The sequence below is a fragment of the Asticcacaulis sp. genome (assembly GCF_035497195.1).
Taxonomy (GTDB): domain Bacteria; phylum Pseudomonadota; class Alphaproteobacteria; order Caulobacterales; family Caulobacteraceae; genus Asticcacaulis.
In genome coordinates this window covers 226,097-272,213 of the sequence record NZ_DATJDZ010000017.1, presented here as the reverse complement: position 1 = coordinate 272,213, position 46,117 = coordinate 226,097, and the positions used below count along the sequence as shown (strand labels likewise).

General features: G+C 60.2%; 39 protein-coding genes and 1 tRNA gene (1 of these 40 only partly in view). 27 read left to right on the top strand and 13 right to left on the bottom strand.

What is annotated here, in order from left to right; translation table 11 throughout:
- The first annotated feature begins 6 nt into the window (after positions 1-6).
- The 3 genes from cobS (at position 7) to VL130_RS10000 (ending at position 4,061) form a co-directional block, all read left to right on the top strand.
- The gene (gene cobS, locus VL130_RS10010; protein WP_325362737.1) at positions 7-951 is read left to right on the top strand and encodes a cobaltochelatase subunit CobS; all 945 of its coding nucleotides are present in this window, start codon (positions 7-9) and stop codon (positions 949-951) included.
- A gap of 152 nt (positions 952-1,103) precedes the next feature.
- Entirely contained in the window at positions 1,104-2,951 is a 1,848-nt protein-coding gene (gene cobT, locus VL130_RS10005; RefSeq protein ID WP_325362735.1) for a cobaltochelatase subunit CobT, read from the top strand.
- Positions 2,952-3,077: 126 nt separating this feature from the next.
- Positions 3,078-4,061, top strand: a complete 984-nt coding sequence (locus tag VL130_RS10000; RefSeq protein ID WP_325362734.1) for an esterase-like activity of phytase family protein — start codon at positions 3,078-3,080, stop codon at positions 4,059-4,061.
- A 65-nt stretch (positions 4,062-4,126) separates the two neighbouring features.
- Here the strand turns inward: VL130_RS10000 and rpmB are convergent, their stop codons facing one another.
- From rpmB to VL130_RS09980, 5 genes are all read right to left on the bottom strand, one after another.
- A complete protein-coding gene (rpmB, locus tag VL130_RS09995; RefSeq protein WP_325362733.1) occupies positions 4,127-4,420 on the bottom strand; it encodes a 50S ribosomal protein L28 in 294 nt (97 codons plus the stop codon).
- Between the two features lie 183 nt (positions 4,421-4,603).
- Complete coding sequence (locus VL130_RS09990; protein WP_325362732.1) at positions 4,604-5,119, bottom strand: CarD family transcriptional regulator; 516 nt, start codon at positions 5,117-5,119, stop codon at positions 4,604-4,606.
- Between the two features lie 373 nt (positions 5,120-5,492).
- Positions 5,493-5,765, bottom strand: coding sequence for a DUF1294 domain-containing protein (locus VL130_RS19500; protein WP_414636251.1), 273 nt, complete (start codon positions 5,763-5,765; stop codon positions 5,493-5,495).
- A gap of 15 nt (positions 5,766-5,780) precedes the next feature.
- Positions 5,781-6,119 (bottom strand): ferredoxin FdxA, encoded by a 339-nt coding sequence (fdxA, locus tag VL130_RS09985; RefSeq protein WP_325362730.1) that lies wholly within the window; start codon positions 6,117-6,119, stop codon positions 5,781-5,783.
- 104 nt (positions 6,120-6,223) lie between these two features.
- Positions 6,224-6,532, bottom strand: coding sequence for an RNA-binding S4 domain-containing protein (locus VL130_RS09980; RefSeq protein WP_325362729.1), 309 nt, complete (start codon positions 6,530-6,532; stop codon positions 6,224-6,226).
- A gap of 123 nt (positions 6,533-6,655) precedes the next feature.
- Between VL130_RS09980 and VL130_RS09975 the strand changes: the two genes are divergently transcribed.
- Complete coding sequence (locus VL130_RS09975) at positions 6,656-9,157, top strand: glycoside hydrolase family 9 protein (RefSeq protein ID WP_325362728.1); 2,502 nt, start codon at positions 6,656-6,658, stop codon at positions 9,155-9,157.
- On the opposite strand, the gene VL130_RS09970 is transcribed toward VL130_RS09975, so the two are convergent.
- The 4 genes from VL130_RS09970 to VL130_RS09955 all read right to left on the bottom strand — a co-directional run bounded on the left by VL130_RS09970 (position 9,158) and on the right by VL130_RS09955 (position 13,114).
- Positions 9,158-9,445 carry a type II toxin-antitoxin system RelE/ParE family toxin gene (locus VL130_RS09970; RefSeq protein WP_325362727.1) on the bottom strand — a complete coding sequence of 96 codons (288 nt, stop codon included), beginning with the start codon at positions 9,443-9,445 and terminating at the stop codon, positions 9,158-9,160.
- Positions 9,445-9,705: a type II toxin-antitoxin system ParD family antitoxin gene (locus VL130_RS09965; protein WP_325362726.1), complete on the bottom strand. Its 261-nt coding sequence runs from the start codon at positions 9,703-9,705 to the stop codon at positions 9,445-9,447. The genes VL130_RS09970 and VL130_RS09965 overlap by 1 nt, the downstream gene beginning before the upstream one ends.
- 119 nt (positions 9,706-9,824) lie before the next feature.
- Positions 9,825-10,034, bottom strand: coding sequence for a cold-shock protein (locus tag VL130_RS09960; RefSeq protein ID WP_325362725.1), 210 nt, complete (start codon positions 10,032-10,034; stop codon positions 9,825-9,827).
- A gap of 248 nt (positions 10,035-10,282) precedes the next feature.
- Positions 10,283-13,114 carry a helicase-related protein gene (locus VL130_RS09955; protein WP_414636250.1) on the bottom strand — a complete coding sequence of 944 codons (2,832 nt, stop codon included), beginning with the start codon at positions 13,112-13,114 and terminating at the stop codon, positions 10,283-10,285.
- A 334-nt stretch (positions 13,115-13,448) separates the two neighbouring features.
- Here VL130_RS09955 and VL130_RS09950 point away from each other — a divergent pair.
- The 8 genes from VL130_RS09950 to VL130_RS09915 all read left to right on the top strand — a co-directional run bounded on the left by VL130_RS09950 (position 13,449) and on the right by VL130_RS09915 (position 21,147).
- A tRNA-Arg gene (locus VL130_RS09950) sits at positions 13,449-13,525 on the top strand.
- A gap of 327 nt (positions 13,526-13,852) precedes the next feature.
- Positions 13,853-14,239, top strand: coding sequence for a RidA family protein (locus VL130_RS09945; protein ID WP_325362723.1), 387 nt, complete (start codon positions 13,853-13,855; stop codon positions 14,237-14,239).
- Positions 14,240-15,391, top strand: a complete 1,152-nt coding sequence (locus tag VL130_RS09940) for a hypothetical protein (RefSeq protein WP_325362722.1) — start codon at positions 14,240-14,242, stop codon at positions 15,389-15,391.
- Complete coding sequence (locus tag VL130_RS09935) at positions 15,384-16,154, top strand: SDR family oxidoreductase (protein ID WP_325362721.1); 771 nt, start codon at positions 15,384-15,386, stop codon at positions 16,152-16,154. The genes VL130_RS09940 and VL130_RS09935 overlap by 8 nt, the downstream gene beginning before the upstream one ends.
- Positions 16,154-17,431, top strand: coding sequence for an amino acid deaminase (locus tag VL130_RS09930; RefSeq protein ID WP_325362720.1), 1,278 nt, complete (start codon positions 16,154-16,156; stop codon positions 17,429-17,431). Before VL130_RS09935 ends, VL130_RS09930 begins: the two co-directional genes overlap by 1 nt.
- A 13-nt stretch (positions 17,432-17,444) precedes the next feature.
- Positions 17,445-18,917, top strand: coding sequence for a D-aminoacylase (locus VL130_RS09925; RefSeq protein ID WP_325362718.1), 1,473 nt, complete (start codon positions 17,445-17,447; stop codon positions 18,915-18,917).
- A gap of 29 nt (positions 18,918-18,946) precedes the next feature.
- A complete protein-coding gene (locus VL130_RS09920) occupies positions 18,947-20,230 on the top strand; it encodes a sugar MFS transporter (protein WP_325362717.1) in 1,284 nt (427 codons plus the stop codon).
- Positions 20,231-20,259: 29 nt separating this feature from the next.
- Positions 20,260-21,147, top strand: coding sequence for a MurR/RpiR family transcriptional regulator (locus tag VL130_RS09915; protein ID WP_325362716.1), 888 nt, complete (start codon positions 20,260-20,262; stop codon positions 21,145-21,147).
- Here VL130_RS09915 and VL130_RS09910 read toward each other — a convergent pair.
- The gene (locus VL130_RS09910) at positions 21,134-23,113 is read right to left on the bottom strand and encodes a hypothetical protein (RefSeq protein WP_325362715.1); all 1,980 of its coding nucleotides are present in this window, start codon (positions 23,111-23,113) and stop codon (positions 21,134-21,136) included. The genes VL130_RS09915 and VL130_RS09910 overlap by 14 nt on opposite strands.
- 335 nt (positions 23,114-23,448) lie before the next feature.
- Here VL130_RS09910 and VL130_RS09905 point away from each other — a divergent pair, with 335 nt between their 5' ends.
- The 4 genes from VL130_RS09905 (at position 23,449) to VL130_RS09890 (ending at position 31,178) form a co-directional block, all read left to right on the top strand.
- The gene (locus VL130_RS09905; protein WP_325362713.1) at positions 23,449-26,823 is read left to right on the top strand and encodes a TonB-dependent receptor; all 3,375 of its coding nucleotides are present in this window, start codon (positions 23,449-23,451) and stop codon (positions 26,821-26,823) included.
- A 111-nt stretch (positions 26,824-26,934) separates the two neighbouring features.
- Entirely contained in the window at positions 26,935-28,437 is a 1,503-nt protein-coding gene (locus tag VL130_RS09900) for a tryptophan halogenase family protein (protein WP_325362712.1), read from the top strand.
- A complete protein-coding gene (locus VL130_RS09895; RefSeq protein ID WP_325362711.1) occupies positions 28,434-29,261 on the top strand; it encodes a spherulation-specific family 4 protein in 828 nt (275 codons plus the stop codon). The genes VL130_RS09900 and VL130_RS09895 overlap by 4 nt, the downstream gene beginning before the upstream one ends.
- Positions 29,262-29,276: 15 nt before the next feature.
- Positions 29,277-31,178, top strand: coding sequence for an NPCBM/NEW2 domain-containing protein (locus VL130_RS09890; RefSeq protein WP_325362710.1), 1,902 nt, complete (start codon positions 29,277-29,279; stop codon positions 31,176-31,178).
- Between the two features lie 2 nt (positions 31,179-31,180).
- Here the strand turns inward: VL130_RS09890 and VL130_RS09885 are convergent, their stop codons facing one another.
- From VL130_RS09885 to VL130_RS09875, 3 genes are all read right to left on the bottom strand, one after another.
- Entirely contained in the window at positions 31,181-32,440 is a 1,260-nt protein-coding gene (locus tag VL130_RS09885; RefSeq protein WP_325362709.1) for a D-amino acid dehydrogenase, read from the bottom strand.
- Entirely contained in the window at positions 32,437-33,573 is a 1,137-nt protein-coding gene (gene alr / locus VL130_RS09880) for an alanine racemase (RefSeq protein ID WP_325362708.1), read from the bottom strand. The genes VL130_RS09885 and alr overlap by 4 nt, the downstream gene beginning before the upstream one ends.
- Before the next feature lie 137 nt (positions 33,574-33,710).
- Positions 33,711-34,346, bottom strand: coding sequence for an FMN-binding negative transcriptional regulator (locus tag VL130_RS09875; protein WP_325362707.1), 636 nt, complete (start codon positions 34,344-34,346; stop codon positions 33,711-33,713).
- 221 nt (positions 34,347-34,567) lie between these two features.
- Between VL130_RS09875 and VL130_RS09870 the strand changes: the two genes are divergently transcribed.
- From VL130_RS09870 to gabT, 11 genes are all read left to right on the top strand, one after another.
- A complete protein-coding gene (locus VL130_RS09870) occupies positions 34,568-35,944 on the top strand; it encodes a P1 family peptidase (protein WP_325362706.1) in 1,377 nt (458 codons plus the stop codon).
- A gap of 140 nt (positions 35,945-36,084) precedes the next feature.
- The gene (locus VL130_RS09865; protein ID WP_325362705.1) at positions 36,085-38,223 is read left to right on the top strand and encodes a TonB-dependent receptor; all 2,139 of its coding nucleotides are present in this window, start codon (positions 36,085-36,087) and stop codon (positions 38,221-38,223) included.
- A 116-nt stretch (positions 38,224-38,339) separates the two neighbouring features.
- Positions 38,340-39,317: a LysR substrate-binding domain-containing protein gene (locus tag VL130_RS09860; RefSeq protein WP_325362704.1), complete on the top strand. Its 978-nt coding sequence runs from the start codon at positions 38,340-38,342 to the stop codon at positions 39,315-39,317.
- 42 nt (positions 39,318-39,359) lie between these two features.
- Positions 39,360-39,698, top strand: a complete 339-nt coding sequence (locus tag VL130_RS09855) for a type II toxin-antitoxin system RelE/ParE family toxin (RefSeq protein WP_325362703.1) — start codon at positions 39,360-39,362, stop codon at positions 39,696-39,698.
- A complete protein-coding gene (locus VL130_RS09850; RefSeq protein ID WP_325362702.1) occupies positions 39,695-39,976 on the top strand; it encodes a helix-turn-helix domain-containing protein in 282 nt (93 codons plus the stop codon). The genes VL130_RS09855 and VL130_RS09850 overlap by 4 nt, the downstream gene beginning before the upstream one ends.
- Before the next feature lie 155 nt (positions 39,977-40,131).
- Entirely contained in the window at positions 40,132-41,370 is a 1,239-nt protein-coding gene (locus VL130_RS09845; RefSeq protein ID WP_325362701.1) for a serine hydrolase, read from the top strand.
- A gap of 2 nt (positions 41,371-41,372) precedes the next feature.
- Positions 41,373-42,446, top strand: coding sequence for a PepSY-associated TM helix domain-containing protein (locus tag VL130_RS09840; RefSeq protein ID WP_325362700.1), 1,074 nt, complete (start codon positions 41,373-41,375; stop codon positions 42,444-42,446).
- A 106-nt stretch (positions 42,447-42,552) separates the two neighbouring features.
- Positions 42,553-43,926, top strand: a complete 1,374-nt coding sequence (locus VL130_RS09835) for an aspartate aminotransferase family protein (protein WP_325362699.1) — start codon at positions 42,553-42,555, stop codon at positions 43,924-43,926.
- Entirely contained in the window at positions 43,926-45,353 is a 1,428-nt protein-coding gene (locus tag VL130_RS09830) for an NAD-dependent succinate-semialdehyde dehydrogenase (RefSeq protein ID WP_325362697.1), read from the top strand. Before VL130_RS09835 ends, VL130_RS09830 begins: the two co-directional genes overlap by 1 nt.
- A 9-nt stretch (positions 45,354-45,362) precedes the next feature.
- Positions 45,363-45,734, top strand: a complete 372-nt coding sequence (locus VL130_RS09825; RefSeq protein WP_325362696.1) for a RidA family protein — start codon at positions 45,363-45,365, stop codon at positions 45,732-45,734.
- 13 nt (positions 45,735-45,747) lie between these two features.
- On the top strand, positions 45,748-46,117 hold the beginning of the coding sequence (gene gabT, locus VL130_RS09820; RefSeq protein ID WP_325362695.1) for a 4-aminobutyrate--2-oxoglutarate transaminase. It continues 866 nt past the right edge of the window; only the first 370 of its 1,236 coding nucleotides appear in the window; it begins with the start codon at positions 45,748-45,750; its stop codon lies off the right edge, out of view.

Sequence of the window (46,117 nt, the reverse complement as noted above, 5' to 3'; positions counted from 1 at the left end):
ACCACGATTTCCGTCCGGGAGGTTTTCGGTATTGATACGGATTTGCGCGTTCCTGCCTATTCGAAGGGCGACGCCTATGTCCCGGATCTGGATCCGGACTACCTCTTCGACCGCGAAACGACGCTCGCCATTCTCGCCGGCTTTGCCCACAATCGCCGCGTCATGGTGTCGGGTTATCACGGCACCGGCAAATCCACGCATATCGAACAGGTGGCTGCCCGGCTGAACTGGCCCTGCGTGCGCGTCAATCTCGACAGCCATGTCAGCCGCATCGATCTGGTCGGCAAGGACGCGATCGTGCTGAAAGACGGCAAGCAGATCACCGAATTCAAGGACGGCATCCTGCCCTGGGCCTATCAGCACAATGTCGCGCTGGTGTTTGACGAATACGATGCCGGCCGTCCGGACGTGATGTTCGTCATCCAGCGCGTTCTGGAAGCGCAAGGCCGCCTGACCCTGCTCGACCAGAACAAGGTCATTAAGCCGAACCCGTTCTTCCGCCTGTTTTCGACCACCAATACCATTGGTCTTGGCGATACGACCGGGCTTTACCACGGCACCCAGCAGATCAACCAGGGCCAGATGGATCGCTGGTCGCTCGTCACCACGCTTAACTATCTCAGCCATGAGGCCGAGGTCGAGATCGTGCTGGCCAAGGTGCCGGAATTTAATACGGCTGAGCGCAAAGGCATGATCGACGCCATGGTGCGCGTCGCTGATATGTCGCGTTCGGCCTTCGCCAATGGCGATATCTCCACGGTCATGTCGCCGCGGACGGTCATCACCTGGGCGCAAAATACCCTGATCTTCAACAATGATCCCGAGCTGGCCTTCCGTCTGTCGTTCCTCAACAAGAGTGATGAGCTGGAACGCCATACCCTGGCGGAATTTTACCAGCGCGCCTTTGGAACCGATGTGAAGGAAAGCGCGCTGAAAGTGAAGGTCATCTAAAAAAGAACCTCCCCTGATTTCAGGGGGAGGGTGCCCGCAGGGCGGGTGGGGTTAATCCCCAATCGAAGCTGGCTTAAGCCTGCGAATTAACCCCCTCCGGCCTTTCAGGCCACCTCCCCCTGAAATCAGGGGGAGTTCTTGGTGAAAACTACATGGCCAACAAGCCGACCATCCTGTCCGAACCCTTCAAGAAGGCGCTGGTGCATTCCACCCGCGCCCTGGCGGAGGATTCTGAGCTGGAGGTGGTTTTCGGCTCGGATGGGCCGCGCCTCGATGGCAACAAACTGATCCTGCCGCATCCCCCGCGTGATCTGGCGCCCAAGGCGGTGCAGCGGGTGCGCGGTCAGGCCGATCGTCTGGCGCTGAAAGTGGCGCACCACGACGACACCCTGCACGCCCGTGCGCGTCCGCGTGACGATATGAGCGCCGATGCTTTCGATGCGTTGGAAGAGGCGCGTCTGGAAGCCATCGGCGCCCGCGCCATGCTGGGTGTGCGGCATAATCTGCTGGCCGCGCAGGAAAGCGATCTTGAACGCAGCGGCCTTTATCGCAAGGAAGACCGCCAGGAAATCGGCATCCCCGAAATTCTTGGCCTGATGGCGCGCGAGGCCGTCACCGGCGATCCGATCCCGCAATCGGTGCAGCGTGTCGTCAATCTGCTGCGTAACGAGATCGAGGAAAAGACCGGCGATGGCTTAGAGAAGCTGGCGGCGCTGATCCACGATCAGAAGGCCTTTAACAAGCAGGCGCGAAGCATCCTGACTTCGCTCGACCTCAAGGACGACAGCCAGGACGCCGAGGACGAGAAGAAGGACGAAGGTGAAGAGGGCGAGAGCGAAGGCGACAGCCCGAAGGAAGACGCCCCCGAAAAGGACGATCAGGACGACAGCCAGTCGCAACAGGACCAGCCGGAAGAGCAATCCGGTCAGGACCAGCCGCAGGAGGGTGAGGACGACTACACCCAGATGCAGGGCGATCCGCAGATGTCATCCGAATCCTCGACCGACGAAACGCCCGATGGCGAAGCTGGCGAGGCGGAACGCCGCGAGAACGACCAGCCGGACGCCAATATCAAGAAGGATTACGAGGTCTATACCCGGCAGTTCGATGAGGTTATCACCGCCGAGGAACTGTGCGATCCGGAGGAACTGGAGCGCCTGCGCGGCTTCCTGAATGCGCAACTGGCCAATATGGCATCGGTGGTGTCGCGTCTGGCCAACCGCCTGCAAAGGAAGCTGCTGGCCCAGCAAAGCCGGTCGTGGTCGTTCGATCTGGAGGAAGGCGTGCTCGACGCCTCCAAGCTGACGCGGGTGATCACCGATCCGTCCGCGCCGCTCAGCTTCAAGCAGGAAAAGGACACCGAGTTCCGCGATACGGTGGTGACCTTGCTGCTCGATAATTCCGGTTCGATGCGCGGCCGGCCGATCATGGTAGCCGCCATCTGCGCCGATGTTCTGGCGCGGACGCTGGAGCGTTGTGGTGTCAAGGTCGAGATTTTGGGCTTCACCACGAAGGCGTGGAAGGGCGGCATGTCGCGTGAGGCCTGGGTGCGGGCGGGCAAACCGGCCAATCCGGGGCGCCTCAACGACCTGCGCCATATCATCTACAAGGCGGCGGATAATCCCTGGCGCCGGACGCACAAGAATCTCGGCCTGATGATGCGCGAAGGCCTGCTGAAAGAGAATATCGACGGCGAGGCCCTGCAATGGGCGCACAGCCGTTTGATCGGACGGCCGGAGCAGCGCAAGATCCTGATGGTGATTTCGGATGGCGCGCCGGTCGATGATTCGACTCTGAGCGTGAATAGCGGGCATTATCTCGAAAACCACCTGCGCAAGGTTATCGCGGAGATCGAAGGCGCCGGCCGCATCGAACTGGTCGCCATCGGCATCGGCCATGATGTGACGCGTTATTACAAGCGCGCCCTGACCCTGATCGACGTCGAGCACTTGGCTGGCGGGCTTATGGATAAGCTTACTGAGTTGTTCGAGGAGAAATAGACTCCACAACAAGCCATTTGGCCATCGGTGCTATAAAGCTTGTACCTCCCTATCTCTGATGGGGAGGGGGGCCGCGCCTGAAGGGCGGGGTGGCGGGGTTTCTTACTTTCTTACATTAGGATGATCATGCGTTTTGTTCTTTTTAGCTTGGCCCTTCTCGCCACCTCGGCCCATGCCGAACCGGTGCCCTATCTGCAAAAGCCGACCGTCAGCTTTCGTGCCTTGCCGGGTAGCGATCCCAAGCCTGTCAATTCGAAGGTTCGTTATACCGGCGGTTACGAGTTGATCGCTCGCGGCACAAGCGCGCTTGTTGGGCTGTCTGATCTGCATGTCGTTTCTGAGGGCGATGCGCTGAAGATCGAAGCGGTCAGCGATTTCGGCGCCGTGGCGCAATTCGCGCTGAAACCGGATAGTAAGGGTGGGTATCTCGATAGCCCGCTGGAAATCAATCCGCTGCTTGATCCGGGCGGGAAGCGCTTCACTTACAAGAACGAGGCGGATTCCGAAGGCATGACGATCGACCCGGTGAGCGGGGATCGCTATGTGTCTTTCGAGGGCCACCAGCGGGTGATGAAATTCGCGCAAAGCGCAAGGTTGTCGCCGTGGCGTCAGGCCGGTGAAACCTTGCCACTATCTGGCCTGCCGAATTTTCCGGCCAATCAGGGCATGGAGGCGGTCACCTTTATTCAGGAACCCAAAGACGATGCTCTGTTGATCGGCGTCGAATCAGGCGGCTTCTGGCGTTGCGGACTGGCGCTTAATGCCTGTACGGAAGTCCACGGCCCGGCGACGCCCGGCTTCCTCTACATGATGACCTCTCTGGCCGTGGTCGATTATGACGACGCCCGGCGCGACCATGATATCCTGGCGCTCTATCGCTATTACGACCCCATCACGGGGCCGCGCAATGTGCTCAGACTGCTGCATCTGGAGGGCGATACACTCACCTTTATCAGCGACATGGTGAAGATTACGCCGCGGCTGCCGGTCGATAATTTCGAGGGCGTGTCGGCGATCAAAACGGCCGCCGGCTATCGTATCTTCCTGATCAGCGATAGCCTGAAGGAAGACGGTAAGCCCAAGCTGCTGATCTTTGATTGGACGCCCTGACGACACAAGAAAAAGCCCTGAACATGCGTTCAGGGCTTTTTCTTGTGTCCGGGATCTCGGAAAGATTAAGCGGCTTGTTCGGCCAGCTTGTCCTTGATCTGCTTCTTCAGGCGACGGGCGCGAACCGACAGATTGGCGTCGTCGGCCTTAACGAGGAAGGCATCGAGGCCACCTTTGAAATCGAGCGTGCGCAGGGCTGCGTTCGAAATCTTCAGGCGGAACGAGGCGCCTAGGGATTCGGATTGCAGGTTGATCTGGCGAAGGCTCGGCAGGAAGCGGCGCTTCGTCTTGACATTAGAGTGGCTCACGCTGTGGCCGACCATAGGGCCGATACCGGTGAGTTCGCAACGACGCGACATGGGATGTACCTTCGGTTAAAGCAAATACGGGAGCACGAAAGGACGCCTGTCCTTCGCGCGAGAGGCGGTTCTATAGGCAAATGAGCCGGCAAGGTCAAGGGTAAAACGGCATTTTTTGCCTTGACCTTCCAGCAAAAAGCCTCCCGGAGAACCGGAAGGCTTTTTAATTTCAACCGGAAAAGACTAAGCGGCCTTGGTCAGGTTTTTGTTGAGGATAGCCACGGCCGAGTCGCGGTCGATCTTTTCGATGGCTGCCACTTCACGGGCCATGCGGTCGAGCGCTGATTCATAGAGCTGGCGTTCGGAATAGGACTGCTCAGGCTGGCTGTCCGAACGGTAGAGGTCGCGGACGACCTCGGCCAGGGAGACGAGGCAACCGGAGTTGATCTTCGCTTCATATTCCTGAGCGCGGCGCGACCACATGGTGCGTTTGATGCGGGCGCGGCCTTTCAGGGTGACCAGGGCCTGCGACATGATGGCTTCGTGGGCGAGGTGACGCAGGCCGGCGATCTTGGCCTTCTTGGTCGGTACGCGCAGGGTCATTTTTTCATGATCAAAGGTAACCACAAACACTTCCAGAGTATAACCGGCCACTTCCTGAGTCTCGACGCCGGCGACCTGGCCCACGCCGTGGGCGGGGTAGACGACCTTATCGCCTACGGCGAAATCGTGACGGGAAAGGGTGAGGGTGTCGGACATGGCGAACCTTTCGAGGTTGGGGCAGAACCGGCGGGCAATCGCATCTCATAGGTGTCAAGAAGGCCTGCTCCAGCACCGGGGAGGGGCTGGAGGAAACATATGAGCGCACAAAATCATCCTCAAGAGAGTCCTCCGGGGGGTGCTGGACGTGCGCTATTTCTCAACTAAGACAAGGTTGTCATCCGACCTGCGTCGATGGTGCATTTAAAACCCGCGCGAAGCGCCGGTCTGAACGCCTGAAACAAACGAAAATTTGCGCGGATCGTGTGGTCTGGGTTTATCCCATAAGGGACAGAAGCAGGCCGTGCGACTCTTGCAATATGACATCTATATCACAAATTTACGGCGAAATAAAGGGCGGTGGCGTTAGCGCTCACACAGGGCGCCACAATAGCAGTAGCGTAGCGCACAGAATGGCGACGTGAAAGCCCGCTATGAGATAAACCTTGTGAATAAAGGCTTTTTTGCTGCTCTTGTGGCGAAAAACCTGTGCGCCGATAAGGGCGAAAGGCCAGCCTCCGAGGACGCATAGAGTCAAAAGCGTCCGCTCGGGGACGCGTTTTTCTCGCATAACGGCGTATTTTTTATCGAGTCGCCAGGTATGCCAGGTCAGCAGATTGATCAGCGCGAGATAAAGCAGCAACACCGGCCATAGCGGCACTTACTTGCCGTTGCCGGGCTTTTCGGAGAAATACTTCTCGAACTTGCCGGTTTCGCGTTCGTAGTCTTCGCGGTCAGCGGGCGGCGTGCCCTTTTCCGAGATGTTCGGCCAGATGGCGGCGTACTTGGTATTGATTTCCAGCCATTTGGTGCCTTCGTCCTCGGTGTCCGGCTTGATAGCGTCGACCGGACATTCAGGTTCGCAGACGCCGCAATCGATACACTCGTCCGGATTGATGGCCAGGAAGTTCTCGCCTTCATAGAAGCAATCGACCGGACAGACTTCAACGCAGTCCATGAACTTGCACTTCACGCAAGCGTCCATAACGATGTAGGTCATAGCGGTCTCAGCCTCAATTACAAACTTGGAGTGTGTGCGTCATGCTCAGATAAGGCGGCTGTGTCAAGAGTCCGGCCATCGTGGAAACCTGATTTGTTCTAATTTCAGGCATTAGTTGTAGTGTTTAGCGTCGCAGACGCCTGCCGGTAAAGGCTTTGCGCTTCGGGGGCAGGGCCGCGCCGCTCACCGGTATCGACGATCACAATATCATACAGACGCGTACCGAGGGCAAAGATCAGCCGGTCATCGGGCCTGACGGCGGTCGAGGCCTTTTCAACGCGCGCCACCTTGCCGAAGCGCTCCAACCGGATATGGCCGCTGTCGCAGGCCTTGGCCGAAAGCGCGCGGGTCTTGAAGAAGCGCGCCCGCCAAAGCCATAGGTCAAGCCGTATCGAAGAAGAGTCTGTCTGCATGATGCAGATATTGGAATGCGAAAGCCAAATGTCAAACCGTCCCTTGTGATAGCGCCAGCCTACGCTATAGTCCTGTAATCGATATCAATGCCCCGTGCGAGAGGGCAGGTTGGGAGAAGAACCATGAAGATCACCCGTTTGATGATGGCGGTGTCGTGCCTGGGGCTTATGGCGGGAACGGCCATTCCAGGCCTGGTTTGGGCCGAACCGGCGCTCAAGCTCAATGACAAGGGCTATTTCGAGGCGCCGGGCCTGAACGTCACTGTCTTTGCCGACATCTATCCCGATGGTCACCAGACCGGCGTAACGGTAATCCAGCATGGGGTGCGCGTGGCGGCCAATGGCGATCTGCGGCTGGAACCGTCACCGGGGCAATGGTCAGCCATGCCGGCGGGCGATGGCAAGCCGGTGGTCGATGCGGCAGCCAATTCGGTCAGTCAGGCGCTGCACTATCCGGACGACTCGAAAAACCGCAAGGGCTTCAACCCGATCGAGTATCCCGACCTCAATTTCAGCTATCATGTCCGCGTCACGCCGCTGGAAGGCAATGCTTTCCAGGTGTCTGTCGATCTCGACAAGCCATTGCCGAAAGACTGGGAAGGCAAGGTCGGCTTCAATTTCGAGCTGTTCCCGACCGATCTTTTCGGTAAACCCTGGCTGATGGACCAGCAAAGCGGCATCTTTCCGCGCCAAGCCAATGGTGGCATGGTGGATGACCACGGCCAGACCATCACCGCGCCGCTGGCCGAGGGCAGGCGACTAACCGTAGCGCCGGACAGCGATCTGCAACGCATGACGATCCAGAGCCAGACCGGCGAACTGGAACTGATCGACGGCCGCGGCAATTTCAATAACGGCTGGTATATCGTCCGTGAAGTGACGAAGCCGGGCGCGACGGCCGACGCCATCACCTGGGTGATCACACCCAATATCGATCCCAACTGGCGCTACAAGCCGGTGGTGCAGGTGTCGCAGGTGGGTTATCGGCCGGAACAAGCCAAGACCGCCATCATCGAGCAGGACAAGCGCGACAGCCAGGCTGATCCGCTGGTGCTCTACAAGCTGACGGAAACGGGCCGCGTAGAGATGGCGCGTTACACGCCGAAGCCGTGGGGGCAGTTCCTGCGTTATAATTACCTGACCGCAGACCTGACGGCGGTGACAGACCCCGGCATGTATGTGCTGGAATATCGCGGCGAGGCGACCGGCAGTTTCAAGATTGGCGATGATGTTTACGACCGCCATGTCTGGCAGCCGACGCTCGAATATTTCCTGCCGGTGCAGATGTGTCATATGCTGGTGAAGGAGAAATACCGCACCTGGCATGGCCTCGATCACGAGGACGACGTGCGCATGGCGCCGGTCAATCTCAACCATTTCGATGGCTATATGCAAGGCGGCACGATCCTGACGAAATATCAACCGGGCGACCATGTGCCGGGCCTGAACGCTGGCGGCTGGCATGATGCCGGTGATTATGATCTGCGTGTCGAAAGTCAGATGGGCACGATCTGGCTGCTGTCGAAGATGGTCGAGGAGTTCAATCTGAATTATGACGCCACCACCATCGACGAAACGAAGAAGCTGACCGAAATTCATCAACCCGATGGCCAGAACGACGCTATCCAGCAGATCGAACATGGCCTGCTGTCGGTTCTGGGCGGTTACAAGGCGCTGGGCCGCACCTATCGCGGCATTATCGAGCCGAACCTGGCGCAATATACCTTGCTGGGTGATGTTTCGACACAGACCGACAATCTCGATTTCGATCCGGCATTGAAGCCCGGTGAACGCACGGCCACGACGTCTTCGCTGAAGGACGACCGCTATGTCTTCACTGAGGACAATCCCAACCGCGAACTGACAACGGCGGCGCAACTGGCCACGGCCGCACGCGCCCTGACCCCGACCAATCCAAAAATGGCGGCGGATGCGCTGGCGGCGGCGCGTGATCTGTATGACAAGGCTTATGATCGCGCCACGGATTTGCAGGCCAAGGTTTTTGTCCTGTCTGAACTGGCGCAGACGACTCATGATGCGACGCTTATCAAGCGTCTGATCGCACTCAAGCCCGAGATCGTGGCGCATATTGATCAAACCGGCGCGGTGCTGGCCTCGGCCATGCCGCTGATCCGTGACAAGGCCTTTATCCATGAGGTCGGTGCGGCGGTTCAGACGTATCAGGCAAGGCTGACGAACGACGCCACCAAAACGCCCTATGGTGTGCCCTATGTGCCCTATATCTGGGGCGCCGGCTGGCAGATTCAGGAATTCGGGGTTCAGCAGTACTTCTTCCGCAAGGCATGGCCGCAATATACGCCGGACGCCCTGCAAATGGAGGCGCTGAACTTCGTTCTGGGCGTCCATCCGGGCGAAAACACCGAGTCCTTCGCTTCGGGCGTCGGGGCGAAATCGGCGACGACCGCCTATGGCGCTAACCGCGCCGACTGGAGCTATATTCCCGGTGGCGTCATTTCAGGCACGGCCCTGATCCGGCCCGACCTGCCGGAGCTGAAAAAATGGCCTTATTTCTGGCAGCAGACGGAGTACGTCATGGGCGGCGGCGAGACCAACTATATGTTCCTGGTGCTGGCCGCGGCGCAGAAAGCGGATCAGAAGAAATAGCTATAGATCTTCCTGCCAGTTTTCACGCGAATGACGGACGGCGAGTATCACAATATCTTCGCCGTCTGTTCGGTATATAATGACATGCGAGCCGTAAGGATGTACGCGGACGGGCGGATCGATTTCAGTTCGTTCACGCGCCGCTCGAGGATTATCTCCCAGCTGAGCGAATATGTCTTCAAGTCGCGCATGGTATCTTTCGGCTTGTGACTGGCCGAACATTAGAACGCCTTGCACATAGACATGAAGCACATCATCCGTCGCTTCCGGCGTCAGTTTGTAAGACATCAGGCGCTCTTGGCCAGTCCATTGGTCGCCACGTGGGCGCGCGCCTTTTCAAGGATGTCCTGCATCGTAAGGTCGCTGATTCCGCTGGCTATGCTGCGTGTTACTACATCCTGCATGGCAGCGATTTTTTCACTGCGTTCCTGGTCGCGACGGATCAGGTCGCGGACATAGTCGCTGGTATTGCTGTACTTGCCGGTTTCCGCTTGGTTTTCAGCCCACGCTTTCATCTGCTCTGGCAGGGAAATGTTCATTGTCGCCATTACGGTCTCCTTTCCTGCAGAGTATATCTGATGGCAAAGTTTGTCAAAGTGGTGCCGGACACGAAAAAGGCCGGAACCTTGCGGCTCCGGCCTTTCCAAATTCGGTTAAACCGTAAGGCTTAAGCGTTTTCGAGTTGCTCGGCAGACATCTTGCCGGACTTGGCGTCGCGCGCCATCTCGTAGGAGACCTTTTGGCCTTCATTGAGGCTGCTCATACCCGCGCGTTCAACGGCGCTGATGTGAACGAAAACGTCCTGGCCGCCGTCGCTCGGCTCGATGAAGCCGAAGCCCTTGGTCGGATTAAACCACTTAACTGTCCCGGTGCTCATTAATGAACCCTTTCAAATGACATGTTTATACGCAGCCGAACGAAATGCCCGGATGCCTCTCGCTAAATTTTTGAATGGGGGTTCGCTCGTTGCACTTTGGAAAAGGGCTAAACAAAACAGCAGACAATTATAAATCGATGTCACTATACTATTCTGTTTTTCGGTGAATAGCAACTCATCTTATTTTCAGCGTGATAATACGGACAAATCAACCGCGAAACACATCTGTTTCGCGGTTGACCTTAATCTTAGCTGTCCTGCTTTTCAGTCAGCTTTTCGCGCAGGATGGCGAAGGGCGAGTAGGGGTTGATATAGGGTTCGCGCGAACGGGAATCGGCGGGCTTCGGCTCATGATCGCGGTGGCCTCTGGATTGTTCGCGCTGCCCTTCAGGCTTGCCGTGCCGCTTGCCCCGATCGCCACGCGCCTTGTCCGGACGTTCGTTACGGCCAGGCTTATCGCCGGCTTCGGATGCCCTCTGCACGGGCTTCCGGCGTTCCGGACGCACACGCGGTTCAAAGGATTTCTGCCGCCAGCCGAGGCGTTGCACTTCCTGCGTTTCCACAACGGGCGCGGTGACATCGACAGGGGGAGCTTCTGTTGCTTCCGGCGCGGTTTCAACAGGTATGGGGTCGGACAGATCTGGAGCTTCCGCCGCAGGGACTTCCGCTGTCTCAATAGTCGGGACATCCTGTGTAATTCCCGGCGTTTCAGACTTGCCCTTGCGGCGTTTGCGACGCCTCTTGTCATCTGCGGGTAGAGCGTCTGGTGCGGTGGTGACCGGCACGGCCTCTGTCACCGTTATGGCTTCAACCTTCACCAGCCCCAGGGCCGTCATCAGCTTGTCGCGCTGTTGTTCATTCAGGCCCAACGACGCGAAGGCGTCTGCCTTCACATAGGTCGCGCCCTTCTGCCACAGGCCGTGGCTCATGATCTTGTCGAGCTGCGACAGGGTTTTGAGCGCGACCGGGCCATAGTCTTCCAGCAGCAACTGACCGCGCAGGCTGTGTTTACGCTGCAAATGGTCACTGGCGCCGGCGCCAAAGGCCTGGAGTAGCGGGCGCAGTTTCTGGCTCTGGATATCCGGCAGGAACCAGGCGTAGCGATGGCCGGCAATGCCGAGCGCCTTAAGCGCCGCCTTGTCTTCCGGCGTCAGTTTCAGGGTTTCGTCACGATGCAGCACGCCGCCGTTTTCATAGAGACGGAAGGCGATGGCGCGCACGGCGGCGGTGGCGGTCTCGTCATCGGCCACCTGCTTCATCTTGTAGAGACTCTTGAGGCCGGCCTGGGCGCTCTGGCGGACATAATCGGTCAGACGCTTGACGGCGCGCTCGGCCAGAACCGGCTGGTCAGGGGCATCGATCAGTTTGAGGCGCGGGACGAACCAGTCGGACGGTTCGATCTGCGCCACTGGTTCCTTTTTCCACAGGACGTCGTGACCGCGAATCTGGAAGGCTTTCGAGGCGCTGTTGCCGACATCGCGCAGGCGGTCGAGCAGGAGCGGCTTGACGGCGCGATTGGCCGCCTGACGCAGAGCCTTGTCGGCGATCAGGCTTTCGCCGCTGGTTGGCTTGAAGCTCAGGCCTTTCAGTTCGCCGACGATATGACCTTCGATAATCACCTGGCCTTCGGGCGTCACTTCCGGGCGCGGCGCCTCTTCGGCGTCGAGCGCTTTCAGGAGCGCACTGGTGCGGGCGTCGATAAAGCGCTGCATCAGGGCTTCGTGGAGCTTGTCTGACAGGCGTTCTTCGAGATCGCGCGTCGCGTCGCGCCAGTGCTCGGTCCGCGCCAGCCAGGCGCCGCGATTGGCAATGTAAGAAAGTGTGCGGACACCCGACAAGCGCGACGACAGCGTATCGATATCACCGTCCATATGGTCGAGATCGCGGATCGCGCCCTCGAACCAGTCCTCGGCGATAAAGCCGCCGGGGCTGAGACGCGACCAGAAGAGGTGCGCCACCAGTTTCAGGTGCTCGTCGAAGCCGATCTTGCGGAAATCCGGCAACTGGCAGGCTTCCCAAAGCGTGCGCAAGGTCACCGGGTTCTTGATCTTGGCGGCGATGTCCTCGTCCTGACTCAAGGCGCGCAGGGATTTTTCGTCGAGCGCTTCCTTGGCAAGATGCAGGCCGATGACGTGTGACGGCTGGCTCAGGCTTTTCAACAGGGCTTCCAGGGTCGAGAAATCGAGCTTGTGGTTGCGCCATTGCGCCGCTTCAAGTGGCTGGAAGATGTGGTTCTCAACCGCATGAACGAGATCTTCGTCCAGTTCGTGACATTCGCCGGTGACGCCAAACGTGCCATCATTCATATGGCGGCCGGCGCGGCCGGCGATCTGGCCGATTTCCTGCGCGGTCAGGTGGCGGCTTGACTTGCCGTCAAACTTGCTCAGGCCGGAGAAGGCGACATGCTGGATGTCCATGTTGAGGCCCATGCCGATGGCGTCGGTAGCGACCAGGAAATCGACCTCGCCCTTCTGGAACAGTTCGACCTGGGCGTTGCGGGTTTTCGGCGACAGGCTGCCCATGACCACGGCCGCGCCGCCGCGCTGGCGACGGATCAGTTCGGCGATGGCGTAGACCTTTTCGGTCGAGAAGGCCACGATGGCGGTGCGCTTGGGCAGGCGCGTCAGCTTCTTCGGACCGGAATAGGTGAGGGTGGACAGGCGCTCGCGCATCATGACTTCGGCGCCGGGAAACAGCCGGTGGAACAGCGGCGCGAAGGTCTTGGCGCCCAGAAAAACCGTCTCGAAACGGCCGCGCGCATGCAGCAGGCGATCAGTAAAGACGTAGCCACGTTCGGCATCGCCGCAAAGCTGGATTTCATCGACCGCCAGGAAATCGACCTGGCGCTCCAGCGGCATGGCCTCGACCGTGCAGATGAAATAGGACGGCAGGCGCGGAATAATCTTTTCCTCGCCGGTGATCAGCGCCACGGCGTTCACCCCCTTGAGCGCGACCACGCGTTCATATATTTCACGGGCGAGCAGTCGCAGGGGCAGGCCCATCATGCCGGAGGCGTAGCCGCACATGCGCTCGATGGCGTAGTGGGTCTTGCCGGTATTGGTGGGACCGAGCACGGCCATCAGCTTCGCGTCGCTGACGGCGTGGATTACGGGGCGGGAGTTGTGGGGGGCTATGTCTGACACGCGCCATACATAGGAGCGTGAGGCACGTTTGGGAAGCGTAATTAGCGCCGGGAACGCATTTGTAAACGAGGTGTTACCAACCTGCCGAACGACACGGAAACAAACCATGACCGAATCACTGACATCGGCGGATACTGGTTCTGTTCCCTACAATATCTGGTGGCCGTGAGGCAAATTAACCATATGAGGCAGGCGCCTTTATACTTACGCACGAAAAAACAACCTGACTTGCTTCTCAGATCGTAATGGTTTGTGTATGAGGAGGTCGCGTGGCTCCTTAGCTCAGCCGGATAGAGCAAGGCTTTCCTAAAGCAGAGGTCGGGGGTTCGAGTCCCTCAGGAGTCGCCAATATTATCCGCAACCGGTTGGGCCAACTGTCCCGTCGCCTTGGCGATGCCGAGTGGCTCGATGGCGCATTCAGCGCGGGTGACCTACAAGCGGGTTTTCGCTGAGCAATTGGCAGTCAACGCCGGAAAACCGCCTGCTGGCTGATTGAGGTCCGTTCCTGGCTCGAAGCCATGACTGGCGTGCCGGCTCCTCCCGGTGCGCCTTTTTGCTTATGCAGACTGTTAGCAAGTTTGAGGCTGACGAAGTCCCTGTTTGACATTGCATAATCATGTAGTTTATGTTGTGTAGCTAAGCTACTTTAGCGAATATATGAACTAAGAGGTGCCCATGATCATCACACGCATCGGCGATCCGCGCTCCGGCAGTGGCGGGCAAATGCTGCCCTTTTCACAAGCCACCGAAGCGGGCGGTTTCGTATTTGTCTCCGGTCAGGTCGGTTTTGATGCCGGTGGTGAGATCGTGCCGGGCGGCATCGTCGCCGAAACGAAGCAGACGATGGAGAATATCGTCGCCATCCTCGCCAAGGCCGGCTGCACCCTGGCCGATGTGGTGAAGGCCAATGTCTGGCTTGACGATACGCGTGATTTTGCCGCCTTCAATCGCGTCTATGCCAGCTATTTCGACGGCCAGTTGCCGGCGCGGTCGTGCGTGCGTTCGCAGATCATGATCGACGCCAAGGTCGAGATCGACGTCATCGCCTACAAGGTCAAATAAATGACGGCCGCCGTCTACGCCTATCCCTGGAACTTTCATGATCCGGATGCGGCGGTGTCGCGCGTCCGGGCGCTTGGGGCGGGTGAAATCACCCTGGCGGCCAGCTATCATGCCGGCAAGTTCCTCCAGCCGGGCGATGCGCAGGCGCGGGTCTATTTTCCGGAAGACGGCACGGTCTATTTTCGTCCGCGCAAGGATTATGCGGTTGTGCGGCCGCGGATTTCGGTGCTGACGGCGGAACGCGATGTGCTGGCGGAGTTGTGCGGACGTGACGATATCACCGTCAATGCCTGGATGGTGCTCAATCATAATACGCGGCTGGGGATGCTGCATCCGGACCTGACGGCGCGCAACGCTTTTGGTGACGCTTATCCCTACAGTCTGTGTCCATCGCAGCCAGAGGTGCGTGCCTATGCCGTGACGCTGTGCGGCGATATCGCGGAAAACTACCGGCTGAAAAGCCTGCTGTTGGAGACGCCGGGTTTCCTGACCTATGGCCACGGTTTCCATCATGAGTTCGCACAAGTCGCGCCCAACGCCTGGCTCGACGCCATGTTGGGATTGTGTTTCTGCGATCCATGCCGTGAAGGAGCGAAGCGGGCAGGGATTGAGGTGGATGGTCTGGCCGGACGCATCTGCACGGCGGTCGATGTCTGGCTTGATGGCGGTGCTGATCAATCCCTTGAGGACTGGAACGCCAATGATGCGGACCTTGCTGCTTACCATCGTTTCCGCTGTCAGGTCGTGACCTCGTTGGTCGCCGATATTCGCGCGGCTGTCGATCCGGCGGTGAAGGTCAAGGTGATCGCGACCTGCCAGCGCCCGCACGCCACGGCCTATCTCGAAGGTCACGATCTCGCCGCGCTCGATACTGTGAGCGACGGACTGGAACTGCCGCTTTATCAATCTTCGCCCGAAGCGGTGATGGCGGATGGCCGATATGTGCTTGATCTGGTGTCGGCCGCGCGTACCAGTGTTATCTTGCGCCCAGGCTATCCGGACATGAGTCGTGAAAGTGATCTGACAGAGGCGCTGGATGGTTTGCGAGATCTGGGGATCAGCGATTTCGCTTTTTACAATTGCGGCATGTTGCGCGCGATGAACCTCGAATGGCTCAAAAACGCGCTTACAGAAAAGGTGCTTTATGTTTGATTTCAGCGGGAAGGTCATCCTTATCACCGGCGCGGCAGGCGGCATTGGCCGGGGCTTGTGCGAGGCGTTTCTCGGCTGGGGCGCGATTGTACTAGCGCTGGACCGCGACGATGCAGCCCTGGCCGGCATGGATGCGCGGCTGAAAACAGCGGCGGTTGATCTGACCGATCTGGCGGCGGTGAAAGCGGCCATCGATGGTCTGGCGGCCATAAGTGGTCCGGTGGATATTTTGGTCAATAATGCTGGCGCGGCGGCGGCAACCGCTTTGGCGACTCTGAAGCCGGAAGACTGGGCGCATGATCTCGCCATCAATCTCAGCGCCGCCTATCACTGCGTCGAAGCGGTAAAGACGGCCATGTTCGCGCGTAAGTCAGGCGTCATCATCAATATCGGTACGGTCAATGCGAGCCTTGCCCTCGGTCATCCAGCCTACAGCGCCGCCAAGGCCGGACTGGTCAGCTACACCAAGGCGCTGGCGGTCGAATATGGTCCGCTCGGCATCCGCGCCAATCTGGTGGCGCCCGGCACGGTCAAGACGCAGGCCTGGGCGGAACGCGCCGCGAAAAAACCGGAAGTCTTTGACGACCTGAAGAAGTGGTATCCGCTGCGTGATTTCGCCGATCCACAGGATATCGCCAATGCCGTGGCGTTTTTGTCCAGTGACCTGTCGCGCATGATCACCGGCGTTGTGTTGCCGGTCGATGCCGGACTGACGGCGGGCAATCCGGTGCTGGCCGCCGAACTGACCCTGGAGTCGTTCTGATGGCGCTTGATCTCGATCCGATCCTCGACCTGTCTCTGAGCGCCCGCATAAAGGGCCTGCCGGCCGCGGCCGAGGGGCTGGCCATGCGTGAGGTCGGCGCGCAGGGGTGGAACCTGTTTGACGGTTCAATCCCTTTGCCGGCGGCGGTTATCCGCAGCAGCGTCCTGACAAAAAATCTCCATACCTTTCAGACCTATATCGATCAGGCCGGTGCGAAACTGGCGCCGCACGGCAAGACCAGCATGTGCCCGCAACTGTTCGACCGGCAACTGGAAGCCGGCGCCTGGGGTATGACGGTTGCGACATTTTCGCAGGCCAATACGGCGCTGGACTATGGCGTTAAAACGCTGCTGATCGCCAATGAACTGGCAGGCGTTGCGGAAATCCGCGCGTTGGCGGCGCGTCAGGATGCTGCGTCCGACATCTTGATCCTCAGCCTGGTCGATAGCCTGGCCGGTGTCGAGCGGCTTGAAAGCATTCTTATCGACGCTGACGCCAAACGGCCTTTCGAGGTGCTGGTCGAACTGGGGATTTCCGGCGGTCGCACCGGCGCACGGACGCGAGCGCGCGCGCTCGATATCGCCCGTCGCGTGGCGCAATCGCCCGTGCTGTCCTTGCGCGGTGTCGAAGGCTATGAAGGCTTGATCGTCACCGGTGACGCAGCAGCGGATGCGGTTCGCGTCGGCGCGTTTCTCGATGACCTGCTGGGCCTGTTCAACACCTGCCGCGACGAGGGGCTATTCGCCGGCGAACCCATACTCAGCGCTGGCGGATCGGCCTATTTCGACCTGGTGGCGCGTGGCCTGAAAACCGATGGCGTAACCCCCCTGCTGCGTAGCGGTTGCTACCTGACCCACGATACCGGCTTCTACAACAAGCTGCTGGCCCATGTCGGCGAACGCGGCGTGCTGGGACCGGCGCCGGCGCTCAATCCGGCCCTGGAGGTGTGGGCGCAGGTGGTTTCGCAGCCGGAGCCGGACCTGATCATCGTCAATGCCGGCCGCCGTGACCTGTCCGATGACGCTGGCCTGCCGAAGGTCGAATACCACGCCACGCCGGGCGCAAATGCCTCGGCGCAAGCGGTCGAAAACTGGTCGTTTTTTCGCATGAACGACCAGCACGGCTATATCCGTCTGCCGGCCGGCGCCTCGGTCAATATCGGCGATTACGTCGGCCTTGGCATATCCCATCCCTGCACCACCTTCGATCGCTGGCCCGTCCTGCTCGAAGTCGATGACGCCTATGCCGTAACCGGCGCCCTCAAGACGTTTTTCTAAGAGTATTATCCCTATGTCGCCTGTTCCCGCCGATATCCTGCTGCGTAATGGTCTTGTCTTCGATGGCGGCGGGGCAGCGCCCTATAAAGCGGATATTGCCATCCGTGAGGGCGTGATTGTGGCCATCGGCAAGCTTGACGGCCAGCCGGCGCATCGTACCCTCGATCTGGCGGGGAAGGCCGTCGCGCCGGGCTTTATCGATGTCCATTCGCACGACGATTACGCCTGCATTCGCCAGCCGGAAATGACGGCCAAGATCAGTCAGGGCGTTACCACCGTCGTGGTTGGCAATTGCGGTCTGTCGATCGCGCCGCTGCGTTTCTCAGGCGAACCGGAAGAACCCTTCAACCTGCTGGGCGACGCCAAAGCCTTCGCCTATGCCAGCTTCGCCGACTATGCCGCCGCCATCGAACAGGCGCGTCCGGCAGTCAATGTGGCGGCCCTGGTCGGCCACACCACCTTGCGTCGGATCTGCCTGCCGGATCTCGGCAAGGCCGCCAGCGCCGATGAGCGGAGACAGATGCAGGCCCTGCTGGCCGAAGCGCTGGAAGCCGGCGCCACGGGACTGAGCTCGGGCGTCTATTACCCGCCCGCCGCCGCCGCCGATCTCGATGAACTGACGGCGCTGGCGCACACCGTCAGTGCGCACGGCGGCGTCTACGCCACCCATATCCGCAGCGAATATGACGGCGTTGCCGAGGCCTTGCAGGAGGCCTTCACAACGGCCAGCCCGACGCAAACCCCGCTGATCATTTCGCACCATAAATGCGCCGGTGTGCGCAACTGGGGCCGGTCGATCGAGACCCTCGGCCTGATCGACACCGCGGCGAAAACGCAACCCGTCGCCATGGATTGCTATCCCTATACGGCCGGCTCTTCTGTGCTCAATCCCGACCTGTGCGACGGGGAGATCAAGGTATTGATCAATTCGTCCGAAACCCATCCGGACCAGGCCGGACGCTATCTCCATGATATCGCCGGCGAATGGGGCATCAGTGAGCGCGAGGCCGCCAAACTCCTGCTGCCCGGTTACGCCTGTTACTTCCAGATTCACGAAGACGACATGCGCCGCATTTTGTCGCATCCCTTGTGCATGGTCGGCTCCGATGGCCTGCCGAACGACAAGAACCCCCATCCGCGCCTGTGGGGAACCTTCCCGCGTGTACTCGGCCATTACGCCCGTGACCAGAAGCTGTTCCCGCTGGCCGAGGCTGTCGCCAAGATGACAACCTTTCCGGCCAGGCGTTTCGGTTTCCATGATCGCGGCCAGATCGCTGTTGGTATGGCGGCGGATATCACCGTCTTTGACGTCGAGACCGTGGCCGATCGCGCTACTTTTGAAAAACCGGTCCAGCTTTCGGCGGGCATCGAAGAGGTCTTCGTCAACGGTGTCCATAGCTGGTCACAGGGGCAGGGGCTGGAACGCGCCGGTGGCTTCCTGTCGCACAAGACAATCACAGCCAAGGCCGTCGCGGCCGGCGAATAACAATCACCATACGAGGGGAAACATAAGCCATGCCGACACCTGGACTCTCATCCGCTGCGAACGCGCCACAAAAAACACCTTGGGGCGCTGTCCTGATGTTCTGCGGTCTGTTCGCCATCTTCGGTTTTGTCACCTGGCTGAACGGTCCGCTGATCACCTTCTCCAAGCTGGCCTTCTCGCTTAACGACGTCGAAGCCTTCTTCGTGCCGTCGGTCTTTTACCTGTCGTACTTCTTTCTGGCCCTGCCGTCGGCCTTTATCCTGCGCAAGACCGGCATGAAGACCGGTATGGCGCTGGGCCTGCTGGCCATGGCCATAGGCGCCGCCGGCTTCGGCCAGTTCGCTTCCATGCGGCTGTTTCCGCCGACGCTCGCCTCGCTGTTCGTTATCGGCGCCGGGTTGTCCCTGCTGCAAACGGCCTCCAACCCCTACATTTCCGTGCTGGGCCCCATTGAATCGGGCGCGCAACGCATCGCCCTGCTCGGCATCTTCAACAAGCTGGCCGGCGCCGCAGCACCTGTCGTCATCGGCACATTGATCCTCAACGGCATCGGCCAGATGCAGACCCAGGTCGACGCCGCTCCGACCACCGCCGCCCGCGAACTGCTGCTCAACGCCTTCGCCGCCCGCATCCATCTGCCCTATCTGTTGATGGGCGCTTTCCTCGCCGTCATTGCCTTCCTGGTCTACAAATCGCCCCTGCCCAATATCAGCGATGACGCCAATCCGGGCGCCGGCAAGGGCTTCTGGGCCGCCGCGCCGCAGATGTTCTTCGGCTTTCTGGCCATCTTCTTCTATGTCGGGGTCGAGGTCATGGCCGGTGATGCCGTCGGCACCTATGGCAATGGCTTCAACCTGCCACTCGACCAGACCAAGTTCTTCACCAGCTTCACCATGGTCACTATGCTGATCGGCTATATCTGCGGCCTGATCGCCATTCCGCGCTTCACCAGCCAGGAAAAGTATCTGACCTTTTCGGCCGTGCTCGGCATCCTGTTCAGCGTCGGCGCCTTCCTGACCAGGGGTTACACCTCCGTCGCCTTCGTCTGGGCGCTCGGTTTCGCCAACGCCATGATGTGGCCGGCCATCTTCCCGCTCGGCATCCGCGGCCTCGGCAAGCTGACCGAGTTCGGCGCGGCCTTCCTGGTCATGGGGATCATAGGCGGCGCGGTCATCCCGCAGTTGTTCGCCCACTTCAAGGACCAGTACGGCTTCCAACTCGTCTTCCTCTGCCTGGTGGTGCCGTGTTACGCCTATATCTTGCTGTTCGGACTGTTCGCCGGCCGTAAGAGCAGGCCTAACCCTATGTTGTAAAACAGTGTAATTTTGCTACAACGGCGGACATGACCGTATTGAATGACATCCTGACCACCATCCGCGAACGCGCCCCGCATGAAGAGGGGGTAAATCTGAAGATCGGCGAGGAGATCCTCCGCGATCCGGCCACGGTGGTCGATGTCAGCATCAAGAGCTTCGCCAACCGGATCGGAGTCAGCGAACCCTCGGTTATTCGTTACTGCCGGTCGATCGGTTGCGAGGGATTTAAAGAATTCAAGAAACACCTGGCGCAATCGCTGGTGCTTGAGCAGAAGTTCGCCAAGGCACCGACATCTATCGGTGGCGAAGACAATAGCGGCCAGACCGGCGATGAACGGTTCGACCGGCTGACCGCCAGCGTCGCCATCGCCTTGCGGTCGGTCAGTGAAACCGGGCATTTCGAGCAGATCGATGCGGCGGCCAAGGTTCTGATGGCGTCATCGACGATTGCGGTATTCGGGGTCGGCGGCAGTTCGGCCATACTTGCGATGGAGGCGCAGAACCGTTTCTTCCGTCTGGGATTGCGCGCGGTGGCCCATGTCGACAGCTACATGCAGCGCATGATGGCCGCCACCCTGAAAAAGGGCGATTGCGTGCTCATCGTCTCATCGACCGGCGAACCGGAAACCCTGGCGGAAAGTGCGCGCATCGCCCGTAGTTACGGCGCCAATTGTATCGCCATGGCGCCGCAGGAAAGCACGCTGGCCGGCCTCGTGGATATCCTGATCCCCATCGAACTGGCGACGGACATTCCGTACCACCAGCCCAACCCGGTCCGCTTCGCGCAGATGTTCGTGCTCGATTGCATCGCCGACCGGGTGGCGCTGATGATCGGCAAGCCGGCCATGGAGACCCTGCGTCGCGTCTCTTCGGCCGTGTCGCCGCAGCAGCATTACCTGCCTACGGGCGACTGACCGGCGTCAGGTCGAGCGTTATCACCTCGAACGGTTGCAGATGCAGCATAACGGCTTGGCCGGCCGTCAGTGTCATGTCCGGCGTTTTGGCATTTTTCCACGGACTGCGGGCGGCGTAGATCATGGCGGCGTCGGCGGGCAGTTCTAGGGCAATTCCGATATCCAGCGCATAGGCCTGCGCCTGATCCGAGGGATTGCGCAGGGTGAGGGTGCCCTGGCGTGGTGACCAGGCGGCCCAGCCATAGACCTCAAGCTGACCCGGATCACCACCGATCCAGTGGGTATCTTTCAGGATATCGGCGTTTGCCCGCGACCAGTTCGCCGCCTCGGCCAGCGTATCCCAGTCCGATGCGTTGAGCAGGGACGGGGTGATGTACATTTCCTGCAAGGCTGTGCCGCTGCCGAAATAGGAATGAACCTCGTCAGCAAATTCATGTTTCGGATCGGTATCGAGACCGATAGCGTGCTGGGCATAGATTACGCCATGCAGCACGACGGAATTGAGCGGAAACAATGGTCCGCCGATAACGATATTCTGGTATTCCTCGCGGTCACGGTAGGTCATCCAGCGCTGGCGATCGGAGCCGACGCCGGTGAAGGCATGATCCTGACCGCCCCGCCAGATAGAGTCGGCATAGATCAGCCAGGCCGGCGAGGGATAGGTGCCGGTGGTGACGTTGATGAACAGGTCCGGCCGGGCGGCGCGCAGGTCATCGATCAGATGGATGGCGGCGTCGAAATCACTGTTGAAACGGCTGCCGGGGAACACCTTGCCGGCATTGCCGGTGCCGTCGAGCTTGAACTGGTTGACGCCCTGCCGGGTGACGAGATCGAGCGTCGCCTCGCGGAAATCATCATAATATTTCGGGCCGGAGAGGGCGAAGCCGCCGTCGATGATCTCATAACCGGTAGTCTGGCTGTTGGCGATGCGCGCCGCCTTGTTCTTGTTGTATCCGCCCCACGGCGACAGCCAGACGCCGGGCGCCGCGCCGTATTTAGCGGCGGCGTCGCGCAAGGGGATGAAACCGTGCGGGAAGGCTTTGCTGAATTTCCAACTGCCGGACATGTCATCCCAGCCGTCATCAAACAGGAAGGAGTCGATTTTCACGCCGCGCTTGACAGCCAGTTCTTCGCCGAAAGCATGGATGCGGTCGAGCGCATCGGCCTCGGTATAGGCTGTGTCATAGCCGATGTCGTACCAGGAATTATAATGCAGGAAGGTGCGGTAAGGGTGGGCGCGTTCGGCTTCGATATAGCCGAGGAAATCGCGGCGCAACTGACCGGGCGAAGTGACGCCGATGACGGCGGACCAGGTTACGCTCTGGCCCTTGCGCAGGGGCAGGGCATTGTCGATCTGGGTCCAGGCCGCGTCTGATTCCACGATGGCATGGCTGTAGGCCAGCGGGTTTTCGAACATCACATAATCATTGCCCGCCACGATGGGTGAACCATTGACCTTGCCGGATATTTCCGCGCCCGGCGCGTTCAGGTCCATGAGACGCACCTGCGGAATCATCTCGTCCTGCTTCAGCGCCGTGAGGGTGACGACTTCCCGCACATATTTGGCCCCTTCGGGCTGCACCAGCCGCCACTCGATACGCAGCCGGCCGTCCTTGTCGGTGAAACTGCCCTGAATTTCCTGGCGCACTTGCGTTTCGGAAAGCCGGGAAGCCTTTGCATTGCCCGGTACAGTCACCACGCGCAAAGGGGCGGTCAGGTCAAGATCGGCCAGTGTCAGGGGCGGGCCATCTTGGAGCGAGACGGTGAAAGGCGCGGTGACGCTTAAGGTACGGTCGGTCAATTTGTCGCTGAAACGGAAATCCGACATTTGGCCGCCATCGACCGTCCATGTCAGGGCGGCATTCTGGTTGCCGAAGGTCTGTAATTCACCGGCGGCGGCCGCCGAATGCAGGCCCGGCAGGGTCAGGAGCGCCAGGAGGGAGACGCAGGCTTTGAGCGCGGACATCGATTTTTCCTTATGCGTAGCTTCGCTACATAATATGGGCTACAGTTTTTTGATAAGTCAATTTTTAAATGGAGCGCATTGGTCCCGGACACTGGCTGGACGCAGACATGGCTCTTTCACCCGGATATTGCCACCGAAAACCTTGTCTGGGTTCGGAAAATTGATCAATCGCAGGTTAGCCCGTCAGCGGAGCCGGTAGTGTCTGATTTGCAACAGGCGCCTTGTTAATTGTCATATAATTTTGCGTGACGTCTAACAGGGTTTGACATTTGTAGTAAATGTAGCATCATGACTGTAGCTCTTGTAGCTTAAAATGAAAAAGGGAAGACAGAGGGATGAAGACCAGGAAACATAAATGCGGTGTTTCGCGCACGGCGCTGACGATGGCGCTGTTTTGCGGATTGATAGGGGGCGTGAATCATGCCTATGCGGCGCCGCAGGATACGGACGCCACGGAAAACGCCGATAAGGCGCTCGATACGACCATCGTCGTCGTCGGGTCCCGCAAGGCGCTGAAGACGGCTCAGGATGTCAAGAGGAGCGCCGATACGATCGTCGATTCCATCACCGCCACGGATATCGGCGCCTTCCCGGATAAGTCGGTCGCCGAGGCCTTGCAGCGCGTGCCCGGCGTGACCGTCATGCGTTCGGTCGCCGGCGGAGATGTCATGCACTTCCCGGCCGAACCGACGGGCGTGATTATTCGTGGTCTTCAGCAGGTGAAGGCCGAATTCAACGGCCGCGATATCTTCAGCGCCGGTTCGGCTGCCGGCCTGAGCTGGGAAGACGTGTCGCCGGAAATGCTGGCGGGTGTCGATACCTACAAGAACCTGACGGCGGACATGCTGGAAGGCGGTATTGCCGGCACGGTCAACCTGCGCACACGCCTGCCGTTCGATCAGAAGGGCCAGCTTATCTCCGCCACGATCGAGGGTGATTACGGCGATCTCAGCAAAAAATGGACGCCATCGGGATCGGCGCTCTATTCCAACCGCTGGCGCACCGAACTGGGTGATTTCGGCTTCCTCGGTGATATTGCCTATTCCAATATTGAAACCACCAGCCAGGGGGCGACCCTGCCGCGCATGATGCCGTTCGCCGCCGGCGTCTATTCGGACCAGATGAACTTCATCCCGTCCGGCATCAGCTACAACAACACCGTCTACGACCGGACGCGCAAGGGCATTTCCCTGGCCGGCCAGTGGGCCAGCACCGACAATCATTTCAAGGCGACGCTCCAGTACAACAAATCAACCTACGAAAACACCTGGAACGAAGACCAGTTGCTCAGTTTCTGGGCGTGGGTCGATCCGGCCACGACCAATGAATCGACCGTATGGACGGACGGCAGCCTGATCGCGCCGCCCGATGCGCCGGGCCTGGGCATCAATGAAGCCGGTGGTGGTACGCCGTTCACCTTCGGCAGCAACGGCATGTTCCAGAACGGCGTCATTACGGCCTCTGCCGGTGGATGGGGCTATGGCAGCATCGCCGACTGGTCCACCGGCGAATATCAGGTCGGTTCGACCGACCAATACGGCACCTATGGCCAGTACGGCATCGATAAGCCGATTTACCAGCCGTGCCTGAAATCCGATGTCACCCATGCCAACCAGCCGTGCCGCCTGGGGCCTGCGGTCAATCTGGCAACCCGTTACTCAACCGAAAGCCGCACGGTCGAAGACACCGCGCTCAATTTCGTCTGGACGCCGACCGATCGGCTCAAGCTGACCTTTGACGCGCAGCATGTCCTGTCCGTCAATACGCACTACGATATAACCTACCGCAACGGCACCTACGCCAATGTGGGCCTGGACCTGACCGGCGATCTGCCGAAGCTGAGCTTCTCGGCGCCGTCAGGCTATAATGTCGTCGGCACGGATCCGATGTCCGATTATCGCAACTACTTCAATGAATCGATCATGGACCACCTGGAAGATTCCAAGGCCACCATGAACGCCTTCCGAATCGATGGCGCCTATGCCTTCGATGGCCCGTGGCTGAACGAACTGCGTGTCGGCGTCCGGATGTCGGAGCGCGACCAGCTCAATAAATGGTCGGCCTATAACTGGCAGAGCATTTCCAGCAACTGGGGCGCCAATCCCGCCGATTCCTTCCACCTCGATGCGCCGGCTACGGCGAACTTCGCGGGTTATCCCGGCACCTACTGGCAGACGCGGGCCTTCGGCGACAGCGGAATGCTGGATGGCCTGATCGGGCAGAGCCAGTTCGTCACCATCAATCCGGAATATCTCAAGGATATCAATTTGATGGAGCAGACCTTTGGCATGACGACGCAGAAGGCCGGCGGCAAGACGCCCTCATCGAACTGGGATCCGATCTGTATGCGCGCCGCCAATATCGCCGGCAGTTGCTTCCAGCCGGGTGAAATCCTCAATGTCAATCTGAAGCAGGATTCCGCCTATGCCATGCTGAAATTCGGCGGGCCTGACGCCGTTGTCTTCGGCGATATTAGCCTGTCGGGTAATGTCGGCGTGCGGGTGGTCCAGACCAACCTGACCAGCATCGGCGCCACCAATTTCGCCGTGCCGTTCACCTTTGACGAAACGAACTGCGTGCCGCTCACGCCGGAGCAGATTGCCGCCCTCGGTCCCAATCAGTACGCCATTTCGCCCGGATGCCTGGGGCAGAATTCGCTCGACGATCAGGCTTTCTCGGACGGCGGTTTCGCCAGTTCGACGGTCAAGACCAAGCATACCTATACCCTGCCCAGCCTGAACCTGAAGTTCTCGCTGCCGGAAAACTGGATCGTGCGCTTTGCCGCCTCGCGTGGCATGTACATGCCGGATATCGGCCTGCTCAAGAACTACACGACGCTGCAACGCAGCTTTGTGCCGCAATCGGCGATCACCGTCGGCAATCCGAGCATTGTACTGGATGGCGCGGGCAATCCGAGCAGCTATATCTTTGGCTATTCCGGCAGCACGGGCAATGCGCGCCTGAAGGCTATCACGGCCGATCAGTTCGACCTGTCCGTCGAGCGTTACTTCGCCGAGGTCGGTTCGTTCAGCTTTGATATCTTCTCGAAGAAGTTCCACGACTATATCCAGAACGGCACCTTCGTTGTTCCGATAACCCATAACGGCGTCACCCGCGATGTCGCCGTGCATGGTCCGGTCAACGGAGAAGGGGCCAGCGTCAAGGGTTTTGAAGTGGCTTATCAGCAATACTTCACCTTCCTGCCCGCGCCATTTGACGGCCTCGGCATCCAGGCCAACTACACGCACCTGCATAATGAAGGCGTGCAGAATTCCAACCTGACGCTCGATACGGCGGATGGCTCCACCATCACGCGCTCGGCGCAGGACGGCATGATCAATCCGGGCCGTCTGGAACAGCTTTCGGATGACTCCTATAATCTGATCGTGATGTACGACAAGGGATCGTTCGGCGGACGCCTGGCCTATAACTGGCGGTCGAAATACGTCAATTCGGTCAATGACTGCTGCATCGGCTTCCCGGTGTGGAACCAGGCCGAAGGTTTCCTCGACGGTTCGCTGCGCTATGCGCTCAATTCCCACACGGAAATCGACCTGCAAGGCACCAACCTGCTCGATACCCGTCCGAAGATCTTCCAGGAGGTTTTGGGGCCAACGGCGGCCAATCCCGATCAGGCGCCCTTGTTCCTGCCGGCCGGGACCTTCGCCTTCGATCGCCGTATCCAGTTGAGTGTGCGGATCAAGTACTAAACCTTACGTCCATGCCCTTTCCCGCCGTTCCCCGGCGGCATGGATCACTTAAGGCGCGCAGCGGTTAGGCTGCGCGCCGCCTTTTCACTTTAAAACGCCAGGCCTTCGTCAATGACTGAATCCGTGTCCAAAATGCAGAGGGTCGTCATTCTGGGCGGCGGCACCGCCGGCTGGATGGCGGCGGCCTGTCTGTCGAAGGTCTACGGCGAAAGCCTCTCCGTCACCCTTGTTGAATCGGCCGAAATCGGCACGGTCGGCGTCGGTGAATCGACCATACCCATGATCAATCTGTTCAATTCGATCCTGGGCATTGAGGAAGCCGATCTGATCCGCGAGACCGAGGCCACCTTCAAGCTGGGTATCGAGTTCATCGACTGGACCCGGATCGGCCATAGTTATCTGCATCCATTCGGCGCCTATGGCATGAATATGGAGGGCATCGGCTTCCATCACTACTGGCTGCGTCTGGCGGCCCATGAGGGCGCGAAGGACTACGGCCAGTTCAATATGGAAACCCTGGCGATCCGGTCGGGGCGCTGCGGTCCCACCGCCACCGATCTGCCGCAGATCAAATTGAACAAGGCTTATCAATTCGACGCCAGCCTCTATGCCGCCTTCCTGCGGCGCTACAGCGAGGTGCGCGGGACCGTTCGCATCGAAGGACGGGTAAAGGATGTCCATCTCAACCCGGACAGCGGCGACGTTACCGGCCTCTCACTGGAAGACGGACGGACGATCGAGGGCGATCTGTTCATCGATTGCTCAGGCTTTTCGGCCTTGCTGATTGGCAAGACACTGGGCGTGCCTTACCAGGACTGGAGCCAGTGGTTGCCATGCAATCGCGCGGTTGTTGCGCCGTGTGAAACCGCCGGACCGCCGGCGCCCTATACCCGCGTCACCGCTTATGAGGCCGGGTGGCAGTGGCGCATTCCGCTCCAGCACCGGACGGGCAACGGTTACGTCTATTGCGACGCCTTCGCGGGAGATGACGAAGCCGCCGAAAAGCTGCTCGGCCGCCTGGAGGGCAAGGCGCTGGCCGAACCGAGGCTGCTGAAATTCACGGCGGGGCACCGCGCCCGCATGTGGGAGAAGAATGTCGTTTCCCTGGGTTTGGCGTCGGGATTCCTGGAGCCGCTGGAATCGACATCGATCTATCTGGTGCAAAGCGCGCTGGCGCGGCTGATGGCGTTGTTTCCGCGCGGTCCGGTAAATCCAGGCGTGCGGACGAAATTCAACGACGACATGAACGCCGAATATGCCTGTATTCGTGACTTTCTGATCGCCCATTACAAGCTGACGGAGCGCGAGGATACGCCCTTCTGGCGTCAGTGCCGCGCGATGGATATTCCCGATACGCTGCGTATGCGGCTTGAGGTGTTTGCGTCCGAAGGCCTCCTGCTTGAATTCCCTCAGGACCTGTTCAAGGACTCAAGCTGGTTTTCGGTGCTGATGGGGCAGGGGCTTCGTCCGAAAACCTATCATCCGCTGGCCGACGCCATGCCGAGAGAGGAATTCCTGAACCGGATGGCGCAACTGCGCAAGATGATCGGCCAGCGCGCCTCGGCGCTGCCAGTGCACAGCCAGTATATCGATCATCTGAAAGGCGGCCAATGAAGATATATCTTTTGCTCCTGCTGATCTGGCTGGCGCCCGCCGTAGCGGTGGCGAAACCGCAACTGGCCGTGGTCAGTTACTGGGGGCACAGGGTTGAGAATTTCGAGCGCATTCCGGATCATACGGTCGCGCTGATCAATCCCAGCAGCGGCATACTGGTGAAAGGGTCGATCGACACGCCGGTCGATGATCTCGGCATTTACAAGGATGTTTTCCGCCGGGCGAAAAAGCACGACCTGCGTCTCTACGCCTATGTGCCGACCGGCTATTTCAATCACGACTGCAATACGGACGGCAAGTGCCAGACCTGGGCGCGCATAGAAGGGCAGGTGAAGACCTATTTCGAGCGGATGCCGGACCTCAAGGGCATCTTTTTCGATGAAACCGCGCCGGCGGATTATGATTGCGCTTTGTTCGACGCCGAATATCAAAAACTGCGCGCCCTGGTGGCGAAATACCGGCCAGACGGCAAGATCATCTTCAATGTCGGGATGCCGGATGTCTGCGCGGTCGGGGCTACTTCGCCGGGCGAAATGATCGTGCTGTTCGAGAATGACGGCCAGCATTACGTCAATGATTACAAGCAGATCAAGGTGGCGACCGACCTGGCCAAATCGAAGGGCGCCGAGGTCTGGCATATCATCAATAATATTCCGACCGATAAGGAACTGGGCGCCGTGTTGCGGGCGTCGGATGTCTATGCGCCGGACTATCTCTATGTGATAGATGTTAGCGGCGACTGGCAGGCGGGATTCGATACCTATGGCGACCTGCCGGCCTACTGGAAGGCCGAGGTTAAAGCGCTGACCGGCAATGCGAAATAAACAGGGAAAGTATCCATGCGCCTAAAAACCCAACTTCTGATCGCCAGTGTCATGGTGGCCCTGATTTCTCCGCTTTCGGCCTTCGCACAACCGGTTGCAAAGGGCGTCTGGCTGGGCAATGAGGCCGGCGCCGCGAAGACACCGCCGATGGGCTGGAATAGCTGGAACGCCTTTCGCACCGAGGTTGACGAAGACAAGGTAATGGGAGCGGCGCAGGCGCTGGTCGATGACGGGCTGGCGAAGCTGGGCTATACCTATGTCAATCTCGATGATGGCTGGTGGCGCAAGCGCCGGCTTACCGATGGGCGCATGATTGTCCGGACCAGCATCTTCCCCTCGGCGGATACGCCTGACGGGAACACCAGTTTTCGCCCGTTTACCGACCGCCTCCATGCGATGGGCCTGAAGGCGGGCCTCTATACCGATGTTGGCCGCAACGCCTGTTCGCAGGCCTTCGATCTGCATTCACCGAACCTGCCCGAAGGCACGGCCGAGGAGCGGCAGGTCGGGCTTGATGGCCATGTCGAGCAGGATATAAACCTCTATTTCGGCGAATGGGGCTTTGACTATCTCAAGGTAGACGCCTGCGGGCTGGCCGATTTCGCACCGGACTCCAAGCTGGTGAAGGACAATGGCTATATCGGCCTGAAACCGGAAATCTACCGTGACGCCATAAACCGGACGGACGATGCCAGCGTGCAAAAGCGCTATGCGCGCGTGGCCGCCGCCCTGAAGGCCGCAAATCCCGATCAGGACTATGTGTTCTCCCTCTGCGACTGGGGCATGGCCGATGTCCGGTCATGGGGTAAGGATGTCGGCAGTTCGTGGCGGACCTCAAGCGATATCACGCCCAACTGGTCGAGTATGCTGCACAACTATGACAGCGTGGCCAAGCGGGCGCTCTATGCCGGGCCGGGCCACTGGAACGATCCGGATATCCTGTTCATTGGCGAAGGTGAGTTTGACGCCGGTCACCTGACCGAGGCCAGGTCGCATTTCTCGCTCTGGGCCATGATGAGCGCGCCCTTGCTGATCAGCTATGATCTGAGAAAAGCACCGACAGTACTTCTGGACATCTGGCGCAACGCCGACCTGATCGCCGTCGATCAGGACCCCGCCGGCAACCAGGCGACCATCGCCTACGATTCCGACGACGCGCAGATTCTGGTAAAAACGATGGCCGATCACCGCAAGGCGGTGGCCCTGTTCAACCGCACAGCGTCGCCGGTGACGGTGACCCTGCTGGCCAGCCACCTGAAACTGCGGGATGACGCGCCGGTCGAACTGGTCGATCTGTGGTCGAAAGCCAAAAGCGAATTCACGGGGCAACTGGCCGTCAAGCTGGCGCCGCACGAAACGCAGGTGTTTTCCGCAAGCGGGAGCCGCGAGCTGGCCGATGGCGTCTATCTGTCAGAGATTCCGGGCGCGATCAATGTGGCGGATGACGGCGTGAAAACACCTGTTCCGGACCCGACGATCCACCGGATGATCGACCCCTGGGCCGGCACCACTTCCGGCAGCGCCCGGCCGCAATATGCCGGTTGGGGTGGCGCGCAGGCTGACACGACGCCCTACGGCCAGGCTTTGCAGGTCGCCGGGCAACATTATGAGAGCGGTATCGGCGTATTGGGCAACTCGCTTTTGCAGGTCAAAAATACCGGCGGTTACAGCTCGTTCCGCGCCACGGTCGGCGTGGACGACTCGACCCAGAACCGCGCCCATCCGGTGACCTTTTCGGTCTATGCCGATGGCAAGCTGGTCACCAAAACGCCGCCGATGAAGTTTGGCGATCACCCCCGCGATATTGTGGCCGATATTGCCGGGCACAAGATTATAGAATTGGTATCGGCGAGTGAGGCGGCGGCGAATGAACTGCCGGTCGTTGTTACCTGGGGATCGGCCAGGCTGGAGAAATAGCGTCAGCCATAGCGCCCGATCGACAGGTCGGCGGTTTCGATCTCAGGCCTGATGCCGCTGATCATATCGGCCAGAACGCGCGCCGAGCCGCAACTCATGGTCCAGCCGAGCGTGCCGTGGCCGGTATTGAGCCAGAAATTGTCATAGCGGGTTCGGCCGATCACCGGTGTGCCGTCCGGCGTCATCGGGCGCAGGCCCGACCAGAACTTCGCTTGCGACTGATCACCGGCGCCACCAAACAGGTCTTCCACCGAATGAACGAGGGCGGCCTGGCGGGCGGGGGGCAGGTCGGTGCTGAAGCGGGCGATCTCGGCCATGCCGCCGATGCGGATACGGTCGCCCAAGCGGGTAATCGCCACCTTGTAGGTTTCGTCCATCACGGTCGAGACGGGGGCGCGGGCCTCATTGATGATCGGCACGGTGATCGAATAGCCCTTGACCGGATAGACCGGCAGGTCGAGACCCAGCGGCTTCACCAGCTTCGGCGTATAGCTGCCGAGCGCGCCGATAAAGATATCGGCTTCGTAGTGGCCCTGATCCGTTTCGACGGCGGTGATGCGTTGACCGTCATTGGGGCCATCACGGCGCAGGCCGCGGATATCGACATTATAGATGAATTTGACGCCAAGCGCTTCCGCCCGTTCAGCAAGCGCGGTGGTGAATTTGTAGCAGTCGCCGGTCTCGTCATTCGGCAGGCGCAGGCCGCCGACAATCTTGCTGGCGTCGATACCCGGTTCGGCCTTGGCGCAGCCGGCAGCGTCCAATATCTCGAACGGCACGCCGCCGGCCTTCAGCACCTCGACATCCTTGCCGATATTGTCGATCTGCTTCTGGCTGCGGAAGACTTCGAGCGTGCCTTGCGTGCGCTGGTCATACTGGATGCCGGTCTCGGCGCGTAAGCGCATCAGGCAGTCGCGCGAATATTCGGCGATGCGCACCATGCGGCCCTTGTTGCGTGTGTAGCGTGCCCTGGTGCAGTTGCGCAGCATGGAGAGCATCCAGCGCACGGTGGCCGGATCAACCGTCGGGCGCACGATCAGCGGCGCATGTTCCATGAACAGCCACTTCAGCGCCTTTTGCGGGATGCCGGGTGCGGCCCACGGCGAGGAATAACCGGGTGAGACCTCACCGGCATTGGCGAAACTGGTTTCCAGCGCGGCGCCCGGCTGGCGATCAATGACGGTGACCTCATGGCCGGCTTTTGCCAGATACCAGGCGGAGGTGACGCCGATCACGCCGGCGCCCAGAATAAGAATTTTCATTCAAGCCCCACATATTCACGATAGAAGCGGCGGCCCAGCGCCGTCAGGATTTCGTAGGAAATGGTGCCGGCGTTGGCGGCGATGGCGTCGATCGTCTGATGCGGCCCTATCAGTTCGACGAAGCTGCCGGCGGGCAAATCATCGGACAGGGCGCTGATATCGAGCATCAGGCTGTCCATCGATATGCGCCCGACGATGGGCAGGCGGATATCGCCGAACCACGCCGCGCCGTGATGGCTCAAGACACGCGGCAGGCCATCGGCGTAGCCGGCGCTGATAGTCGCCAGCCGCATGTCGTGCTCAGCCGTAAAAGTGCCGCCATAGCCGATTTGCGTACCGGCGGGCACGGTGCGCGTCTGGATCACCGCGACATGCAGGCTGATGACCGGCCGCATCGGGTTCGGACCGGCGTTATTGGGTGCGCCGCCGTAAAGGGCGATGCCTGGGCGCGTCAGGTGTTGCAGGAAATCCGGCCCCAAAAAAAGCCCGCCGGAATTGGCGAAACTGACCGGTACGCCGGGAAACAGGGCGCTGACCTCGCGCATATGCGTCAGTTGCCTGGCATTGGCGGCATGTTCCGGCGTATCGGCGCAGGCAAGATGGCTCATGATGAAGCGGATATCGAGCGCTGCCAGGGATTCGGGGGCAGCGGCGAGGGCGCGTGTCTCTTCAGGGGAAAGGCCCAGTCGCGCCATGCCGGTATCGAACTGCACCACGGCGGGCAGGCGCAGGCCGCGCGCCTTCGCCACATCTACCCAACGGGCAATTTGCTGGGGTGAATTGAGCACGGGAATGATGTCCAGATCGGCGGAGGCCGTTTCGCTGCCTTCCGGGAGGCCATTGAGCACATAGAGCGCGGCATCGGCTGGCAGGTGCGGACGCAGATCAAACGCCTCACATGCCTGGGCGACAAAGAATTGCCGGCAACCGGCCGTGTATAAGGCCGCGGATACCCGTATGGCCCCAAGTCCGTAGGCGTCGGCCTTGACCACGGCGCCGGTCACGGCGTTTCCGGCCTCGCTTTCGGTTTGGGCCGACAATTGCCGGTAGTTGGCGGTCAGCGCATCCAGATCAATGGTGAGATAACCGCCTGTCCCTGCGGCGAGGGCGCGCGATTCGAGTGAGGTTTGCATGGTGTCAGTCCGGGGAACGGTATTGTGGATAGCCTATGCCAGAGACGGCGGGATATGCTGCCGGACTATCGGTGAAACTGCGAAAACGGCGCGGTGTTCTCGAAGATTTAGCGAAAACAGCGCAAAAATATTGCGTATCAATCCGGCAGGTCGTTCATCAGGTCGGCGATGGCCTGGGCGTCGCTGAGGCCGGGCATTGCGCTCAGGCCATCGATTACTCTCTGGCGGTCGCCGACCGGATGAGTCTGGTTGAGTTTGGTGGTGCCGTCGATGCTTTTGACATGGATGCGAAACGAGCGGATCATCGGTAGCAGTTCCATGACCTTGCCCTCCGGCGCGTCTTCCATCGTCCACGGATTGGTCCAGTGCGATTCCATCAGGGCGATTGTCCGGCGCAGGATCGCCAGTTGCGAGGCGTCGTCGTCGATCGGTTGCAGGATGCCGCGTACGCGGGCGCTGATATAGTCCCAGGTCGGCACGGTCAGCTTTTCGGCATACCAGCGCGGCGAAATATAGGTGCGCGGTCCATTGAAAACCGCCAGAACCGCCTGGCCATCGGTCAGCGCTGCGGCGTGCGGATTGCGGCGCGCCATATGGCCGATCATCGTGGCCTCGCTGTCGTCGAATTCAAAAATGATTGGGGTCAGCGTGGCGTGCAGATCGGGCGAGATCAGGGTGGCGAACGGATATTGCCGGACGATAGCGGCCGGATCGGCGGCGCCATAAGGGCCTTCAGCATATTGCGACGGCGGCGGGAAAATCGGTTCGGCCATGGATTCGTCTCGAAGCAGCGGTTGTTTTTCAAGTCATATGCCGCGCCGCGCGCTTGCGGAAGATGCGAAACCGGTATGCAATGGTGCGTATCCATCACCAAAAGCGCGTTCGAGGCGGCGAGTGGTGATGTCAGATCACCGCGCCCGACCCTTTTCGCAATCCGCGCCCGCGCTGTATTGGCGCAAGTTCGGCGCATAACCACACATGGGGATATAGACCAATGCTGAAAGTCGCCACCTGCCTGTCCGCGCTGCTTGCCGGCGCCATGCTTTTAACACCAGCTTTCGCGGCGGATGCGCCCGTGCCGCCGGATTCCCAGGCCAATCTCAAGCCGGTGCTCAATGCCGGCGGCAAGGCGCTGACCTTCGACTGGCCCATGCTCAGCATCGGCACCGGCGAATACAGCGAAGGGCCGACCGGCGTGACGGTTTTCCGTTTTGGCCGCAAGGTGCTGGGCGCGGTCGATGTGCGTGGCGGCGGACCGGGGACGGTCAATACCGAATATCTCAACCTGCATTACAATGTGCCCGAAGTGAACGCGGTCGTGCTGTCCGGTGGCTCGTGGTACGGACTGGAAACCGCCACGGCGGTCGGCACGGCACTGAAGGACGATGGCTTCAATACCGGCAACTGGGACAGCGTGGCCATGTCGGTCGGGTCGATCATCTATGATTATGGTCCCCGCCGGCTCAATGAGATCTACCCGGACAAGAAGCTGGCCCAGGCGGCTTTCCGCGCCGCCGTTCCCGGCATCTTCCGTAATGGCTCGGCGGGCGCCGGACGGATGGCAGAAACCGGCGACTTCTTCGGTTGCCAGGCGCATTCGGGGCAGGGCGGCGCCTTCCGTCAGATCGGTGACCTGAAGATCGCCGCCTTCACCGTCGTCAACGCCTATGGCGTGGTCACCAACCGCGACGGTACGATCGCCGCCTGTAACAACGATCCGTCATGGCCCAAGGGCGTCACCGTCACCGACCTGATGCACAACCTGCCGGAAAGCCGGAAAGCCGGCTGGGATACGATCAGCGGCCCGAAGCGCAACACCACCATCAGCCTGATTGTCGTCAACCAGAAGATGGACCCGGCCGAGTTGCAGCGTCTGGCCGTTCAGGTCCATACCTCGATGGCGCGCGGCATCCAGCCCTTCGCCTCGATGGGTGACGGTGATGTGCTCTACGCCATCTCGACTGGCGAGATCGACGCGCCCGACGGCCTGATCAATCCGGAACTGGGAGCGCTCATTTCGGACGTGATGTGGGACGCCATCCTCAATTCGGTGCCCGAACAGCCCGCCCAGCCGGCGCCGGTGGCGGTGGCCCCTGTGTCGGAAAAGACACTCAAGACATATAGCGGCGACTATCGCTTCTCCAGTTTCGTCACGGTGAAGGTGACCAATGAAGGCGGCAAGCTCTATGCCCAGGCGACCGGCCAGCGCAAGGCTTTCGCTATCGCCACGGATGCCAAGACTGAACTGCAACCCCTTGATAACGGCGAATATTTCGTCCCTGGCCGGTATCCCCTGGTTCTGAGTTTCAAGACGCCTGGAGAGCTTGTGATCAACCCCGGCCAGTGGCGGCAGACCGGCAAACGGCAATAGGCCGCACCCCTGTGGTGCGCGTGACGCACCGCAGGGGATCGTTTCAGCGCCTGTTCATAAATTGGTCACACTCACAACACTGGGGTCTCAAGTGGAACAACCACAGGCACAGGGGATTTGTTGAAATGAAGCTTACCGGAATGAAAACCGCGTTGTTGGGAGCGTCCTGTCTGGCGCTGACGCAAGGCATGGCCTTCACCGCTGTTGCTCAGGAAGCCGCCGCCGCGCCGGCTGACGATACGATCGAGGTCATCGTCACCGCCCAGAAGCGCAGCCAGCGCCTGATCGACGTGCCGATGGGCATCACCGCTGTCGGCGGCGAGGAACTGAAGAAGCGGGGCATCGAAAGCATCCAGGACCTGTCCTTCCAGGTGCCCGGTCTGACCATGCGTGAAGACGGTCCCGGCTCCTATACGGTCTTCATCCGCGGCCTCGCCAACCAGTCGGGTTCCGGCGCGCTCGTTTCGCTCTATCTCGATGAAGCGCCCCTGTCGCTCAGCGGTTATGACCAGCTCAGCCCGGTCGCGCTCGACCTCAAGCGCGTCGAAGTGCTGAAAGGCCCGCAGGGTACGCTCTACGGCCAGGGATCGGCCGGCGGCACCATCCGCTACATCACCAATCAGCCGAACCTCAATCGCTATGAGGGCAGCATCGAGGCCGAAGGTTACGGCGTGGCGCACGGCGAAGCCGGCGGCAAGGTGACGGGCGTGATCAATGTGCCGCTCATCGAGGACAAACTGGCCCTGCGCGTCGCCGGTTCTTATGAAAGCGGTGGCGGCTGGATCGACCAGCCCGAAGCCGGCATCGAGAATGGCAACGGCACAGAACTGACCAATCTGCGCGCCACCTTGCTGTGGAAGCCGACCGAAAACTTTGACGCCAAGGCGATGATCCAGGTGCACCGCGCCGAAACCGAACTCGGCATGGGCTATGAAGAAGCCGACCGCACGGTCGATATCGCTATCGATCCGGCCACTGTGCTGATTCCCAAGGTTTTCAACTTTGACGTCTACAGCCTTGAACTGAACTATGATTTCGGCTTCGCCAGGTTGACCAGCGCCACCAGCTTCGTCGATCACCATCACGAATATCCGTTCACCTATATCGCCCGTCCGGGTAACTATTCCTACGGCATCACCGAAGGTAATGACGAGCGCTATGTCAGCGCCAAACAGTTCACCCAGGAAATCCGGCTGGCCTCATCGGGCAAGCCGTTTGAATGGACGATCGGCGCCTATTATGCCGACGGTCAGCGCCGCATGGATGATGACTACGCCTATAGCTATGCGCCTGACGGTGACCTCTATAGCGGCGGTGGCGACGTATATGACGGCCTTTATTACATCAGCGAATCCACCTCGAAGAACTATTCGATTTTCGCCGATGGCGCCTATCACCTGACGGACAAATTGACGATCGGCGGCGGCATCCGTTACTTCCATGACGACCAGACCAGCCTGATCCTGTATAGCCATCCCACGGGCAACGAACCTCACGACGAGGATACGTTCGAGTCGGTCGATCCGCGCGTCTATCTCTCCTACAAGTATGCGCCCAAGGCTAACCTCTACGCCAGCATTTCCAAGGGCTTCCGCAGCGGCGGGTTTAACGCGGCGGCGGTTGGCCACAACTACAATCCGGAAAAGGTCCTGACCTATGAAATCGGCACCAAGGGCATTGCCGCCGGCGGCAAACTTCAGTTCGACGTGGCGACCTTCTTTACCCAATACACGGATATGGTTCGTCGCCGCCTGATCCTGCAAGGTGGGGCCTATCTGTCGGAATCGAGCAATATCGGCGAGGTCGAGATCAAGGGCGTCGAAGGCAGCCTGGCGTGGAAAGCGACGGATCACCTGACCCTGACGGCCAATGCGGCTTATCTCGATAGTGTCATTGTTGACACCGATCCCGGCGACCAGGTGAATATCGTTGGCGATCGCGTCGATTACACGCCGAAGTACAGCTATACGCTCGGCGCCAATTACGACTTCGACTGGGCGGAAAATGTCCCCGGCTTTGCCCGCCTCGACTACAGCCATCGGGATGCGGTCAGCTATATCGATCGCTCGTCCTTTGCGCCGTCGGCCCTGCCGCAGATGTCCGACGCGCTCGATCTGGTCAATGTCCGCCTGGGCGCGGAAGTCGGCTCGGTGTCGTATGAACTCTACGCCACCAACCTGTTCGACCAGAACAAGTCCATCGACCCTTACCAGGGCTGGGCCAATGCCAACCGCACGCGTCCGCGCGTTGTCGGCGTCAAGGTCGGGTATTCGTTTTAAGCGCAAACCCGATGTGTAGCGTACCCGCGCCGGCGAAGCCCCCTTCGCCGGCGTCCCTTTACAGGTTACGGCTTTTGGGTGTTAATCATCGTCTGTTGTAAAAGGTGGCGTAGCTTATGGAACGATCGAGGGAAGAGCGTAACGAACCGGCCTATAGCCCGCCTTCGCGCAAGACGATTCCGCCGTTCGAGGCCTTGCGCGCCTTTGACGCCGTGGCGCGCCTCGGCGGGGTTCGCCAGGCGGCGCGCAGCCTCGGCCGTGACCATGCTGTTATCAGCCGCCACCTCAAGACGCTCGAACAATGGACCGGCGCCAAGCTGATCGAGCGAACGCCCAGCGGCGTGGCCCTGACCGAGGACGGCCGGCGCTATCACAGGGAAATCGCCAGCGCGATGGATTCCATCGCCGCCTCCACCATCGATCTGATGCGGCGTGGCTATCATAATCACCTGCATATTTCCTGCGCGCCCGGCTTTGCCCTGCACTGGATGTCGCGCCGTGTCGGCATGTTCGAGAAGCTCAATCCGGACGTCGAGATCGAACTGCGCCCGACCGACCGCAGCCCGGAAAACGGCCTCTACGAAACCGATATCGAGATCCGTTTCGTGCCGTCCTACCGCACGCTGGCCAAGCCTGCGCCGGGGATGCAATTCCAGGAGGTCGCCACCGTGCCGATCATCGCGGTGGCCAGCGCCGAGTATCTGGCTTCGGCGCCGGGGATCGCAACACCCGCCGATCTGGTCGGGCAGCGTCTGCTGCACGAATATGATTTCGACACCTGGGCGCACTGGCTGGCGGCGCACGGCGTCTATGACGAACTCGACCTGACCGGTCCGCGCCTGTGGCAAGGCCATCTGACGCTCGACGCCGCCATTCACGGACGCGGCGTGGCGCTGATCAACTACCTGATCGCCGACAGTTTCCTGCAATCGGGCGAACTGGTCGAGGTCGGCAAGGGCAATCCGGCCTTCCAGCCCTATGCCGAGGGCAAGTACCTGATCTACAGCCGCGCCGATCGCTGGGATACGCCGCTGATCCGCCGCTACCGCCGGTGGCTGATCGATACGCTCGGCAAGCAAGCCAACGCGGCCTGACGGGTATCTTGACATTTATACAAAAATTTGTATAAATTGGCGATGGCAATTGCGAAACCGTTGGAATTCAGAGGTAGCTCGCTCAGCGATTTGCGTGATTTTCCGCTTCCGGCGAAACGCGCGGCGGGATATCAGCTTGATCGTGTTCAGCATGGCTATGAGCCTGACGACTGGAAGCCCATGAGTGGCATGGGGAGCGGCGTTCAGGAAATCCGCATCCGTGATGAAGCGGGCGCTTTTCGGGTCATCTACGTCGCCAAATTTTCAGACGCTGTTTATGTTCTTCATTGCTTTCAAAAGAAGACGCAGAAAACAGCGAAACGGGATCTGGATATTGCAGAGTCTCGCTATCGAGACCTTGTTAGGGAAGTGAAGCCATGAGCAATGAACGATTTGACAGTGTGTGGGACGCCATCGAGACGACCTCTGCCCAGGCGGAAAATATGCGTCTTCGCGCCATGCTGATGACCGCCCTGAAGGATTATATTGCCCGTGAAGAGTTGACTCAGGCGCAAGCCGCCAAACTGCTCAGCGTTACGCAACCACGCATTTCCGATCTGCAACGCGGCAAGATCGATTTGTTCGGACTTGACGCCCTAGTGAACATGGTCGCGGATACCGGCCAGCATGTCGAAATGCGCATCTCGAACGCTGCCTGATTAAGCCTGCTGAGAAGCAACTCAAGTAATTAAAAACATTTGGGAAAATATTCGTGGTGTTCCACGCGCACCGCCGTTTCATCGCTACGCACCTTCGTAAGATCGCCGCTTGCCTGTAGGGCTTTTGAGGTATTCTTTCCGACAGGGGACCTGCGTTGAACGACCTGAGCTTGCATCCGAACGGCCCGCGATCCGACCGCACGGTCTGGACCCCCCGCGAACAGTCATCACTCAGGTCCAGATCCGGCAGCGCCGATTTTACCGAGGGCCAGGTGGGGTCGATGGTTGATCTCTACGCCGGCAACCTGATGCCGGATTTCCAGGCCCATACCCTGCAAAATACCGAACATGCCTTCGCTACGCGCACCATCCGGCGGGGCGGCACGGTTCGGCCGCTGGCCTACGGCGCGCAGTTCCTCAAGGATTTTCCGATCAACGCCGGTAATACGGAATATGATCTCTACGATTACGTGTCGCGCAACCGCGTCTCTGGCCTGCTGGTCATGCAGGATGACAAGGTGGTGTTAGAGCATTACGACCTCGGCATGAACGAAACCTCGCGCTGGCTGTCGATGTCGATGGCCAAGTCGTTCGCCACCACCCTGATCGGCGCGGCCATTCAGGACGGTTTGATCGGCGGTGTCGAGGACATGCTGACGCGCTATTTGCCGCAACTGATCGGCACGGCCTATGATGGTGTCACCATCCAGCAGCTTATGCAGATGACCTCCGGCGTGGCGTGGGACGACACCCACACCGATCCGAATTCCGAGCGCCGCCATATGCTCGACCTTCAGGTGGCGCAAAAGCCCGACGCCATTATGCGCTACATGACGACCCTGAAGCGCGTCGCTGCGCCGGGTACGGTGTGGAACTATTCGACTGGCGAAACCCATGTGGTCGGCGCGCTGGTCAAGGCCGCCACCGGCAAGTGGCTTTCCGATTACCTGTCGGAAAATATCTGGTCGCGCCTCGGCATGGAGGCCGACGCTTGCTGGTGGCTGGAGGCGAAGGATGGCCTCGAAGTCGCCGGGTCGGGCATCTGCGCCACCCTGCGTGACTATACCCGCTTTGCCCGTTTCATTCTTGATAATGGTGTCATCGATGGCGAACGCATCCTGCCGGAAAACTGGCTGCGCGAGGCGGCGTCTCCGCGCCTGATCGGCGGCAAGCAGGTCGATTACGGCTATATGTGGTGGCCGGTGGCGGACGCGAAAGGTTCGTTCGAGGACGGCGCATATTCGGCGCGCGGTATCTTCGGCCAGTATATCTATGTCAATCCGCGCCGCAAAATTCTGATCACCGTGCTCAGTTCGCGGGCCAAGCCGAAGGGCGCCGAGGCCATACTCGACAACGATTTCTTCAACGCCACGGTTCGGGCATTGGGAGGCTGACCATGCGCGCTTTACTGGTCAGGCTGCACCGTTATCTGAGCCTTATCTGCGTGGCCTTCTGGCTGGTGCAGGCCCTGACCGGCGTTCTGCTGGTCTATCGGCTGGAGATCTATGACGCGCTCATTCCCGGCGCGCAACAGCCGATCGACATGGCCGCCGTTGAGCAGGCCCTGATCCGGCTGGAGCATGATAATCCCGGCTGGACGCGCAATTCGATCTGGGCCTCAGGCAGCGGTGCGCATCGCTTCGATATCGTGCTCGATACGCCAGACGGCGCGCGCAATAGCTACTGGCGTGTCGATGGCGCTGGGCAGATTTTACAAGCTGGTCCGGTCAGCGAAGACAGCGGCGGCAGTCATTTCTTCAATACCCTGACACGCCTGCACTACACCCTGTTCCTTGGCGATATCGGGCGGTGGATCATCGCTGCCAGCGGCATTTTGCTGATCAGCAATATCATCATCGCCCTGAAAATGGCCTGGCCGCGCAAGGGGCAGGCGCTTAATGCCCTGAAACCGAGCAATCGCGGTAATCTGCGGGCGAAGCTGTTTTCCTGGCACCGCGCCATTGGGCTGTGGCTGGCTTTTCCGGCCATGATCATGGTGCTGTTTGGCGTCGGTGAAGCTTTGGAGGACGAGATTGGCGGCTGGCTGGGCGTTAAAGCCGACGGTCCGGAGGCGGCGCAGGTCGTCGCTGCCACACCGGCGATCGGGTTGAACACGGCTGTTAAAGCCGCCCTGCCGCTCTATCCGGCGGCGGCTATTTCCGGCATCGGTTTTCCGTCAACCGACGCGCCCTGGTACACCATCACGCTCCGCCAGCCGGCCGAACCGGTCAAGGCCTATGGCCGCACCAAGGTCTGGGTCGGTACGGACGGGCATGTGCTGAAAACGCACGATCCGCTGAAAGCCCCGGCGGCGCGGCAGTTCACCAAATTTCTCTATCCGGCCCATACCGGCGAAGCTTTTGGTCCATTGGGACGCGGGCTGGCTTTTGTGATCGGCCTGTGGCTGCTCGGCATGGGCATTTTGGGCGTCACCATGTGGATCGCCCGGCATCGTCAAGGGCGCCCGTAAAAAACCTGGTGAGTTTGGCGCACCACCCGTTCCGCCTTTGTCATCTTCTGAAACGGGCAGGGCGGTCCTACACCTGAAGTAGTCTCCCTATACAGAAAGACATGCCATGCCCCGCTCTAATACCGGCACCGCCACCTGGCAGGCCATCGACGCCCGCCGCCACCTGCATTCTTTTACCGATCCGAAGGTGATCGAAACGCAAGGCTCGCGGATCATCGTCAGGGGTGAAGGCTCGCATGTCTGGGACAGTGACGGCCGCAAGATCCTCGATGGCATGGCGGGGCTATGGTGCGTCAATATCGGCTATGGCCGCCGCGAACTGGCCGACGCCGCCCACGCGCAGATGACGAACTTATCCTATTATAACAATCACTTTCAGAGCGCGACGCCGCAGATGATCGAACTGGCGGACGTGCTGGCCGGCCTGACGCCCGACGGTATCGAGCAGTTCGCCTTCGCCAATTCCGGTTCGGAAGCCAATGATACGGTCGTCCGCCTGGCGCGGCGCTATTGGCAGATCAAGGGCCAGCCGGCCAAGCGCACGATTATCAGCCGTACCATGGCCTATCACGGCTCGACCCTGGCCGGTTCCAGCCTCGGCGGCCTGTCGCACATGCACGCCATGGACGGCGGCGTTTTGCCGGATATTACCCATATCGAGCATCCGCACTGGTATGTTTACGGCGGCGAACTGTCGCGTGAGGATTTCGGCCTTAAGGCGGCGCGGGCGCTTGAGGCGCGCATCCTCGAACTGGGCGCTGAAAATGTCGCCGCCTTTATCGCTGAGCCGGTGCAGGGCGCCGGCGGGGTCATCGATCCGCCCGCCACCTACTGGCCGGAAATCCAGCGCATCTGTCAGCAATATGACGTCCTGCTGATCGCCGATGAGGTCATCTGCGGTTTCGGGCGCACCGGCCAATGGTTCGGCTCGCAGACCTACGACATCGCGCCCGATTTCATGCCGATGGCCAAGGGGCTGTCCTCCGGCTACGTGCCGATCGCCGCCATCGGCCTGAGCCGGCGCGTTTCGGAAACCCTGGGGCAGGGTGGCCTGATCGCGCACGGTTACACCTATTCCGGCCATCCGGTCGCCTGCGCGGTGGCGCTGGCCAATATCGAGATCATCAAGGCCGAAGGGCTGGTCGAACGCGTCCGTGACGATATCGGGCCATACTTTACTGCCAAATTCGACAAGCTGGTGGCGGAGCATCCGCTGGTCGGCGAACGGCGCGGCGTCGGCCTGATGGCCTCGCTGCAACTGGTGCGTGACAAGACGACGCGCGAACTGTGTACGATGGAGGACAATGCCGCCATCCAGGTGCGCGAGTTCTGCTACGCGAACGGCCTGATCGTCCGCGCCGTGATGCAGTCCATCGTGCTCAGTCCGCCGCTGGTCATCACCCGCGATGAGGTCGATGAGCTGATCAACATCCTGACGCGGGCGCTGGATGAGGCCGCGCGCAAGCTGGGGAAGCTGTGATGCTGGCGCAGGTTCTGGCCTTCGCGGCGCGCTTCAAGACGGGCAAGACCTTCGCCGTTTATAACCCGGCCGATGGGGTACATATTGCCGATGTGCCCGATATGGGCGCTGAGGAAACCCATGCCGCCATCGCTGCCGCGAAGGCCGCTTTTCCGCTGTGGGCGGTGAAAACCGCCAATGAGCGTGCGGCCATCATGCGCAAATGGCATGGGCTGATCATCGAGCATAAGGATGCGCTCGGCCATCTGCTGACTCTGGAGCAGGGCAAGCCGCTGGTCGAGGGGATCGGCGAAGTCGCGTTCGGGGCGGGCTTTGTCGAATGGTTCGCCGAGGAGGGCAAGCGCCTCTATGGCGATATCGTGCCGCCTCATATGCCCGACCGCCGCTGCCTGGTGCTGAAACAGCCGATCGGCGTCGTGGGGGCCATTACGCCGTGGAACTTCCCCAGCGCCATGATCACCCGCAAGGTGGCGCCAGCCCTGGCCGCCGGCTGCACCATCGTGCTCAAGCCCGCCGAGGATACGCCCCTGTCAGCATTGGCTTTGGCCATGCTGGCCGAACAGGCTGGTTTTCCCGCAGGCGTGATCAATATCGTCACGGCGGCCTCCGCGCCGGAAGTGGCCGGTGTGTTGACCTCGCACCCCGATGTGCGCAAGATATCCTTTACCGGCTCGACCCGCGTCGGCAAGATCCTGATGGCGCAGTGCGCCTCGACCGTAAAAAAGCTATCGCTGGAACTGGGCGGCAATGCCCCCTTTATCGTTTTCGATGACGCCGATCTCGACGCCGCCGTGCAGGGCGCCCTGGCCACCAAGTTCCGCAACGCCGGCCAAACCTGTGTGTCGGCCAACCGCTTCTACGTTCAGGCGTCGGTGATGGCAGATTTCGTCGCGCGCCTGACCAAAGCGATCTCGGAACTGCCGGTCGGGTCCGGCTTCCATGCGCAGACCCGTGTCGGGCCGCTGATCAATAAAGCCGCCATCGACAAGGTATCCGGTCTTGTGTCTGACGCGCTGGCCAAGGGCGCGCAAGCCACGCTCGGCGGTGATCGCCATGTCCTCGGCGGCAATTTCTACGCCCCCACCGTTCTGACCGGCCTGACGCCGGATATGGAAATCGCGGCTGCAGAAATCTTCGGTCCGGTGGTGGCGCTCTATCCGTTCGAGACGGAGGCGGAGGTCATCCAACTGGCCAATGACACGCCTTATGGCCTGGCGTCCTATTTCTGGGCGCGTGATATCGGCCGCATCTTCCGTGTCGGCGAAGCGCTGGAATACGGCATGGTCGGGGTCAATGAAATCCTCTCCGGCCATCCCGGCACCCCCTTCGGCGGTGTCAAGGAGTCCGGCCAGGGCCGCGAAGGCTCGCGCTACGGCCTCGATGATTTTGTCGAGATCAAATATCTGGCCATCGGCGGCCTGAACTAAGGATAAACCATGCAAAAAACAACTTACAGCGTCACCCCCGGCGGTTGGGCGCAGGCCAATAAGGTGGCTGGCGCCACGCAATTCCTTTTCATCAGCGGCCAAGTGCCGGTGGGCGCCGATGGCGTTGTGCCGGAGGATATTACCGAGCAGTCGCATCTGGTGTGGGCCAATCTCAAGGCGCAACTGGCCGCCGCCGATATGACGCTGGAAAATGTCGTCAAGCTGACCATCTTCTTGACCGATCAGGGCTATGGCAAGGCGATGGCCGCCGTGCGCAACCAGCATTTCGGCCCGAATATCCAGCCGGCGGTTACGACTGTCATCGCTGGTCTGTTTGACCCGCGCTGGAAGATCGAAATCGAAGCAATAGCCGCTGCCTAAGAAAGATAAACCGATGTCCCTCAATTCCGATTTGATGACCCGCCGTCTGGCGGCGATCCCGCGTGGCGTTGCCAATGGCACGTCCGTCTTTTCGGCACGCGCGCTCAATGCCGAGGTGTGGGATATCGAGGGGCGGCGTTATATCGATTTCGCCGGCGGCATCGCCGTGCTCAATACCGGCCATTGCCATCCTCATATACTGGCGGCGGTTGAAAAACAGCTCCATGCCTTTCATCACACTTGTTTCCAGGTCCTGCCTTATGAGCCTTACGTCGCCCTAGCCGAGCGCCTGAACGCCATTGCGCCTTTCAAAGGGGCGGCCAAGACGATCTTCTTCAACACCGGTGCTGAAGCGGTTGAAAACGCGGTGAAAGTCGCTCGTG

Coding starts and splice junctions, on each gene's coding strand:
- cobT (WP_325362735.1), top strand. CDS start 1,104: ATGGCCAACAAGCCGACCATCCTGTCCGAACCCTTCAAGAAGGCGCTG.
- VL130_RS10000 (WP_325362734.1), top strand. CDS start 3,078: ATGCGTTTTGTTCTTTTTAGCTTGGCCCTTCTCGCCACCTCGGCCCAT.
- rpmB (WP_325362733.1), bottom strand. CDS start 4,420: ATGTCGCGTCGTTGCGAACTCACCGGTATCGGCCCTATGGTCGGCCAC.
- VL130_RS09990 (WP_325362732.1), bottom strand. CDS start 5,119: ATGTCCGACACCCTCACCCTTTCCCGTCACGATTTCGCCGTAGGCGAT.
- fdxA (WP_325362730.1), bottom strand. CDS start 6,119: ATGACCTACATCGTTATGGACGCTTGCGTGAAGTGCAAGTTCATGGAC.
- VL130_RS09980 (WP_325362729.1), bottom strand. CDS start 6,532: ATGCAGACAGACTCTTCTTCGATACGGCTTGACCTATGGCTTTGGCGG.
- VL130_RS09975 (WP_325362728.1), top strand. CDS start 6,656: ATGAAGATCACCCGTTTGATGATGGCGGTGTCGTGCCTGGGGCTTATG.
- VL130_RS09970 (WP_325362727.1), bottom strand. CDS start 9,445: ATGTCTTACAAACTGACGCCGGAAGCGACGGATGATGTGCTTCATGTC.
- VL130_RS09965 (WP_325362726.1), bottom strand. CDS start 9,705: ATGGCGACAATGAACATTTCCCTGCCAGAGCAGATGAAAGCGTGGGCT.
- VL130_RS09960 (WP_325362725.1), bottom strand. CDS start 10,034: ATGAGCACCGGGACAGTTAAGTGGTTTAATCCGACCAAGGGCTTCGGC.
- VL130_RS09955 (WP_414636250.1), bottom strand. CDS start 13,114: ATGGCCGTGCTCGGTCCCACCAATACCGGCAAGACCCACTACGCCATC.
- VL130_RS09945 (WP_325362723.1), top strand. CDS start 13,853: ATGATCATCACACGCATCGGCGATCCGCGCTCCGGCAGTGGCGGGCAA.
- VL130_RS09940 (WP_325362722.1), top strand. CDS start 14,240: ATGACGGCCGCCGTCTACGCCTATCCCTGGAACTTTCATGATCCGGAT.
- VL130_RS09935 (WP_325362721.1), top strand. CDS start 15,384: ATGTTTGATTTCAGCGGGAAGGTCATCCTTATCACCGGCGCGGCAGGC.
- VL130_RS09930 (WP_325362720.1), top strand. CDS start 16,154: ATGGCGCTTGATCTCGATCCGATCCTCGACCTGTCTCTGAGCGCCCGC.
- VL130_RS09925 (WP_325362718.1), top strand. CDS start 17,445: ATGTCGCCTGTTCCCGCCGATATCCTGCTGCGTAATGGTCTTGTCTTC.
- VL130_RS09920 (WP_325362717.1), top strand. CDS start 18,947: ATGCCGACACCTGGACTCTCATCCGCTGCGAACGCGCCACAAAAAACA.
- VL130_RS09915 (WP_325362716.1), top strand. CDS start 20,260: ATGACCGTATTGAATGACATCCTGACCACCATCCGCGAACGCGCCCCG.
- VL130_RS09910 (WP_325362715.1), bottom strand. CDS start 23,113: ATGTCCGCGCTCAAAGCCTGCGTCTCCCTCCTGGCGCTCCTGACCCTG.
- VL130_RS09905 (WP_325362713.1), top strand. CDS start 23,449: ATGAAGACCAGGAAACATAAATGCGGTGTTTCGCGCACGGCGCTGACG.
- VL130_RS09900 (WP_325362712.1), top strand. CDS start 26,935: ATGACTGAATCCGTGTCCAAAATGCAGAGGGTCGTCATTCTGGGCGGC.
- VL130_RS09895 (WP_325362711.1), top strand. CDS start 28,434: ATGAAGATATATCTTTTGCTCCTGCTGATCTGGCTGGCGCCCGCCGTA.
- VL130_RS09890 (WP_325362710.1), top strand. CDS start 29,277: ATGCGCCTAAAAACCCAACTTCTGATCGCCAGTGTCATGGTGGCCCTG.
- VL130_RS09885 (WP_325362709.1), bottom strand. CDS start 32,440: ATGAAAATTCTTATTCTGGGCGCCGGCGTGATCGGCGTCACCTCCGCC.
- alr (WP_325362708.1), bottom strand. CDS start 33,573: ATGCAAACCTCACTCGAATCGCGCGCCCTCGCCGCAGGGACAGGCGGT.
- VL130_RS09875 (WP_325362707.1), bottom strand. CDS start 34,346: ATGGCCGAACCGATTTTCCCGCCGCCGTCGCAATATGCTGAAGGCCCT.
- VL130_RS09870 (WP_325362706.1), top strand. CDS start 34,568: ATGCTGAAAGTCGCCACCTGCCTGTCCGCGCTGCTTGCCGGCGCCATG.
- VL130_RS09865 (WP_325362705.1), top strand. CDS start 36,085: ATGAAAACCGCGTTGTTGGGAGCGTCCTGTCTGGCGCTGACGCAAGGC.
- VL130_RS09860 (WP_325362704.1), top strand. CDS start 38,340: ATGGAACGATCGAGGGAAGAGCGTAACGAACCGGCCTATAGCCCGCCT.
- VL130_RS09855 (WP_325362703.1), top strand. CDS start 39,360: ATGGCAATTGCGAAACCGTTGGAATTCAGAGGTAGCTCGCTCAGCGAT.
- VL130_RS09850 (WP_325362702.1), top strand. CDS start 39,695: ATGAGCAATGAACGATTTGACAGTGTGTGGGACGCCATCGAGACGACC.
- VL130_RS09840 (WP_325362700.1), top strand. CDS start 41,373: ATGCGCGCTTTACTGGTCAGGCTGCACCGTTATCTGAGCCTTATCTGC.
- VL130_RS09835 (WP_325362699.1), top strand. CDS start 42,553: ATGCCCCGCTCTAATACCGGCACCGCCACCTGGCAGGCCATCGACGCC.
- VL130_RS09830 (WP_325362697.1), top strand. CDS start 43,926: ATGCTGGCGCAGGTTCTGGCCTTCGCGGCGCGCTTCAAGACGGGCAAG.
- VL130_RS09825 (WP_325362696.1), top strand. CDS start 45,363: ATGCAAAAAACAACTTACAGCGTCACCCCCGGCGGTTGGGCGCAGGCC.